Below are 55467 nucleotides of genomic sequence, written 5' to 3' on the forward strand. Positions count from 1 at the left end.
CTACATCCCCTTCCCGAAATCCGGCGGCGCACTGCTGTTCCACCTGATCAGCAAGCTCTACGAAAAAACCAGCGTCATCATCACCACCAACCTGGAGTTCGGGGAATGGGTCGCTGTCTTCGGCGATGCCAAAATGACAACCGCGCTGTTGGATCGCGTCACGCACCACTGCGCCATCATCGAGACCGGTAATAGATCCTACCGCTTCGCACAGAGCAAAAGTTTCGCACAGAGCAAAAGTCGCACAGAAAAATAACCATGCCGCAAGCAAAGCCCCCAGACGGACTCGCTATATGAGGGCGGCCCGCCTGGGGGCTTTGCCTTCCGATAGGCGGGTCAAAATCAAATGCTGAAACCGGGTCAGTTTTGAACGCTCATTGACACTTGAATTGCAGGCCCCTTTCGTCCACGAACTTCGCCTATCTGATTCTCAACTTCCTTGAACTGACCTGAGCCTTGGTATTCGCGGCCGAGGCGAGGATTGTCCTGCCGTGCGCCGAACAGACAAATTGTCGCGAACGACAATGCGAGCCAAGTCTACTCGCGATGCGGCGGAATGACTTTGCGCCCTGGGTCAAACGTCCATGCTGGTTAGCCAGAACCGGGCACCTGCTGCGACGAAGGCTATGGACTGTTCCGGTCCAAACCAGTTATTTGTGTAAGACGCCGCAGATGGCTGGGCCCAACTCCCAACCAACATTGATCTCAAGGAGTTACCGGACAGCAGCCCCACCGCTGAAGCGGTGGCGTAGGAAGGAAAAGGCAGCACGGTCGAACACTTCCCAGATGCGTATTGCAGGGTTAAGGTGCGCAGCCCGCATCCCTGACACCAGTAGCGTTGAATGCCGGTGCGCGTTCGTCCCTACTTCTGTCGGTGTTCGATACCGCAGGACGGGCACGGTTTCTCGTGGCTTGCGCGCGCTTCGATCTCGGAGATCGCCTACGATTTTTTCGAAGATCCATGATCACTACCTGGGCATGCTCGATCTGAGCATGGGTTCAGATCGCCGAGTTCATCCAAGAGGCGTCGAAAGTCGTGGTGTAGCAGAGGGTGTCCCCATGTTGTTCACGGAAGAATGTTGGTCGTTTTTTATAAAGCGATACGCGCCAACTCCTTTTGCGAACACCCCCAAATACTTCAGTCGCTGTCGGTAGTTTCATCCACGACCAATTGTTGCATAAATTGCCCGAGAGTGGAGAGGATCGCGTTCGGCTCACGAGCAACATGAAGATTATCTCTTTGCGCCAGCATCGGGCGAGGCTCTCCAAAGAACCAGTCCACGACAGCGCCATTTCTCTTCCTTTTTCCTTTCCTGAATATTTCGGCATACCGTTTTGGAGAGATCCCTTCAAAATGTTGGAACTTAACTCGTCCCTTTTCGGCCCCGTCTATTGATATCGAATCAAAGTGAGAGCTCGACGCCTTGCTTTTGGGATAGGGCTCAATAAAAACCACTCTCTTTATACCAGACGCTACAATGTGTTTGGCACAATTGTGGCATGGAAAAGTAGTTACATAGATTGTTGCACCTTGAAGGGATCGTCCCAGCCTGGCCGCATCGCAGATGGCTGTCATCTCAGCATGGGTCATTCTCCCATACTCAGTTATGTCCGAAATCAATGCGTTCTCAGCAGCGCTCGATAGCTTATCAAGAACTTCAGTGGCTGTCAGATCGAGCGAGCTTTCGACCACTCCTTCACGCTGCAACTGGGTGAGGAAATCTACAATTATACGCTTCTTTTCAATACTGTTCTGTTCGTTGCCCCGCTCAATGTCACGGGCTTTGTCTGGATCGGTAAACCAGTAGTTTCCGCCGCCAGCCTTCGGAACCTCGTTACATCCTACAGATATAATGTCCCCTTGGGGGGTGGTGATAGCCGCCCCTACCTGTCGAGACAAATCAACTGATCTCAAAGATGCGGACGACGCCATAAACGCTCCGAACTCGTCGCAATCCGGAGATTTCGCATTGTCTCCGAAGAGCGCCCGGACGAAGTGTATTGTCTTGGATGCAAGCTGCGCCTTATCGCCGCCGTCGACGAAGTAGTCGCCAAGATGAAAGATATCCCCCACCTGCTGTCCGAAGTCTTGCCCTTCTTCGAACTCGTCAATGTCTATGAGCTCGATAGCTTCTTTCTGACATTGATGATGTTTCAAGTCCGGCCGAGTAGCTGCAATTCTGGTTTCCAGGTTTCGAATTCTGGATTCCTTTTCTAAAAAAACGGATACCTGAATAAATTTATCCCCATACAGCGTCCGCAGCAACTCCACTTCGTCGCGCCTCTTTAGTTGCCTTATGATGTAGGCTCGCTTAGGGATGGCCGGAACCACGCTGTCCTCATCATCCCCTGAGGCAACCATTTGCTTGCTACGGCGATATTCTGAAATTTCTTTTATTGCCAATCCGGCTAATGCAGCTCCATTATTTGCCGTCTTGCAGAAGGCGTTAGCCTCAGAAATCTTTTCCTTGAGGTCACTGTTTGGCTTCCCGTTCTCGCTTTCCTTCCTATACCGATCAATCAGTTTTGTTATATGAACCAAATATGAATCGTAATTTACGTGTTTCAAAGCGTTGAAAAGCGCCTCTTGCACGTTGTCCATATCCACGCCGATCGGACCGACCAACCCGATAACCAGTTCGGGGTGCTTAACGTCGTCGTAAACAGTGCTGGAGCTCATCGAATATCTCACTAAGAACCGTTTGGAATTTTCAACGAAGATGCGTGCAGTTGAATAAAGGGTCAACCTTAGTTTGTCGAACTGCGACGCGTTGGGAAAGGAAGGAACCAAATGTGGGGCACATGAGTAGCTATCAGGAGAATTCTGTGAGCGCGGCTCTGCCGAACAGGACAGAGTTGGCCCATTGTCGTTAGATAGCCGTTGACCTCGTCGGTGTGCCGGTCGATTAGAACTTGATCCGATTCAGTGAGTGATTCATTGTGAACGAAACCAGGGAGAACGATATGCAGGCAGCAACTTCAGAGGTCCAAGTTCCACAAGATCGGTCGAAGCCGTTCGAGCCAAACGATAGTTTTATCAAATCACTTCAGAGGCTTGCGGAGGAAGTTGCTTCTCAAAACGAATACGTTCGGCACCAGCTGGAAGCAGTGTTTCAGCCTCGCTGATACTGTTCCCATCTTTGGGCGCCAATCCATTAGAGCATAACGGTGCGGCGCCCGCATGGCGCAGCTGCAAGTCCACCTTTGGCCTTCTTGCTCCAATCGTATTCTGACCTTCGCGTTTGGTCTGGTGTCCGAACCGTGACGGATCTCCCTCTTGTGCTACCCATAGTTGTGTGATGGCTCGGATAAATTCTTCGCTTTCCGAGCTGAACTGGCCACTGCGAACGAGTTTGATGGGCAATGGGTCTTCCAGAGGGCACAACAGGGCGCACTTCTGAGAAGATGCAGGTGGTCGGCCACCGAACGGGCCAACCATACTATAGTATCCGTTTCGAACACAGCTCTGTTTAAGCGGTTGAATTTATGAAGAAGTCTTATTGCGTCGTCGTATCGCCGCGCGAAAAAATATGCGCGCCGCGAAAAAATACGCGCTCACCTACAAAGGCTCAGAAATCAAGGTTTTCAACGCTCAATGCGTTCTGCTGGATGAACTCGCGGCGGGGCTCGACGACGTCGCCCATCAGTTTTGTGAACAGGTCGTCGGCCTCGGCCATGTCATCGACCTTGACCTGAAGCAGCGTTCTCGCGTCGGGATCAAGCGTGGTTTCCCAAAGTTGGCTTGGGTTCATTTCGCCAAGCCCCTTGTAGCGCTGCAAGGAGAGACCTTTTTCGCCCTCGTCCAAAATCGCTTTCAACAGATCAAGCGGGCCATGGATCAGTTGACGCCGATCTTTGCGTTCCAGTGTGGCAGGCAGATTATAAACAGCTTGCAGACTTTGCGTGAGGCTACCGGTCTTGCGCGCCTCACCGGATCGCAGCATGGGACCGTCGAGTGTACGGACCTCTTCGACACCGCGCAGGATGCGCGCCAGACGGATGCCCCGATCCTGCGTGATGCGTCCTTGCCAGCCTTGTTCGTATTCCACGGCGATCAGGTCCAGCCGCTTTGCCACTGTATCCGCCACGCCTTGAAGATCAGCTTCGACGGCACCCGGCACGAAGGCGCCCGCGATGGCCGCCTGTTCAAGGATGTGGCGCGGGTAATGTGTCGGGAAAGCATCAAGCACGCGCTTCAATTGGCGCGCCTCGTCGATCACCCGAATGAGGTCCTGACCGGCAATTTCTTCGCCATTGCCTTGCCGCAACAGCGCACCATCGACGCCTTGCTGGATCAGGTATTCCTCCATCGCGGCCTGGTCCTTAAGGTAGACCTCGGATTTGCCACGCGCCACTTTGTATAGCGGCGGCTGGGCGATGTAGAGGTACCCCCCCTCGATCAGTTCCGGCATCTGCCGATAGAAGAACGTCAGAAGAAGCGTCCGGATATGCGCCCCGTCAACGTCAGCGTCGGTCATGATGACAATCTTGTGGTAACGCAGCTTCGAGATGTCGAATTCATCCCGCCCGATCCCGGTGCCAAGCGCCATGACGAGGTTGCCGATTTCCTGACTGCCCAGCATCCGATCAAATCGCGCGCGTTCGACGTTCAGGATCTTGCCTTTGAGGGGCAGGATCGCCTGTGTGCGCCGGTCACGCCCGGTTTGGGCGGACCCGCCGGCCGAGTCCCCCTCGACCAGGAAAACTTCGGTCTTGGAGGGGTCTTTTTCGGAACAATCCTTGAGCTTGCCGGCAAGGAAATTCACATCCATCGCCGTCTTGCGCCGTGTCAGTTCCCGCGCCTTTCGGGCGGCTTCGCGGGCCATTGCGGCCTCGACGATCTTGCCAACGATCTGCTTGGCCTGGTTCGGGTTTTCCTCGAACCACTCGGCAAGCTTTTCGTTGACCAGACCCTCAACGGCTGGACGCACCTCGGACGACACAAGCTTGTCCTTGGTCTGGCTGGAAAATTTGGGGTCGGGCACCTTGACCGACAGCACACAGGTCAGCCCCTCGCGGGCATCGTCGCCAGTAAAGCTGATCTTTTCGCGTTTGGCGATGCCAGAGGATTGCGCATAGTTGTTGATTGTCCGCGTCAGCGCCCCGCGAAAGCCCGCCATATGGGTGCCGCCGTCGCGCTGCGGAATGTTGTTGGTAAAGGGCAGAACGGTTTCGTGGTAGCTGTCATTCCACCACATCGCCACCTCAACGCCGATGCCATCCCGTTCTCCGGTCATGTAGATCGGATCCGGCATGACGGGCGACTTGGACCGGTCGATATATTTGACGAACTCGCGCACGCCGCCTTCGAAAAAAAGCTCGCTGCGCAGAGGTTCGGCGGGGCGTTCATCCTCCAACACGATCCGCACACCAGAGTTCAGAAAGGCCAACTCGCGCAGGCGTTTTTCCAACGTGTCGAACTGGAAATCATGGTTTGAGAATGTGGCGAGCGACGCGAAAAAGCGGACCTCGGTCCCCTTTTCGCCATTCGCATCCCCGACAACGCGCAGATGTTCGACCGTATCGCCACGTTCGAACCTTGCGTAATGTTCTTTGCCGTTGCGCCAGATGCGCAGTTCCAGCCAATCGCTAAGAGCGTTCACGACCGAGACACCAACCCCGTGCAGGCCGCCCGACACCTTGTAGGAGTTCTGGTCGAATTTACCGCCCGCATGAAGCTGGGTCATAATGACCTCGGCCGCGGACACGCCTTCTTCGTCGTGAATATCAACCGGGATGCCGCGCCCGTTGTCGCGCACCGAAACCGAGCTATCGGCGTGAATTTTTACCGAAACCTTGGTCGCGTGACCGGCGAGCGCCTCGTCAATCCCATTGTCCACCACTTCGTAGACCATGTGATGCAGGCCAGAGCCGTCATCGGTGTCGCCGATATACATGCCAGGACGTTTGCGCACCGCCTCCAAGCCCCTGAGAACCTTGATAGAATCTGCGCCATAGACTGTTTTCTCTTGCTCGGTATCGGACATGCCAGCCTTCCTTGGTATTTTGCGCATTTTATACCCATCATTGGGGGCATTGTCACGCGATTGACACATGATTTGGTGGTTTGACGGCGTCAAATGACACGTCACAACCGGTGCGTGTGCGGCACCCTCAATCGCCGTGGCGCAAGACCTGTGAAACGCCATCAGTTTCGCTGACCTCCAGGCGCTGCGCACGAGATCCCAATTCGGCAAAAAGCTCTGCCCCGGTGCCGGTCATCCAGGCCTGTGCCCCAAGCGCACAGACCTCGTCATACAGCGCCGAACGGCGGTTCGCATCCAGATGTGCCGCAACTTCATCAAGCAGCAAAAGCGGCGGCGCACCGAAACTGCGGGCAAGCGCGCGGGAATTGGCAAGGATCAGCGAAATCAGCAACGCCTTCTGTTCACCTGTCGAACAATCGCGGGCCGGAACGCCCTTGGCCGCGAAGGTTGCTGCCATATCGGCGCGATGTGGCCCGATCAGTGTCCGCCCTGCTGCCATGTCGCGCTGCCGTCCTGTAGCCAGCGCATCACGCAAGTCAGCAGCCGTTTCCGGCATGCCCCCCTCCGGCTGGATCAGGTCCAGATCCGCAGTTGGGAAGGCGGTTTGTGCTTGGTCCTGCGCCGTCTGCAATTCCGCCAGCGCGGCCATACGGTTCGCGTGGATCGCAGCACCGGCATCGGCCATCTGGACCTCCAGCGCGGCATACCAGGATGCGTCCCGCACCATGTCCTTGAGCAGGCGATTGCGTTCCCGCATGGCCTTTTCATAGTCCAGCGAAGCTTCGGCGTGGCCTGGGAAAAATGACAGCGTCATCCGGTCTAGAAACCGCCTGCGTCCTTCGGCGCCTTCAATCCAAAGCCGGTCCATCGACGGCACCAGCCAAAGCACCCGTCCAATGCGCCCCAATGCCGGTTGCGTCGCGGCCTTTTCGTCAACGCGGACCTGTCGGGGGTTTCCGCCTTGCGACTGAAACGCGACCTCATGGACATTGCCCAAACTGTGCAGCAGGCCTGTGACCTTCCAGCCAAGCGCTTCCGGCCGTCGCGTCATCTCTTCGGCAGAGGCGCGTCGCAATCCACGTCCGGGCGAGAACAGAGAGATCGCTTCGAGGATATTGGTCTTGCCCGCCCCATTCGCCCCAAATAACGCCACAGGACGCGCATCGACCTCCAGCACCGCGCGCTTGTGCGAGCGGAAATGCGAGAGTGAAAGCTTTTCTAGATAGAGACCCGTCATGGATGGCGCGCTGCACCATTGGCAGTCCCGGCTTCAGGCAAAAATCGTGCGCGCCCTGCCGTCAAACGCGCATGGGCATGACCACATAAACGGCGCTGGTGTCGTTGCCTTCCCGCATCAATGTGGGATCCCCGGAGGAATTGAACAAGAAAACGGCATTCTCGCGATCCACCTGGCTGGCGATCTCCAGAAGATATTTGGCGTTGAACCCGATCTCCAGCCGTTCGTCCGCGTAGGCCACGACCAATTCTTCCTCGGCGGCACCGCTGTCGGGGGCATTCACCGACAGGATCAGCCGGTCCTCGTCCAGCGCCAGTTTCACAGCCCGCGACCGTTCCGAAGAGACGGTCGCAACACGATCCACAGCACGGGCGAAATCAGAGGCGTCAACCTCCATCCGGCGGGTATTTCCTTGCGGAATCACGCGAGTGTAATCGGGGAATGTCCCGTCGATCACCTTGGAGGTCAGCGTGATTTCCGGCGTGGCAAACCGCACCTTGGTTTCGGAAACCGACACGGCGATCTGCATCTCGTCGTCTTCCAGAAGTTTTCGCATCTCGCCCACGGTCTTGCGCGGGACGATCACGCCCGGCATATCCTCGGCACCCTTGGGAAGCGGCGCGTCGATCCGGGCCAGGCGGTGGCCATCGGTCGCGACGCAGCGCAGAACCTTGCCCTCCTCGCCATCGGCGACATGCATATAGACACCGTTGAGGTAATACCGCGTTTCTTCGGTGGAGATCGCGAATTTCGACTTGTCGAACAGACGCCGCAACACCTGCGCCTCTGCCGAGAAGTTAGCCGTATATTCCGACGTCGCCATTACCGGGAAATCTTCCTTGGGCAGTGTGGCAAGACTGAAATTCGACCGTCCCGCCTCGACCGTGAGCCGCCCGCTGGCACCCTCTTCGGTCAGTGAAACCAGTGCGCCGTCCGGCAGCTTGCGGACAATCTCATGCAGGGTGACGGCAGACACGGTTGTTGCGCCTGCGCGTTCGACCTGGGCAGAAGCCTTGTCGACGACCTCGATGTCCAGATCGGTGGCGCGGAACGACACTGTGTCGCCCTCGGCCTCTATCAACACATTCGCCAGGATCGGAATGGTGTTTCGGCGTTCGACCACCGATTGTGCCTGCGCCACTGCCTTTAGCAATGTGGCGCGTTCCATGCTGAACTTCATTCCTCGACCCTCCGCGTTACCGGGACGCACACGGTAGCCGCAGCCACAGGTGGTTCCAAGCGCTTTGTTGGTTTGTCCATTGGATTTTCCGGGCCGTCAAGGGTGCCTTCCGGTACGCGGCACCCTTTGATGCAGATGTGCTGCGATTTCAGGCCTCAAGAGCGCGGCGCAGCAGTTCCAGATCCTCCGCGATCTGACCATCCTGAACCTTCAGCTCCTCGATACGCTTGACCCCGTGCATGACGGTGGTGTGGTCGCGCCCGCCAAACCGACGCCCGATTTCGGGCAACGATCTGCTGGTCATCTGCTTGCACAGATACATCGCCACCTGCCGCGGACGCGCAAAGCTGCGCACACGCTTTGGGCCGATCATGTCGCTGAGCCGGATGTTGTAATGTTCGGACACTTTGCGCTGAATCTCTTCGATGGTGATTTTACGCTCCGAAGCGCGCAACACGTCGGACAGACAATCCTGGGTCAGGTCCATCGTGATCGGCCGCCCCACCAGCGATGCAAAGGCAAACAACCGCGTCAGCGCCCCTTCGAGCACGCGCACATTGGTCGAGATCCGCAGCGCGAGAAATTCCAGCACGCCGGATTCAAGCTCCAAATCCGGATATTGGAGACGATGGCCGTCGACCTTGGTTTGCAGAATCCCAAGACGCAGCTCGTAGTCAGTGGGGTGCAGATCAACCACGAGGCCGCTTTGCAGACGCGACTTGATGCGGTTTTCCAGATCCTTGATCTCGCCCGGTGCCCGATCTGCGGAAATGATGATCTGCTTGTTCTGATCCACCAGCGCGTTGAATGTGTGAAAGAACTCTTCCTGCGTGGAATCCTTGCCGGCGATGAACTGAACGTCATCGACCATCAATACATCGACTGACCTGAACATCTCTTTGAAGTCCATCATCTTGCGGTCGCGCAGAGCCTGAACAAAGCGATACATGAATTGTTCGGCAGAAAGATAAAGTACGTTCATCTCGGGACTGCGAAGGCGAAGTTCCCAACTGATGGCATGCATCAAGTGCGTCTTACCAAGCCCGACCCCGCCATAAAGGAACAGCGGATTGAAGGTCACCGGACCGCCTTCTGCAACCCGGCGCGCGGCGGCATGGGCCAATTCGTTGGGCTTGCCCACAACGAATGTATCGAACGTAAACCGTGCATCAAGCGGCGCGCCCGGCAATGTGTCGCCTCCGCCAGCCGCCACGGCGTCATTGGGCTGCGCGGCCAGTTCCGGCCGTGCCGTAGCGGTCTGGCGCGGCGCGTTTTGTGCTCCCTGCGGCGCCACCTCGAATTGCAAGCGCCGGATACCGCTCGACTCGGTCGAAAGTTTGGCCAGAATAAGTTCACCAAAGTTCTGTGAAACGTAGCTGCCCAGAAAGTTGGTGGGTACATGGAACTTTGCCACGCCATCCTGCACCCCGGAGAATTTCAGCGGCTTTAGCCAGTTCGTATAGTTATTTTTTCCCACAGTCTGGCAAAGACTGTCCTGCAACGCGCCCCATTGTTCCAGTGTCATTTATACCGGCCCCATTTCATGCCATCTCCCAACGTCGACCAACCGCGGCAGCGGCGGACGGCCATATCATCCGGGAAAACAGTTCCTGTCCCCATTGCCGCAACAGCAACGGAACACGAACTGTTTTCACACGCATGAAACAGCCATGACAAGCATCGCCAGAGTCCCAAATCCGGCAAGGCAGTACATTCATGACCGCGACACGCGCGCAATTACTGGACTGGCTTGAGGGGTAATACCCCCTAGCTCTACGCCACCTTTTTGGCAGCTGACGTAGGAACGCAGAATACAAGAGCCTTAAACTCGACCCTTGGCATGTTCTGCCTTCGCCTGTCCCCCCAGCGATGTGACTCGCAAGAACAAACTACCAATTGCGCACCGTCAGCGGCAACCGCTCTTCGATCTTGACTCTCATTAAACACGAAAAGAATCTCTGACCCCTATGCAGGCGGGCCACAACACGAAAAAAGGCACCGCGCAGCGGTGCCTTCATCATCAAAAACTAGATCCGTTTACGCTAGCGATTTGATCCGCGCGCTCAGGCGCGACATTTTGCGCGACGCGGTATTCTTGTGGAACACGCCCTTGGTGACGCCACGCATCAATTCCGGCTGTGCTGCACGCAATGCAGTTGCTGCTGCGTCCTTGTCACCAGAGGCGATCGCCTCTTCGACTTTGCGCAGATAGGTCCGGATGCGCGACCGGCGGGCTTTGTTGACCGCAAAGCGCTTTTCGTTCTGCTTTGCGCGTTTCTTCGACTGAGGCGAATTGGCCATTTGAGTATTCCCAGCTTGCAGGTTCCAAAAAATCTTCGCGTCATGAAACCCACATCACGGCACAGCCGACCGGATCGATTCTTGCCAGAGCGGGCATCACGCGCATGTAGCGGTGCCCTATAGACCGTTTGAACGGCGTTGAAAACCCCATTCCATCCATAGCGGCAACATGGCCACAATCTGCCTGTTTGGGTATGATTGCCCGACAGGTCAAAATGGCGACCGGCCCACGTTCCGTACCAGGCCCATGGCAGCAAGGCCGCAAAACGTTTTCGTCAAAGTGAAGAAACCGACAATCGTGAAGAGGCTGAAACCTGGCAGAGCAATCCGACGGGCAATCTCGCAATTGCGCGGCCCCGGCCAAGCTTGACTCGCCGCCAACGGGATGGCGGGCGGGGCGTCTTTCGGCGTAGCCGAAACAGCGTCCGACGCCCTCCCGCACTTACAAACGCGACCGACCAATCGGTTTTTCAGAGCAACCGATCACCTGTCCCGGAATTGCGCTGCACGCTTTTCTAAGAACGCCGCCATACCTTCTGTCTGATCTTCTGTGGCAAACATGGACTGGAACAGACGACGTTCGTACAAAATACCCTCTGCAAGCGACGTCTCATAGCTGCGGTTGACCGATTCTTTCACCGCCATTGAGGTCAGAACCGATTTTTCAGCGATCTTGGCGGCACTCGCCTGAGCTTCTTCCATAAGTTTCTTGGCTGGAACCACCCGGCTTACCAACCCAGAGCGTTCGGCCTCGTCAGCATCCATGAAGCGGCCGGTCAGATGCATGTCCATTGACTTTGACTTGCCCACGAACCGCGTCAGACGCTGCGTGCCGCCAAGGCCCGCCACCACGCCAAGGTTGATCTCGGGCTGGCCGAATTTCGCGTTATCTGCCGCGATGATGAAATCACACATCATCGCCAATTCGCACCCGCCGCCCAACGCATAACCGGCGACCGCCGCGATGATCGGCTTGCGGATTCGCATCATCTGCTCATGTTCATTTCCGAAGTAATCGGTCAGGAACATGTCGACATAGGATTTCTCCGACATTTCCTTGATATCCGCGCCCGCCGCAAATGCCTTGGCAGAGCCGGTCAGGATGATGCACCGCACCTTTTCATTGCCGTCAGCCTCTTTCAGGGCCTTCACCAATTCCTTCAGCAAATGCGAGTTCAAAGCGTTCAGCGCATCCGGTCGGTTCAGCTTGATAGTGGCAATGTGGTCTTCTACCTCGACGATGATCGTCTCATAGGCCATGAAAACTGCTTTCGGTTGTTCCGTTCAGACCCGATTTCTTACCACTTGCCGCCGGTCAATCAAGTTATCTTTGGCATTGCCCGCAGAAGAAAGAGGATCGCCCCGACTGAACGATTCGCTTGACGGACCCTTCACAGCCTTCGGTTCGGCACATCAAACCTTCGCGTCCGTAGACATCGAAACGGTGTTGAAAATACCCCAGCTCACCATCCGCCTGTCGGAAATCGCGCAAGGATGAGCCGCCCGCCTCGATCGCTTCTGACAACACATCGCGGATGATCGGAACCAGACGTGCGGCACGCTTTTCCGCGATCCTGCCCGCCTTGCGCATTGGCGAGATTCCCGCCCGAAACAGCGCTTCGCAAACGTAAATATTGCCAAGCCCCGCAACGATCTTCTGATCGAGTAGCGCGGATTTCACTGGCATGTTCCGCCCCCGAAACGCCCCGATCAGGTGATTTTCAGAGAATTGGTTTCCCAACGGCTCCGGTCCGATTTTGGCCAACAAGGGATGCAGATTCGCCGTGGCGGTTGGCATCAGGTCCATCGCACCAAAGCGCCGTGGATCGTTGAAGGTGATGCGCGCACCATTTTCCATGTCGAACACGACATGGTCATGTTTTTCCGCCGCCGGATGCTCATGCGCGAATGTTCCCAACGGGTCGCCCGAGATCAACATCCGGCCCGACATGCCCAAGTGGATCAACAGCGACTCGCCGGTATCCAGATCCGCAAGAATGTATTTCGAACGCCGCCACAACCGCTCGACCCGGGCGCCGGTCAACCGGGCGGACATATCCGGCGGAAACGGCCAGCGAAGATCCGGCCGGTTGACCCGCGCCCTTGTGATCCGCGTACCTTCCATAGCTGGGGACAGGCCGCGACGGACTGTCTCGACTTCGGGCAATTCGGGCATCGGGGTGTCTCCTGTCGGCTGGGTCGCATTGTAACGGCGGAGCGGCGCTCTATAAGAAGGGTCACACACGAGGATCACAAGGCCCGATGACCCAGGACACTCAGAAAACCACGCATTTCGGATTTGAAACCGTTCCCGAAGGCGAAAAGGCCGGACGCGTTCAGGGCGTCTTCAATTCGGTTGCGTCGAAATATGACGTGATGAACGACGCCATGTCGATGGGCATCCACCGGGTCTGGAAAGACGCGATGATGGATTGGCTGGCACCAAGGCCCGGTCAACAGTTGCTGGACGTTGCCGGCGGCACCGGGGATATTGCCTTTCGGTTTCTCAAACGCGCTGGCCATGGGCAGGCGACCGTTCTGGACCTGACCGAGCCCATGCTTATCGAAGGCCGCAAACGCGCCGAGGCCGAAGCGATGGCTGATAGCCTCGATTGGATTGTGGGCGACGCGATGTCCCTGCCCTTCCCCGACAATAGTTTTGACGTCTACACAATCTCTTTCGGCATCCGGAACGTGACCCGCCCGCAAGACGCCCTGGCCGAAGCGTTCCGCGTCCTGCGTCCCGGCGGACGCCTGATGGTGCTGGAATTCAGCCAAATACCCAATGACATGATGCAAAAGGTGTACGATCTCTACTCGTTCAACATCATACCGCGTCTGGGCCAGATGATCGCCGGAGATCGCGACAGCTATCAGTATCTGGTGGAATCGATTCGGCGCTTTCCCGATCAAGAGAGTTTTCTGAGCATGGTGAAGGATGCGGGTTTCGAACAGGCAAAATACCGCAATCTGACAATGGGCGTGGCCTGCCTGCATTCCGGCTGGAAAATCTAGACCATGCGCGGACCCCATAACATCTGGCGCCTGATCCGAACCGGCGCCACCCTGGAACGCACGGGCGCAATGGGCGTCGTGCTTGACGCGTTCGACGCACCGCGCCCGTTGCGAATTGCTGCGCGCGCCTTGGGTTGGCCATTCAAGTGGCTGGGCTACAAGGGCGATCCGTCCATGCCGCCCGCCACCCGCGCGCTGACCGCTCTTGGTCCTGCCTACATCAAGTTCGGGCAGGTTCTTTCCACGCGGCCGGATGTCGTTGGCGATGAGCTTGCTGTTCAACTGCGCGTCCTGCAAGACAAGCTGCCGCCCTTCTCGACCGCTTTGGCGAAGGCCGAGATTGAGCGGGAGCTGGAAATCCCCGCCGACACCATCTTTTCAGAATTTGGCGAGCCGGTGGCGGCGGCGTCAATTGCGCAGGTTCACAAGGCCCGCATCGCTGAAACCGGCGAAACCGTCGCCGTAAAGGTTCTGCGTCCGGGCATCGAGAAAGCCTTTCGCAAGGACATCGATGCCTTCTATTTTGCGGCGCGCATGGTCGAACTGCTGTCTCCGTCGTCGCGACGCCTGCGCCCGATGGAGGTCATCACCCATTTTGAAGGCGTGGTTCTGGGCGAGCTTGATCTGCGCCTGGAATCGGCGTCCGCTTCCGAATTTGCTGCCAATACGGTGGACGATGATGGCTTTGAATTGCCGCAGGTCAAGTGGTCTCTGTCAGCCCGTCGCGTGATGACACTGGGCTGGGCAGAAGGCGTCCCGATGGGCGACAATGCGGCCATTGACGCCGCCGGACATGACCGCCGCGCGATCAGCGAAAGAGCGCTGCAACTCTTCCTGAAACACGCATTGCGCGATGGTTTTTTTCATGCGGACATGCATCAAGGCAACCTGAAGGTGTCCTCCAACGGAAATATCATCGCATACGATTTCGGCATCATGGGTCATATCGACGAATATACCCGCCGGGTCTATGCAGAGATCCTGTTCGGTTTCATTCGTCGCGATTATAAACGTGTCGCCGAGGTGCATTTTGAGGCTGGCTATGTCCCCGCGGACCGCGATGTGGACGAGTTCGCCCGCGCCCTGCGCGCCGTTGGCGAGCCGATTTTCGGCATGGATGCAACGCGGATCTCGATGGGTCGGCTGCTGTCCTATCTGTTCGAGGTGACCGAGCGTTTCGGGATGGAAACCCGCACGGAATTGATTCTTCTGCAACGCACAATGGTCGTCGTCGAAGGCGTTGCGCGCTCACTCGATCCGCAGATGAACATTTGGGAGGTCGCAAAACCCGTTGTCGAGGATTACATCAAACAATCCATCGGGCCTCGTGCAGTGGCGCGCGATCTGGCCCGGACGGCGAAGGTCATGGCCCGCTTTGGGCCCCGGCTGCCAGGATTGGTTGAAGCAGCGCTTATCCGTCAGTCAGAGCCGACACCTGTCGAAAAACCTCAGACCGGGCGCATGCGGTCAATTTGGATGGTGCTGGGATTGACCATCGGTGTCGGAACCACCTTGGTCATCCAAGCCGTATTCTGATCGCGTTTCAGGATGTTTACCCTAAGTTACGGGCCCATGGTTGTCCGACAAAATGAAAGCGGCGACCCATGGGCCGCCGCTTTCACATTCAGATCCGGTCGAAGGGCTTAGGTGCCCGATGAGGATGCTGCAATCACCACGATCGCGGCGACACCGGCAACGATGCCGAGAGCCGGAACGGCCGACAAACCTTGGGTGGCGACGAAGGGATCGCTGTCGACGGCTGCGGGTTCAGCAGCCAGCGGAGCAGCGGTCGAAACGGCAACAGCAGCGGCTGCGGCGATCATCGAAAACTTTTTCATAATTCTCTCCAGACTGTACTTTTAGGGGCGCAAAACACCTCATGCTTTCATCTTATACATGATGTGATCGTCGTTCAAACCTGTTTCTATAGTCGATCAGACATGTTTTCTCTGGATTGCAGCATCGCGACATTCAGGCAACACCACAAGGTTACGTTGAATGGTAAAAGATTTATACACCCAAGACGGAAGCCAACCCGTTTGCTCGCGTGGCCAGTCACTTGTGTTTTTCGGCATGGGCAATGGCGGGTGAAGCAAAGGCTCTGCAAGGTTGCCGGAGCAATCGGCCAGAAAAGTCATGCAGAACTTCGATGCCAAATTCACAGATGGATCGCGCTTACAAGGAGCGGCGGTAATCTACCGAGCTTCAGGCTGACCGTAACGCAATGACTTCATCAGATGCTATTTCTGTACCGCCCTCCAACCCAAGAACGATGCCACCAGAAACTGTCCGCGCTTCGACGATTCGCGCATAGACTGAAACTGGAAGCGTGTCAGTTTCGCCGTCTGCTCCGGTTGCGATCGCCTCGAACTCGTAATTGCCTCTAGGCAAAACTTGTCCTGACTCAGTTTCACCCGTCCACTCAATAATCCCTTCTTCGCCGGTAATGTCTTGCCGCGCAACGACTGCGCCGGCGTCATCCTTGACGATCAGCTCTACCTTGCTGGCGTCCTCCGGCATCTCTGGCCGCACGGAAACGGGTGTGCCCGTAAAATAGGCAGGTGCCTCCGACAATGCGTCCATTCCGACCCAGCCCGACAGTTGAGACAGCCCCCCTACATTAAGGGCAGACGATATGTTGCGCAGAAGATCATTAGACAGCACCTGCTGTTCAACTGACGAAAAAGTCGCCAATTGTGTGGCGTAATCTGTCGAATCGACCGGGTTCAGCGGATCCTGATTTTGCATTTGTGCGGTCAGCATGCGCAGGAATGTCTCAAAATCTGAACTGAGGGTTGGCTTACTCGCTGTTGCTTGTGCAGTGTCAGATGATGCTGAATATGCGGGCGGAAGCGTTGTAACTGTGTCCATCGGGGTTCCTTTAAATCCTTATATCTATCCCAGTGAGGGCGATTGTCGTCGCTTCCTGGGATTCTTGATTCTGCATGGTGTTTGTTTGACTTTCGGCAGGGCTTGCGTGATTCGGCCTGCTATGCTGCTCGCGGCTTGCGCCCTCATCGTTGAATGTGAATTCCATTTCTGAATATCCCATTCCCTCGAACTCTTGCGCGAGCAAATCGATATGGCGCCGCAACAGTTCTGTCGTCTCTGGGCGTTCAGAGATTACAGACATTACGATGCCCGCTTCCGTCGTCGTCATCTGGATCTGCACACGCCCCAACTCATCCGGGTTCAAGCGGATCTCAACCCGGTTGTCGGCGGCTCGATGGATCGCCTCAACGATTTGCCGTGTAATATTTTCCGGACGATACATGGCTTGGGTCGCTGCCTTCCGACCCAATTCCTGAATTGACGTGGTGTAAGGGCCCTCACCTGATTGCTGTTTAATCTCCGCATCAAACTCGACTTCCAGCATTGATTCAGTGACCTTCAAAGCAGAATCAGATCTTTCTTGCGCCATGGTCATGACAGACGAATAGCCTGCTGTACCATGTTGAGATACCACAGCGTCCGAGGCCGCATGACGGATCGAACTGTCAACGCGCGATGCCGCTGGATGGACCCTAACATCGTCTTCTTCGGCAATCTTAACCTGCTCTTTTGTGGCAATCAGGGTTTTCACATCAGATTCGGTACCGCTTGGCACCTTCGACCCATTGGTCGTCTGGCCGACCAGACCTGGCCTTCCAGGAAGCGGCTGCAATGATCCAGAGCTGACAGGCATCGCAGACAGCATCTCGGCGGCGATTGGCGCATCGATTCTGTTTGTTGGGTTTTGGCCGGACACTTTTGGCGACGAAATCAAACCGTCGGCAGAGGTGCCGCTGTTTAACGCCACCCAACTCTTACCATCTGTCCTCAAGGCCGCATTTGTATCTGATTTTCCGTCTTTTCCTGCATTTTGGCTCTGGGCCTCTTTTTCCCCGCCTAGCGGTTTCGAACTGCTGTCACGAGATGCCAAGGACGCCCCCAGCCGCTGGGCATTCTCCACGCCTTTAGCCGCTGAAAAACCAGCACCGACCGCATCATCTGTAGAAAGTTCTTCGGAAGCAGTGCTGTCCTCCGTCAGGCCACCTTGTACACCAGCACTATCTTCGTCGTTCGTTTCTTCGTCATTGGGCAGGTCTCCCTTCGTTTCAGAGCTTTTGACATCTGAAGATGAAGTCTCATCGGGTCTACGTTCCGCTTTGTTGACGGTTGTTTCCAGAAACGTGCTGAAATCAGACTTGGGCACCTCCTGCTTCTGTTTGACCAAATGATTGTCAGCTGTAGCGCCATTAAAGCGCGAAAACGGGTGTTCTAACATTCCTGAGCTCCCGGCGGGTTCTATCACCGCACCACTATTACGAAGTTTAGTTACCGCATCTTTACCGCTGTCAGATCAAATCGAAGTTAATCAGACCATACTTAGGAACTTTAGATGCTGATTCAGTCAATTCACCCACCCAGTACCCCACCCTCGTCCGGCGACAGCGCCTTGATGGCCGCATCCCGCGAGTTGGAAGCTCAGTTTCTGTCCGAGATGTTGAAAGCCGCCAGCTTGGGAGACGCCCCAGAAGGCTTTGGAGGAGGCGCTGGAGAAGAACAGTTTTCATCCTTTCTGAGGATGGAGCAGGCCAGAGCCATTACGCAATCGGGCGGCATCGGCCTGGCCGAAACGATTTTCCACGCATTGAAGGAGCGTCAAGATGGCTGAACAAAATATAGACGATGTGCGGGATGCGCTGGATGATCTGCTGAATGCAGAGCGAGAGGCCTTGTTGTCCGGAGATCTGGATCAGATTGGCAGAATGGTGTCGCAGAAAGAAACGTTGGTGGCAGATTTAAGTGGGGCTGACGTTTCAGACATCTCTAGACTACAACAGAAATTGGCAAGAAACCAAATCCTGCTCGACCGTGCTCTTTTGGGGATTCGTTCAGTTGCCAATCGGTTGGGCAGCCTCCGCAGGATTCGCCGATCGCTTGAAACCTACGATCAAACTGGTCGCAAGTCCGCTCTCGAAAGCACGAATCAAAACCGTGTCGAGAAACGCGCGTAATTTCAATAAAATCATACATAAGTGGCTTGACGTTATTAGCGCTCCATTAGGGATCATTCGCACAAGATAGCCGGGCATCCAATGAGATGGCGCAGTGACCGGAACAACCGGGCTGTAATAGTCAGAATGGCGCTTTCGACGCGGATAACCGCGACATGTTTGAACGGGTTAAATACCCATTTGAGAAAAAGGAAATGCTATGTCGAGCATTCTGACAAATAACAGCGCAATGGTCGCGCTGCAAACTCTGAAATCCATCAATTCCGGCCTGTCCCAGACACAAAGCCAGATTTCAACGGGCAAGAACGTTGCGAGCGCCAAGGACAATTCGGCAGTTTGGGCGATCTCGAAAGTCATGGAGTCGGATGTCAAGGGCTTCAAGGCCATCTCTGACAGTCTGTCACTTGGCGAATCTACTGTTGCAGTAGCACGGCAGGCATCTGAAACGATCACTGATCTGTTGACCCAGATGAAGGGCAAGATCGTCGCCGCACAAGAAGACAACGTTGATCGAGATAAGATCAACGACGACGTTACAGCACTTAAAAATCAGATTGCATCCGTCGTGGGTGCGGCGCAGTTCAATGGTTTGAACCTCGTTAATGGCGGCGGCGGTGCTTCGATCTTGTCTTCGCTTGATCGCGACAGCGCTGGCAATGTTACTGCCTCTTCAATCACAGTAGCTGCACAGGACCTGTCGCAGGGCGGCTATACCGCCAATGATATTTTCTCGGGTAGTTCGACTGGTTCATCCGGTAACGGTGATGCAGTTGCCTTCGCATTGGACGCGGGGGGCGGCAACGAACAGATTGAAATTGCTGAGAACGGTACGCCTTTTGCAGCTGGTGATAAGGTTGCACTGACTGTCGGCGGTGAAACAGTCTCCTACACGGTTACCGCTGACGACGCCGCATCGACAACGACTGCTGATGTGGTCGCTGTTGCGCTAAAGTCAAAGATCGACAATCTGAATATTGCTGGTTTGACTGTCGATTACGACAGCGGCACCCCGGGAACGCTTGACTTCACCAATGCCGGCGCTGTCGACCTGTCTGTCAGCGGCCAGTTTACCAACGCAGGTTCGGGCGGTCTTGGTGCGATGGCAGGTATCGACGTTTCAACCGCAGGGGGCGCGACCGCTGCCCTTGCAGCTGTCGAAACTCTCATTGACACGTCAATTGAAGCTGCTGCTGCCTTCGGCTCGGTAGAAGGGCGGATTTCTACCCAGGCTGATTTCATCTCGAATCTTACAGATTCTCTGACATCCGGCATCGGTGCGATGGTAGATGCGGATATGGAAGAGGCGTCCGCGCGACTGCAAGCCCTACAGGTACAGCAGCAACTTGGTGTTCAAGCGCTTTCGATTGCCAATCAAGCACCGCAGTCTTTGCTGTCGCTTTTCCGTTAAACTGATTTGCGGGGGCCGTTTCAACGGCCTCCGCACCCCAATGACCCCCTACATTGCAACTTTCGGAAGGATGTGACGTGAACGCTCACATGTTGGCCCAACGCGCCTACTCAAACTCGGAATCCTCGACACGTACCGCCCGTAGCACTGAATATGAGATTATCGCGAAAGTGACGCACCGAATTCGCGCAACAGCGCTTAAGGGCACTTCGGGCTTTGCGGAACTGGCATCGGCGCTGCACGACAATCGAAAACTATGGACGGCACTGGCGGTCGATGTGGCTGGAGACGGGAATCAGCTGCCTCGATCTCTGCGCGCCCAGATCGTGTATCTTGCTGAATTTACACAGCGCCACACCGGTGAGGTGCTTAAAGGTAGCGCTGGTGTTGCGCCACTGTTGCAAATCAACGCTGCGATCTTGAAGGGCCTTAGCAATGGAGGAGCACAGCGATGACCGGACTGGTGCTAAAACTTGGACCCAAGGAAAGGTTGCTTATTAATGGCGCTGTTGTCGAAAATGGCGACCGACGAAGCCGATTTACCATCCTGTCACCGAATGCCAATATCCTTAGGCTTCGCGATGCGATACATCCCGACGACGCAACAACGCCCGTGCGTCGAATTTGCTATTCCGCGCAATTGGTTTTGACTGGTGATGCGGCACCTGAAGTGGTCAAACACCAACTCTTACGAAGGATTGAAGAGCTCAGCCAAATATTGACTGACGGCGATAGTCGCAAAATTCTCAGTCAAGCAACTGACGCGCTGGTGCGTCAGCAGTTCTATCAGTGCCTTCGCGCCTTGAAAGCACTTATTCCGCGAGAGGACCGACTGCTTGCGGCACATCGACCATGACCTACCAACCCGTCATTCCTACCACAGGCCTATCCGGCTGGAAGTTTCTGGATAGAACTTTAGCGGTGCAGAAGAACACCCATGCCAACTCTGTCACGATCCGGCGGGACACAGACTACTTTAAAGAACACATCGGAAAGATTGATACGGCAGAGCAGCTGGTTTCCGATAGACGACTTCTAAGAATTGCCTTGGGGGCGTTTGGGCTTTCCAACGACATCGACAGCAAGTTTTTAATTCGAAAAGTCTTGGAAGAGGGCACCTTGGACCCATCATCCTTGGCGAACAAACTGTCGGACTCACGGTATTCAGCATTTGCAAAGGCATTTGGCTTCGGGAAGCTTGATGCGCCGCGAACGAAGTTGTCTGACTTTCCTCAAGAGATCGTACAGAAATACCAAAGCCAGACTTTTGAAGTTGCCGTTGGCGAACAAGATGATGACATGCGATTGGCTTTGAACTTTTCCCGTGGGTTGCCGGGAATAACCAATTCTACGTCGGGTAACGATACAAAATGGTTCCAAATAATGGGGACGACGGCCCTTCGAGTGGTGTTTGAGACCGCACTTGGTTTGCCAAGCGATTTTGGTTCTCTGGATATCGACAAGCAGCTTGAGACGTTTAAAGAAAAGACAGAACGTTCTTTCGGGACGTCAAACCTAAAGGATTTGTCTGACGCTGATAGCATCAACAAAATCGTCGAAACATTTCTTTTACGTGCACAAATTAAGAGCCAGCCCGTAAATCAAGCTGGAACGATAGCGCTTTCCTTGCTTCAATCTTTCCGTATTTACTAGTTACTCAGGCCTGACATCTGATTGATCGAATTGCCGGTGAGTCGAATTGGTTCTGAAGTCCGGTTTCAGCATATGTATTCGTAGGGCCTGTGACCGCTGAATATCTTGAGCTTTCCGGCGAAATAGTAGGCCGCTATGACGTCGGCGAGATGCACTCACAACTGATCGTGGTTGTCGTTACGGAGCCGCTGCACGGATGGTTCGGTTGCCGGGCTGCTCGGCGAACTGGATGCCGTTGTCCATGGCCCGGCACTTGATTACGGAGCAGCCAATGAGAGGAGGTCAGGATCGCGTGAATGCGGTAGCGGACGGCCTTGAGCAGATATTCGAGGGATCCCACGCGGCCTTGCGATCGGTCTTTTCCACGAGTTGCATGATCGTAAACTTTCTGGCTCGGTCAATGCCAACAAGGAGCTAGGGCTTGCCCTCCACAGTTTGAACCTCGGCTATGTCGATCTGAAAGAAACCTCTCTCGGCAGCTTGCTGCGCATGCGCCTGCCGGGTGACAGTATATCACGCCCCCGTGACGAACTTGGCCCGCATTGCTTCCTTCCGAGTCAGGGAAAAACGTACCGTCAAACTGTGGAATCTAACACCTAGGCTCACCTCATCCCGAAACTTGACCCGGGACATGCGGTGCCGCTGTGACCGCATTTGTTGCGACAGGAACAATCTGCACACCGGATTTACGCAGAATTAGATGCAGCCGCGAAAAGCTGTCTCGGGAACTGCCAGGCTCGGAAAGTGAAAGAAAGCCGTCCAGTTCCGGCCAAGCGCGAATAGCCTGGTCCAGTGCGGGATCTGTGCCGTCTTTATACAACCCCGCGCGAACCATCATTTCAGATTCCGAATATGTTCCCATTAACTTGCGTGCAGCAAGGAGCAATTGATTCTCGTCTTCGCTGGCGCATCCGGGCAGACTTCGTGAAACGGACCTCAGCAAATCTATTGCCGGATATCGTCCACGTTCGGCAATTTTACGGTCCATCACGACATGGCCATCAAGAACGCCGCGCAGAATATCTGCGACAGGTTCTTCCATGTCTGATCCCGCGACAAGAACTGAGAAGATGGCCGTAATGTCACCTGCCGCGGCAGATCCCGGCCCGGCACGTTCGCACAGCGACATAATCTGATGCGCTGTGGAGGGCGGATACCCGCGCAACGCTGGAAGCTCGCCAGCCGCGATTGCAACCTCCCGATGCGCTTCGGCAAATCGCGTGATTGAATCCACGAGTAATAAGACATGCGCGCCCTGATCCCGAAAATGTTCGGCAACTGCCATCGCAGCCAATGGACAACGCCGTCGGACAAGTGGTGATCGATCAGACGTTGCGGCGACGACAACTGACCGCTTCATGCCATCCTCACCAAGTGTGGTATCGACAAACTCCCGAAGCTCGCGGCCGCGTTCGCCAACAAGCGACACAACAACAACGTCGGCGTCGATCTGGCGTGCAAGGCTGGCCAGCAAGCTAGATTTGCCAACGCCCGACCCCGCAAAAAGCCCAAGCCGTTGACCGCGTGCAATCGGGAGGAACGTATTGAAAACAACGTGCCCGGTCTCCAGGCGCTTGCCCAAAGGCCTCCGGCTTGCTGGGTCCGGAGGATCACATCGCAATTCCCGCCTTCCGCTTCCTGCCGACAATGGCAAACCATCCAGCGCCTTTCCGAACGGATCAATCACGCGCCCGATCCATTCATCTGAAGGTGCCAGAGTATTCCGACCCAAGACTGCGACCCGGTCTTCCAGAGTCACGCCTTCTACGTTGCCCTCTGGCAACATCGCGACCATAGCGTTGCGAATCATCAAAGCTTCACCGCCAAGCGGCACGTTATCCCGACGGAACAGGCTTAATCTGTCGCCGATCCGTGCATCACCGGCGATGCCACGCACCCAGATCAGCGCGCCCTCGACCTCAGCCACACGACCCACCGCCCGAACAGGTTCCAGACTGGTGATTTTATTCCTCAGATCGGCAATCCCTCGATTTTGCATCGAACGCTCCTGAAATGTTCCACAAACCTTTTCTAAAGGAATCAGGGTTAAGCCTTGGTTGAAGCCAATCGAGGGAGAAACCCCGGTGTATCAGAACCTAGAGATTTTCCGGACCGCCATTTCGCTGGCACAACACGCAGGAACGCGGCAAGCCGTCATTTCGCAGAACATCGCGAATGCCGATACGCCGGACTATCTTGCGCGACAGGTCGGTGATTTCGCCAACTTCGCCAGTCAATCCGGCGGGACGGCAGCCGTCCAAAAAGCAACCCGCGCCGGACATTTGAACGGGAACGTTTCCTCGGCCACGCCTGAAATCAGCATCGCAGAGAGCGCGTCGGATAGTCCGAACGGCAATGGTGTTTCGGTCGAGATGGAAATGGTCAAGGCCGTAGAAGCAAAACGCAATCACGATCAGGCCCTCGCCGTTTACAAATCCAGCCTCAATATCCTGCGTGCCAGCCTTGGCCGCGGTTGATCTAGGAAGGACGCTGAATGAGTGCATTTTCCGAATCCTTATTTGTTTCTGCCAGCGGCTTGCAGGCCCAGGCCAAACGGTTACGGCTGGTGTCAGAAAACATCGCCAATGCAGATACGCCCGGCTATCGCCGTAAGCTTGTGCCGTTCGAGACGGAAATGAACCGTGCGACTGGCGTTGGCAGCGTGGCGACCGGTCGGGTGACGCTCGACAGGACGGAACTCGACAAAATCCACGACCCTTCGCATCCGATGGCAGACCAAACCGGTCATTACGAAGCCTCCAATGTGGATTTGATAATCGAGATGGCAGACGCCCGTGAAGCCCAGCGCAGCTACGAGGCCAACCTGAAAATGTTCGATCAGGCCCGGCAAATGTCGAGCGGGTTGCTTGAACTTCTAAGACGCTAATTACAAACGGAGACCAGAATGGATATCCAATCGCTTTTCGCGGCCCAAAGCTACACCAGCAGCAAACCGGCACTTCAGCCCGCGCCAGAAACAGCCGAAAACACCAAAGACACCTTCGTCAATATGGCAGAAGATTTCGCCCAGACCGTTCAGGCCGGCGAGGAAACTGCGAAGGCCGCGATGGTAGGACAGGCAGATCCCCACGCCTTGGTTCAAGCGCTAGCGCAATCGGAGCTTGCAGTCGAAACCGCTGTGACCGTCCGCAACAAGGTGGTTGAGGCGTATCAGGAAATCCTTCGGATGCCGGTCTGAGGCGACATCATGCTCAGCGAAGCGGTTTTCTATGACACGTTGCGACAGGGTTTGTGGGTGGCGGTCATCACCTCGGTCCCGATCCTGACCGCCGCCTTGATTGCCGGCGTCGGCATCGGCTTGTTTCAGGCGCTGACCTCAGTGCAAGAGATGACCCTGACTTTCGTGCCGAAAATGATCGCGATCGTGGTCGTTTTCTGGCTCTCGATGAGCTTCATGACACAAACCCTGGTGGCCTTCTTTCATGACCACCTCATGCCTTTGATAATCGGAGGATAGAATGGAAAACGCAGGGTACACGACGCTCACCCGACAATCCGGCCTGAAACGCGAGATGCAGGTGGTTGCCAACAATATCGCCAACGCGGCGACCACCGGCTTCAAGCAGGAAGGATTGCTTTTTTCAGAATATATCATGCGTTCAAAAGGCGGAGACAGCCTGTCCATGGCGTCGGCCCGCGTTGCCGAAACCTCGCTTTCACAAGGCGAGTTGACCAAGACCGGCAATGCATTTGACCTGGCAATCGAAGGCGATGGTTTCTTCATGGTGCAAACGCCGGACGGAAACCGGCTGACTCGCGCGGGCATGTTCACACCTGACGCGCAGGGAAATCTGGTCACTGCGGACGGGCATCCGGTGTTGGATCTCGGCGAGGCGCCTGTGTTTGTGCCCGCCGGGGACGGACCTGTCAGCATCGCACCGGATGGCACAATCAGTGCCAATGGTCAGCCCATGGGACAGGTCGGGATCTTCGCGCCTGTGAACCCGCGCGAGATGATCCGTGAAGGCAGCGTGCTTTTCCGCAGCGAGGCCGGGGCAGAACCGGTTGAAGATGCGCGTGTCATCCAGGGGTTTCTTGAAGCGTCGAATGTCGATCCGATCAGCCAGCTTGCCCGCATGATCGAGGTTCAGCGCGCCTACGAGATGGGCCAAAGCTTTATGGATGCCGAAGACGAACGCATCCGCACGGCTATGAAAACACTAATCAAATAGATCAATACAGGAGAGCAGAATGCGTGCCCTGAAGATTGCCGCCACCGGGATGAGCGCTCAGCAGATGCGGGTCGAGGTTATCTCGAACAACCTGTCGAACATGAGCACAACCGGATATAATGCACGCCGCGCGGAGTTTGCCGACCTGCACTACCAGCAAGTCAGCCGCGCCGGGTCAATCAATGCGTCTGATGGCACCGTTTTGCCGACGGGCGTTCAACTTGGTCTGGGTGTCCGACCCGCTGCCGTGTCAGTGCAACTACAACAAGGGGCACTGTCGGCAACCGGTGGCGATCTGGATATCGCGATTGATGGCCAAGGCTATCTGGAGGTCACGCTGCCGTCTGGCCGCGCCGCCTATACCCGGGATGGCGGGCTGAAACGCAGCGCAGACGGATTGATCGTCACGTCAGAGGGGTTTCCCGTCGCGCCGGACATCGTGATCCCATCTGATGCCCGCTCGATCTCGATCAATGGTGATGGAGAGGTCTACGCCTATTTCAACGACACCACCGAAGCGCAGGTTCTGGGCCAGTTCAATCTAGCCGGGTTCACCAACCCCAAGGGACTAGAGGCAATGGGCAGCAACCTGTTTGTGGAAACCGAAGCCTCCGGTCCTGCGCTGACGGCATCACCCGGCGAAGACGGGCTTGGCACCTTGCGACAGGGTTATCTTGAGGACAGTTCTGTCGATGCGGTTCGTGAAGTCACCGAACTGATCGAGGCACAACGAGGGTATGAGCTGAACGCCAAGGTCATTTCCGCCGCGGACCAGATGCTGGGCGCAACGACGCAGGTCAGGTGATGAAAACAATCCTCGCCTCCCTTTTCTGCCTGCTCGCGGTGCCCGCTGTTGCCGAAACATTGATCGCCGCGCGGACGATCCGTGCGCAGTCACTCCTGTCTGCACAGGATCTGGTGGTTTCCGACACCATAATCCCCGGCGCTTTGACTGTCCTCGACGACGCAATCGGACAGGAAGCCCGGGTGACGATCTATGCAGGCAGGCCGGTTCGGGCAGGCGACGTCGGACCGCCGGCGATTGTCGACAGAAACGACATCGTCACGCTGATTTTCGAACAGGGCGGCCTGCGGATAACTTCGGACGGCAGATCACTGGGACGCGGCGGTGAAGGTGACCGTATCCGCGTCATGAACCTAAGTTCCCGAACCAGCGTGTTCGGGCAGATCGATCCTCAAGGGCAGGTGGTTGTATCACAATGAAAAAGACGACGCTTATCATCGCCGGCCTATGCGCCGGCCTCGCGGGATGCGGCCGGATGGATCACATTGGAAAGGCTCCGGATTTCACGCCGGCCAACCGGGGCCCGGAACATCAAGCCATGGTATTTGCCGGTTTGCCGGAAACCACGACGCGACTTGCGCCGCATGACGAGGCATCTTTGTGGAGCGGAAGTCGGCGTTCCTTGCTGGGCGACCGGCGCGCCGAGAAGCGCGGCGATATAATGACCGTTGTAATCGAAATAGATGAAAAGGCCGAAATCTCCAATGCCACATCCCGGTCGCGCAGCGGATCTGAAAGCCTTGGCCTTCCACAGCTTTTTGGCCTGCCACAAAGGGTAAACGAAAAAATGCCGGAAGGTAGCAGCCTTGACGACGCCGTTTCGATCAGCAGTGCCAGCGATTCAAAGGGAGATGGGTCCGTGCGGCGCAATGAAAAGCTGACTTTGCGTGTTGCGGCGACGGTGACGGATGTCCTGCCCAATGGCGTCCTTTCCATCGAGGGCCTGCAAGAAGTCCGCGTCAACTACGAGATCCGCGAGTTGGTTGTTTCCGGTTATGTTCGCCCGGAGGACATCTCGCGGATGAATGAAATTACTTATGACAAAATTGCGTCGGCGCGCATCTCTTACGGTGGCCGCGGGCAGATCTCCGACATGCAACAACCCAGAGTCGGTCAACAAGTCCTGGATGCAGTTCTTCCTTTCTGAGGTACCACATGATCAAGCTCATAATTCCCCTCACTCTGGCAGCGATCGGAACCGGATCTGGTATCGGTGCGGCAATTTTTCTGGCACCACCAACTGAAGAGGCGAATACAGCAAACGTCTCTCTCTGTGGTCCTGATGCCGTGCAACTCTCAGCAGAGAGAAAAGCGCATGAGCCAGACGTCGGTTCCGAATACGAATTCGTCAAGCTCAACAATCAGTTTGTGGTTCCGGTCGTTCATGATGAACGCGTAAAATCCTTGGTGGTGGTTTCGCTTACGCTCGAAATTGCGCCCGAAAGTAAGGACTTGGTGTTCGCCAAAGAACCGAAGCTACGAGGCGCCTTTCTTCAATCCATGTTCGACCATGCGAATCTTGGTGGTTTTGACGGCAATTTCACGGGATCAAATCAACTAAATATACTGCGACAAGATCTTTATCAGGACGGTCGTGCGGTGCTGGGCCCCGCGCTGAAAAGCGTACTTATTGTTGAAATTGCCAGACAGGACGCCTGAACAAACCAGTATCATGTCCCAGAAAACCCTGAACCATGCCAACCTTGAAAAGCCGGGCGCGTTGACGAGGCCTTCGCAATCGTCACCAGGGTCCGGGCTGCCGAAGACGACAGCTCCCTCCGGATGTTCTGCTATAATCTCGACGCTGTTTATGAAGAATGTCCTGAAATGCAGGGCAAGTCGGATGAATTGAAGGCACATCTGTAGAATACGTTCAAGCAGACCCTCAAGGCGGCCAGTCTTCGAAAGTATCTGGAACTGCTTCGGGATTTTGACGACATCGAGGCCGATGAGGCGGCCCTGGACTTCGCGGAAACCTATCCGCATCTGGGGACGGCGATCAGCTTCCATACCGGCTGACCATCCGGCTTGGTTTATGCTGCGTTGCAGCTTCACAAGACCTGCCGATCATTCCCCTTGTTACGACTTTCCGTCACTGGACGTCTGCATATCTGATTTCTCAGCCACTCCCAGTAACCGCTGCTTGGCAACATTTAGCGGGGTACCTATGGTGCAAACACTAGATCATCCAACGATTGCTCTTGGATTTCGTAACGGAATGTGAAATCTATTGCCGCGTCACGGTTCCGCATCCGCGGATGAAAAGGGAATGCAGGACGGGATTCTTCCCTATCTGCGACTGCCCTCGCAACTGTAGGCGGCGAGTTTGATGTCATGCCACTGGCAGTAACGCTGGGAAGGGATCATCACACATTTGAGCCGCGAGTCAGGAGACCTGCCTTGACGAACGCAAACGCCGACGAGGTGATCGGCAAGAGGTTGTGATGGCTGGATTGAAACTACTGGGGCATTGCGCCCGCAGGTTCATCAAAGCTGCGGACATCTTCGCTCACCTTTGGCACCTTTATTGATCGAGGTGATCTATGTTCTTCAAATCAATCCTGTCCACCGCATGTGTGTTGGTGGCGTGCTCTTCGGCTGTCGTCGCTGAAACCATCATAGACGATGTTGGCCGCTCGGTAGAGGTTGACCTGCCCATTGAACGGGCTGTGATTTTCAATCGCTATTCAGTCGAATTCGCACGCGCAATCGGTGCCATCGATCAGGTGGTCGGGACCGGTGCCAGCACCTATCGCGATCCGGATTATTGGCCGCAGTTCACCGAAGCCAACGTCGTGGGACAGGGCCAGAACGATCTGAACTACGAAGCGATCATTGCCAAAAGCCCTGATCTGGTGATCCTTCCCCGTAACGGCGTCTACGAGGAAGCCGCGCGGCAGCTGGAACCGTTTGGAATACCCGTAATGGTGATTACCGCGTGGGACACGCTGAAACACGTCGAAAATGTAGAGCTGATGGGCCGCTTGTTCGGGCATGAAGAACAGGCCGAAAATCTGGTCGATTACTACATCGGGTATAAAAAGCTGTTGGCAGATCGGCTTGAGGGTGTGTCGACTGTACCCGTATATTTTGAAGAGACGCGCCCGCTTGTGACTGTCACGCCGGGGTCCGGCTGGCATGACATGATTGCTGCGGGCGGCGGCGAAAATGTTTTTGGCGATATCGTGATCGCGGACGAAGCAGCCGCGCGCGGCAATCCCAACGCCTTTACGATCGACCCCGAAGAGATCGTGCTGCGGGCACCTGCCGTCGTCGTTAAACTTGAACCCGGTTCTTACACCGCAATCCCTGAGGATCAGTTTTCCCGCACTTGGGTAGACCTTATCGGACGGGAAGAGGTCAGGTCGACACCGGCAGTTCAATCGAACAACGTCCATGTCATCAATTACTATCTGGCGGGAGGGTCCTCAAAAATCACCGGGGCGCTTCAGATCGCTAAATGGGCGCATCCTGACCTGTTCGCGGACATCGATCCCGAAGAGGCGATGCGCCAGTGGATCGAGGATTTCCAAGGTCTGCCATATCAACCCGGCATGACGTACCAGGGCGGTTTTTGAGAAGAAACATGGTTTCCATCACTGGACACGGGGCTGCGGTGACAGCCCCCACCTCGCTATATGGAGCCTTGGGCACCAAGTATCTGGTCTCGGGGCGGCACCGCGCCATAATCGTGGCGTTATCATTTGCCTTGCTGATTGTGACTGCGGCCGCCGCCACTGTGCAGGGCATCAACGAAACAAGCATTGGCACGCTCGCGCTGTTGCTGATCGAGAAAGCCAGCTTTGGGCAGCTTGATCTGGTTACGGATGACCAATCAGCGCGCGTTCTTGTGTACTTGCGGTTGCCGCGTGTGGTTATGGCCATGATCGCGGGTGCCGCTTTGTCGGTTTCGGGCGTCTTGATGCAGGCGATCACTCGGAACCCGCTGGTCAGCCCTTATACTATCGGCGTGTCTTCGGCGGCGGGGTTCGGTGCCTCCATTGCCATCATGTTTGGCGTTGGTCTGCAGTCTGCGGGCATCTATTTTGTCCCGCTCTCGGCCTTTGCCTTCGCGCTTCTTTGCGCGGTCTGTGTGTTTTCGCTGGCGTGGTGGCGTGGCATGGGCGCTCAGGCGATGATCTTGACGGGTATTGCGCTTATGTATCTGTTCAGCGCCATGACCGCTGCCGTGCAGTTCGTCGCGACCGAAGAACAATTGGCCCGCGTTGTTCATTGGACTTTCGGCAGTCTGAACGGCGTGCAATGGGATGCGGTCGGGTTATGTGCTGTCGTTTTGATGATTGTGCTGCCGGTCATGCAGGCCAAGGCATGGCAGCTCAATGCCTTGACAGTGGCGGGCGATGATGTCGCGCAGTCATTGGGGATGAACGTCCGCCGGATCCGTGGCACGGCCATTTTATTGTCGGTCGTTGCGGCGGCGGCAGTCATCAGTTTTGTGGGGGTGATCGGCTTTGTCGGCCTGATCGGACCGCACCTTGCCCGCATGATTATTGGCGGCGATCATCGCTTTTTGTTGCCTTTCTCAGCCATCTGCGGCGCGGTGATGCTGCTTGCGGCGGACACGCTCGGGCGGCTCGCATTTAGTCCGACGGTTCTGCCTGTCGGGATCGTAGTGGCCTTTGTCGGTGTGCCGGTCTTCTTGCATCTGATCGTTTCACGCAAGCGGGAGACCTTCGCATGAGCTCATTACACGCCCTTAATCTGCGTCAGATGGTCGATGGGCGTGCCGTGCTCGATGATATTACTATGTCGGTCGCGCCAGGAGAGATCGTCGGTCTTGTCGGGCCAAACGGCGCGGGCAAATCAACGCTGGTCCGTGCAATGCTGGGCCAATCGCGCCCCACGCGCGGCGAGGTGCGGCTGGACGTGCGCAATATCCTTTCGATGTCTGTCCGCGAACGCGCGCGACACATTGCCTATGTGCCCCAACGCGCGCCAGAGGGGTTTCCTGTGAGCGTTTTCGACACCTGCCTGTTGGGGCGTGCGCCCTACATGCGGACAAGACCATCGGGCCACGACATCTCTATCGTGGAGCAGGTCTTGGACCAGTTGCAGCTTACCCATCTGGCCTTTCGCACCATGGATGCCCTAAGCGGAGGCGAACGCCAGCGTGTGATGCTGGCACGGGCGCTTGCGCAACAAACGCCGCTTATCGTGTTGGACGAACCCACGAGCGCGCTCGATATCGGTAACCAGCTTTTTACTCTGCGTCTCTTGGCCGAACAGGTGCGCGAGCGCGGTATCGGTGTGATGATCGCGATCCACGATCTGTCACTTGCCGCACGGTTCGCGACGCGGATTATCCTTCTTGATCGCGGCAAAATGCTCGCCGAAGGCGCGTGGCACGATACCCTAACAGCCGAAACGATCCAACGGTCCTATGGCGTGGAGGTCGAATTCGGACAATTGCGCAACGCGCCGATCATCGCGCCGTTCGAGATGGGTGAGCCGTGAGACTTGATATTGCTGGCTTTGGGCGCGGTGGGCGGGATTTGCCTCATGATAGGTTCATGGAGATATGCGATCTGGCCGATGATTTGGGTTTTGGTGGTATCTGGTTTAACGAGTTTCACTTTCATTCAGAACCGCAAGCCTACCCATCGACGCTGCTTCTGGCCTCTGCCGTGCTGGCACGCACCCGTCGTCTTCGCGTTGGCACATCTCTTGTGGTTCTGCCGCTCTATCATCCGTTGTTGCTTGCCGAGATGATTGCACAGTTGCACTGGCAAAGCGGCGGGCGTTTCGATCTTGGTATCGGGCGTGGAACACACCCTGATACCTTGGCCCGGTTGGGTATCAGCCCTTCCGAGACTCGGACGCGTTTCGAAGAGGCCTTCGCGATCCTGACGAATGCGCTTTACGGCACTGTCACAATCGGCTCCGGAAAGCCCTGGCCACCGTCCAGCGCCCCCGTTGGCCCGCTGCTCAAGGATCAGCGTATTCCGATCTATATTGGCGGGTCAACCGACGAAACCATTGGCTTTGCAGCCAGAAACACGCTGCCGCTGCTTCTCAGCCTGGAGCCCCCCGAAGCTGCACAATGCGCAACCTACCGCCGGATTATTACAACTGAAGGACTGACAGACCGCAGCGCCGAGTCTTCCTTGTCGCGTTTCGTGTTCGTCGCTCGAACGCGATCGGAGGCGCAACGCTTATTGGCAGACCGGTACGCCGCACTGCATCAGCGCCGAATAGACGCCGCCCGGCGCGCAGGTCGGGATCTCAGCCGCATCGGCCCGCCAGATCTGCATAGTTTCCGCGAAGCGCAGGCGATCGTTGGAACGCCGGTCGACTGCGTCAGCCAAATTGCATCCCTGAAAGCGCGTTCTGGGGTCGGGTCTCTAAGGCTTGTTTTCAACGGAAACGGGGCGTTCGACACAGAGGAGGCGGTAGACGAGATGCGCCTATTTGGCGAAGCAGCATTTACATAGTTCTGCCACGCCGGTCTTTGGCATTGAATCCTTAGGATTATGGAACCGGTTTATTTTGGCGATACATGCGGTGGGTGTAAAACTCTGTACGATGTGCCCGAATGCTGCTCGAATCCACAAATCGGTCAATCGAGCGCAGCAGATGGTCTGAGACTGTGCGGAATTTTGTGAACCCTGTAGGGCACTGCCGCCAGAAGTTGCTCTGGGAACTCCCCCGCCGTCTTCCTGCCAGCCTTGTCGACGAGGTGGGTGACAGCAAACTTGCTTGTGCGGTCAATGCCAAAGAGAAGATAGAGCTTTCCCTCGCCGGCCCGCACCTCAGCGCAGTCTTGGGATTGATGCCAGGTTCTTGGCTCAGGGCCGCGAGCGAAGCTTGCGATCGCTGTGTGCTGCTCTGACGGCGTGCGTGCCCTCTCGGCAGATTTGCCAGGCAAATCGCCTGCCGGGTGACAGTACATGGCGCTGCCATGACGAACGTCCCATAATGCTTCCTTCCATTCCAACGAAAGGATCACGCCATCAAAACGTGGGATCAAACACCTAGTAAACGCGAACTCTACAGGGAGCAGGTCACACTACAATCACCATGGCACGCATCAGGGCAGAATGTGTTGCGTCAGAACACCCATCAGAACTATGGTCGGCCGGAATGAAATCTGGAGAGAAAAGTTCGTGAACTTGACCTGACAGACGTCGCCGGGAAAAATGGCCAACTGTCAGGTCACATCTGAATCACTACACCTTACTTGACCATTACCACCCCGATTTCATGATCACCAACTCCAACAACCTGTCTGCTTCACGAGCGATCCGCTCTCTGCCATGTTGTTGCGTCGCGTTTGACACCAGCCCCTCGGCAGCCTGATTTCGCGCAAAAGCCCGACGGACGTCTTCCAACTGTGTCAGTTTCCGCGCTGTCAACAAAGCCAATTGTCCATTAAGCTGCGTTTGCCTTTGTGTGGCCCAGCTTCGCCAAGCAGAATCCGCGCCCGCGATGGCCCGCGCCTGTAGCTCCGATGCGCCACTAAATCGGGACTTCCCAAGCGTTGCCAATTCCGACAATTCATTCCGGATCTGTTTCTGTTGCAACTCAATTTTTTGGAGTTGAGACATCTGCTGTTTGAGTTGCATGTCCACAATCTCTGCAAGAGCCATCAGCTTGCCGGTCATCGTCTAAACCCTTTCGCGCGCTGCCGCATGTCTTCAGCAAACCTGATAGCTGCGGCGACTGGTTTGTAATGCTCCGGCGCGATCATCTGCCCGACTTCAGTGGATGCGAACAAAGCTCGTGTTGCCGGGGGATCAGAATGCATGGGCACACCATTTTCTTGTGCAACTTCGCGAATGCGCCGGGCGATTTCATCCACGCCTTTTGCCACGCAAACCGGTGCCTCGCCCGCCGCTCGACTCCACTTCAATGCCACCGCGTAATGCGTCGGGTTCACAAGAACGACATCAGCCTGAGCGACATCAGAAACCATCTGTTTTCCGACGATTTCCTGCGCTTTGGCACGGCGGGCCTGACGCATATACGGGTCGCCTTCAGACTCCTTGTGCTCGTCACGCATCTCTTTATGTGACATCCGGTTCTTGCGCATCAACTCTGCATGTTGCCAGAAAAAATCCAGCGCCCCAATGACGGCCGAGATTATCACGACGATTATCAGGAACTGCATTGACAGCTTGGCGAGCAGCATAATCGCAGTTGCGGGATCCGACCGGACCGACCCCATAATTTCGTCCATTCGAGCACGGATTAGAAGCGCCAGGCAGATTGAATATATGAGAAGTTTCGCAAAACTCTTGCCAAACTCAAAAAACCCGTTGCGGCCGAATTTGTTCTTGGCGTTTGCGATAAGGGAAATCCGGGAGAGTTTCGGTTGCAGTTTGGTCGGCGCAAAAACAAGGGAGCGTTGGGCAATCAGGCTTAGCACAACCAATACTGCCGGAAACACGAACAAGGGCATGATGCTTGTCAAAATTCCACTGCTTAAGCCGACAACTGGCTTGGTGGCACCGGGCCTGAGAAAAATCAGCGCCAAATCGTCAGGCCGGTCGAGAAATCCACCCAGCAACGACCCAAATTTTGACGCGGCTGTGGCTCCGACAGCATAGAATGCCAAAAGCAGCCCCAAATAGGACGCCCAAGTCGAGATGTCGGTGGATTTTGCAACCTCGCCCTTTTTGCGGGCCTGATCCAGCTTTCGCTGGGATGGTTCGTGACTTTTGTCACTGTCATCGTCACCCTGCGACATGCGTCAGGGTGCCAACGGCGCGGACAGAAACGTATCAAAGCCTTGAACCCAAACGGCGAGCAGCGTGGGTGCCAGAACGAACATCATCGCCAAAGACCCCAGCGTTATGACCGGTGCCCCGACGAACGCGACCATGAGCTGCGGCATGGCTCTATTAATGACGCCAAGCGTCAGATTGTATAATACTGACAGAATTATAAAAGGTGCCGCAAGCGTAAAGGCCGTGGAAAAAGCCTTAGCCGTACGGGCAATCCCCAAAGAAGCCAGAGAACTTGGGTCGGGAAACGCACCAAACGGTAAAATCAGGTACGAATTCGCCAAGAATAATACAATCTTGACCTGATATCCGGTGGTGAAAAGCAATGCGAGACCTGCGACAGTCAGCAGGTTTCCAATCGCCGGCATCGGCTCTGCTCCTGTATTGCCGGCGATCTGCGAAAGGGATGTCGACTGCGCCGCAATGGATCCCGCGATCTGAAGCCCCAGAATCAAAAGCCGCAAAAACAGCCCGATCGCCAGACCGTTCGTGCTCTCGCTTGCTGCAAGCGGCGCAAAACTCGCCAGCCCGCCTTTCATTTCCGGCAGGTTCGACCAGATGGACGGCGCAACGGCAAGACTGAGCGCAACGGCGATTGCCAGTTTGACGCGGACCGGAATGCTCCGCTCGCCAACGCCGGGCAGAACAAGAACCGCCGTGCCGACCCGCAAGAACACAACAAAAAGCGCCCAGAGCCAAATTGAGCTTTGTTGCAGAGCGTCTTCCATTGCGGTCATGCTGCAACCACTCCAACAAGTGCCGGCCGGGCTTCGATACCTATCTCTTCGAAAGACAGGACCGGGGTGTTAATCCCCTTCGCGGCCAAAACGGTTCGGATGAACCTGCGGCGGCGGCCGGATGTAACGACGGCGGGGCTGACACCGCGCTCTCCGGCCTTGGAGATCTGCTCTGCCACGCGCGACGTCAGCCGTTCAAAATCGTCCGGCGGCAGAGCGACATCCAGCCCGCCCTTGTCACTGTCAATCTGAAACCGGCTGAACGTGTCTTCCCATTCGGGGGCCAGCTGGATCAGCGGAATGGAACCGTCATCGCGCGAAACCGTCGAAACCAACTGGAACCCGAGCCTCTGCCGGACGTGCTCACAGATGCCATCCGGGTTCGCGTGAAGGCGACGCGCCTCTGCGATGGCTTCAAGGATCAGCGGCATGTTTCGGATCGACACCTGCTCTTCCAGCAGCAGCCGCAGTACCGAATGTAGAAGGTCGACGGGCACACGATCCGGAATAAGTTCATCCAGCAATTTGCGGTTTGCATCTGCACGCGTTTCGTTTGAAAGGGCGGTCATCTCATCAAGCAGACGCCTTAGGGCTTTCAGCGTCAGCAGGCGCGAGAAGTTTCGCTTGATGGTTTCCAGAAGATGCGTGGCAAGGATTTCCGCCGGGGTGACAATAGTCGCGCCGGTCAGTGCAGCCTTTTCCTGATCCGCAGGCTTGATCCACCGCGCCGGCGCGCCGTAAACAGGTTCGGTTACAGTCGCACCTGGCGGTAGATTGTCGGACGCGTCCGGGACCAGCGCAAGAACCATATCGGGATTGAGTTCGGCTTTCGCGGTCTCGACTCCCTGGATCCTGATGACATAGGTGCCACTCGACAGGCTCGCATCGTCGGTCAACCGGATTTCCGGCATGATAAGACCATAAGCGCTCGCAATATGGCTCCGCATATTGGTGATCCGCACATCAAGCCCGGATCCGGGGTCGAGCACCATATTCACCAGATCCGGCGCGAATTGCACATGAATGTCGTCGAGATCAAGAACATCGCCTATCAGAGGCGCTTTGGGCATGATCTCTGTCTCAGCGTCGTCATTCGTATTTTTTGCTTCCTCGGTCTGTTTCCGAAAGACCATAAAGGCGGCACAACCCAACCCAAGCGCGCCCATAATGAACGGAATGAAAGGCAATCCGGGAACAAGAGCGAACATCGCCATGAACACAGCAACCGTCCCCAAAGCCGTTGGGTGTTTCCCAATCTGGGTCATAAGGGCAACGTCTGTCGCGCCAATGGCACCGCCGCGTGCCAACAAAAGTGCTGCTGCGACCGAGATGATGACGGCAGGAATCTGCGTCACCAACCCATCGCCAACTGTGAGAATTGCGTAGGTCTCAAACGCACTGCCCAAAGGCATCCCCTGCACGGCAACGCCCATAATCAGGCCCATAACAAGGTTAAGCAGCGTTATCAGAAGACCTGCGACAGCATCACCCTTCACAAATTTTGACGCGCCATCCAGTGATCCGAAAAAAGTCGTTTCCTGCTGTTCTTTTTCTCGACGCGCACGCGCCTCTTCGTGCGTGATTGCGCCTGCGCTGAGATCGCTGTCAATTGCAAGCTGTTTGCCGGGCATTCCGTCCAGCGCAAATCGCGCACCGACTTCAGCCATACGCGCGGCACCTTTGGTGATCACCATGAAGTTCACGATAAGAAGCACGCCAAAAACCACAAGCCCAAGAAAAACGCTGCCGCTCATCACGAAACTGGCGAAACTCTCAATAACATTGCCGGCTGCATGCGTCCCTTCATGCCCTTGACCAATGATCAGTTTGGTCGACGACACGTTAAGGGACAATCGCAGCATCAACGAGGCCAAAAGCACAGTCGGGAAGGCTGCAAAATCCAACGGTTTTTCGATAAAAAGCGTAACTGTGAAGATTAACACGGCCAAGGCAAACGACGCCGCAAGGCCGACATCCAGCAGAAAGGCCGGTACCGGCAAGATCATCATCACAATCGTCGCCATCAGCGCGATCGTTAGAATGATCTTCGATTGCGAGAGCCCGCTGAACTGAAATGCCACGTCTCGACTCCAATAAGATAGCTACAGCGCGGTGGTCCTAGACAGTGCTGAAGCAACCCTTTTTGTGTTAAGGCCGATAGATTTCCGCAAAGTTAATCAAATTTGCGAGATCTGGGATTCACGCGCGATTTTACGATCGCGCCGTCAGCGTACGACAAATTCAGCATGAAGCGCGCCGGCGGCTTTTATGCTCTTGAGAATATCAATCATGTCGCGCGGATTGACGCCAAGGGCGTTCAGACCAGCGATGACTTCTGATAGGGATGTGCCGCCGGGCACCTCGGCAAGACTTGGGCCGGGTTCTTCGGTAATTTCGGCCTGACTGCGCGGTACGACAACCGTTTCACCATCGCTGAACGGACTGGGTTGAACGGCAACAGGCTGCTCCGCAATCCTGAGCGTTAAGTTTCCCTGAGAAACGGCAACACGAGAAATTCGGACATCGGACCCCATGACAATGGTGCCAGAGCGCTGATCGACAACGACGCGGGCACGACGTTCGGGTTCGATCACCAGATTTTCCACTCGAACGAGCGCGTGGGCCGGTGACGACGCGCCGGTCCGTTCAATATTCAGTTCAACGGTGCCGGAATCCAACATGCGCGCGACCGACCCCCGAAAATTATTGTTCAGCGCCGTTTCTATCCGCGCCGCAGTTGTGAAATCTGGCTCGCGCAACGCGAGTCGCAGCGTTGACAACGAAGAAAAATCGAAGTCGACTTCGCGCTCGACACGGGCCCCGGACGGAATAACACCCGAAGTGGGCACGCCTTGTATCACAGATGCGGCCTCGCCTTCTGCGGACGCGCCGCCGGCAATCACCGTACCTTGGGCCACAGCGTAGATTTCGCCATCAGCAGCATTGAGCGGCGTCATAACCAATGTACCACCAAGCAGGCTTTTTGCGTCACCGATGGCCGACACTGTTACATCAACCTGCCCCCCCGCACGGGCGAAGGGCGGCAAGACGGACGTCACAAAGACCGCAGCCACGTTTTTCGGCCTGAACTGTTCTCCCGAGACATTGACGCCAAGTCTTTCGAGGATATTGCTCATGATCTCTTCGGTGAAGGGCGCGTTTCGAAGGCCGTCGCCCGTTCCGTTCAAGCCAACAACCAAGCCGTAGCCAACCAGATCATTGCCGCGCACACCGTCGAATTCGACCAGGTCTTTGATCCGGATGGATTGCGCCTGCGCGGGTAGCGAGATCAACAAGAAAATTCCCAATGCGAACCATTTCATCACAGTTTTCACCGGAGATACTCCAACAAGGACAGGCGAGCGGAACGCGCCGTCAGGGCATAAACCGTTTCCAGCTGATACTGCACTTCTTCAAGTCGGCTGGCTGTTTCGTAGGGATCTACCTCCAACAATGAATTGCGAGCCTGTGAAAGACTGGAAACCTCGGCCGCATTGCGTATCGACGTCTCTTCAATCCGCGCCTCAAGGGTTCCGATCTTGGCGCGTAGATCGGTTATGTCGTCGTTGACCGTCAGCAAGGCTTCGCCGGCGTGGTTTTGCAAATCGACCTGAATACCCATTGGCAAACCAACGGATGCATCGGTCGCCAGCGCGGCAAGTGCAGTGTTCTTGAGGATGTTTCGGAAGGTTTCATCGTCAGCGCGAAGTGCAATATCGGCAGTTTCCGTTTCGCCCAATCGAAGAGATGCAAGATCCTGGGTTCCGCCCTGATACATTACAGCGTCAAACCCGGCCGGCGCGGTGAACCAATTGTCAAGCGCTGTAATCACCCCCAAGGTTGTGGTCTGCCCTGAAATCGCGCCCCGAAGGGCCGTCATCAGGGTCGAAACATCTGCCAGCGGAGTTTGGTCCGTTGAAGTACCGGAAAGATAACTGCGACCGGCAGTTTGGGTGTTGAGCGCGCCGATCATCGCACCCAAACGATCGAGCGCTTCTGTCGCCAGCGTTTCACGCATGACCGGCAGAGTATTCATTCCGACACCTGTCAAGGGGGCAGCCAACGCCTGAGCCTCATCCTGAACCTTGCCAAGAATAGTTTGTAACGTACCGGCAATCTGGCTCGCTTCAGCTGTTGCGATGCTGTAGCCTTCCAGCCTGGTCAGATTATGCTGAATACCCGCCAGCTGACGGAAATCACCGCCGACGCGCTCTGCCTTGTCGCGGGCTTGCCCTGTCGCGATTTCAGAGTTTAACTGGCCCATTTCGGATTTTATACGGCTTTGGTGGAACCGCAGGGTCATACCCTGCGCAAGATCGCCAAGTGTCTGCATGGTCGCTCCTAAATGTTGAGAATGGCCTGTAGCATTTCATCCACGGTCTGAATGACACGAGCGTTCGCGGCATAACTGTTCTCGAACTCCATGAGTTTCTGAAGCTCGTAATCGGTGTCAACGCCTTGGCCGCGTTCCAATTCTTTCAAGGTGTTCTGGGCGCTGGAGGCATAGGCAAGCGTATCATCAGCCCCCAATCGCAAGGATGACACCTGCGACAAGAGACCGGCCGCCAGGATATCCGGGGTGGACAAGACGCCTGGCAGCGCGGATGAAGACGGCAAAGCGTTGGTTGAAAGCGCCTGTTTCAGCCCGTTGAGCAGCCCTGAATCCCCGACAACGCCTGGGGTCGTGGCACCGATACCTGCCCGCCATTTCCATAAACTGCCGCCGTCCTGCGCAAGAGATGAGTTTAGCTCCATCCGGCTGGCGAAGCCGGTTTCAAAACTCGGGTCGAACGGAGACCCCCAATCGGTGAACATGCCCGCACTGCCAGCCGTGATCGTACTATCGGCATTACCGGGTCCAAACCGTTCCGCAAGGTCGCGCGCCAACCCGTCGAGAGTCGCCTGCATCGCGGGTGCCGTTTCATCGCGGATCTGTAACTGGGCCCCCAACCTTCCGCCGCGCAGCGCGCCGCTGTCGGCGGATGCATCAACCGCACGTCCGTTCAATGTAAGGCCAGATAAATGACCGCCAGCCAACGTCATTTGTGGTTCGATCTTACCAGTCGTGGCAAAGCCGACGTCAATTGCCGTACCTTCCAGCAGGATTGCCCCGCCCGTCGAATAAATTGCAATCGCTCCGCGCTCTCGTGCGACCGTGTGAACCGGGATCATTTCGCTGATTTCATCAACAGTTCTTTGGCGAGCGTCGAGAAAGCCTGACGTATCCTGCCCCTTATGGATTGCGCTGGAAATTTTCTTGTTCAGATCAACCACTCTGTTCAATGACGTGTTGAGTTGATCAACCATTTCGCCGATTTTTGCATCGGCGTCTTCGCGAGCGCTGCTGATACCGTCAGCTATTGTGTTGATCGTGTTGACCAGCACCTCTGCGCTGCGCGCGACGGCACCCAGCCGTTCCTCTGAATCCGGTCGAGAAGCTGCGGTGACAAGCGCACTGTCAAAATCCGCAATGACCTGTGACAGGGACCCTGCTTCGCCGGGCAGGCCGATACCCGTCTCCATCCGCGCGGCGAAGCTGGCCAGATCACTTGCGTTGCCAAGCTCTGCGTCGGCCAAACGACGGTCCGCCAGAATCACTGGATCGACATGACGCAGGGTGCCGGTGATCGCGACGCCGCCAAAACTGCCCGTTATCCGGCTTTCGACGGTTAATTCGCGGCGTCCATATCCATCGGTCAGGGCGTTCGCGATATTGGATGACACGTTGATCGTGGCCCGGGCAGAGGCGTTCAGCCCGCTCAGCGCATTGGAGAGTGCTCCATTCAGGGTCATCGTCTTCTCCTTGGATCAACCTGCATTTCAGCGTTTGATATTGGTGGTTTCCTGAAGCATTTCGTCAACGGTTTGGATAACCTTTGCGTTGGACGAATAGGCCCTTTGGGTTTGGATCATGTCCGTCAGTTCATTTGCCACGTCAGTCGTCGATTCCTCACGAGCAAATGTCGCGATTTCGCCCGTGGGCCCGTCGCCGGAGTTCCACAGAAAATACGAACCGCTTTCAGGCGAATGGCTGTAAGTTTGCTTGTCCATGGCCTTGAGTCCGTTCGGGTTCGGCACATCAACAAGCGGCACCTGATATATTGTGCGCGTGATGCCAGTATCGAAATAGGCGTGAACCATGCCCGTTTCATCGACCTCCACCGACGTCATGTTGCCGACCGGCGAACCGTCCTTGGAAACATCCAGCGGTGCGAACGTGTCGCCTAGCTGGGTCAGGCCGTCATTCTGGTTGAGCCTTCCGATATTGATTTCCATGGGGCCGCCATTCACATTGACAATCGCGGTGCCGGTTGTGCCATCATAAGTGCCGCCGGAGACCGTCGTCACGCTTGCGAGGCTGCCGCCAGAGCCGCGGCTGTCGTCGAATGTCAGTGTATATTCGCCAATCACAGTGCCGCCCGACGCACTGTCGCGCAGCACCATGGTCCATTCATTCGAAGTTCCCGAAGCCGGCACCGTAGGTGTAAAGCTTGCCTCTATATTCTCCGAACGGCCCATATTGTCGAAATACTCAACCGAAAGAGGCTGCGCGGTTCCAGCCGATCCCGCATCCGTCATGGTCGCCGGAAGATTGACACCCAGAGACATCCGCGTTGTCGGTTCAGCGGAAAACTGATTCAGATTGACCCGCACAGGTTCAAGCCCGTCGCTGGAATCGCGGGAAAAAGTCCCGATGCTACCGTCTGAATTCGCCGGCCAGCCGAGCAGCATCAAATCGTTCGTACTGCGCAGATACCCTTCTGAATCTGTCCGAAAAGACCCTGTCGTGGTCAGCAACATCTTTGGATTACCGTTTCCCGCCTCCACATCCGTGGCCCGTGCCACCGGCAGAAACCCGCGATTTCGGACAGCCAAATCGTTGGCATTGGAGGTCGAAATGAGCGGACCGTCCTGGCCAATCAACCGCTGCGTCGTCGCCCTGACTCCGCCGGCGGAATATGTCCCACCGCCTGACGCCAACACCATCGACTGGAAATCCGTTTCCACCCGCTTGTATCCGTAGGTGGAAGAATTTGAAATGTTGTCGGAAATTGTACCAAGCCGTGTGGCATTGCTTGCAAGCCCGGCAACACCTGCATTTAGCGAACTGGAAATGGTCATACGCGAGCCCTTCTGCTGCATCGAGTCGATCTCTGAACAACAGATACGCTCGCTCGCTTAACAGCCCGCTAATGACCTTGAATTTCCTTCATCAAGTTTCTCTTCATGTTCAGATATTGGTGCGCAGAAAGATAACCTCGACACGGTTATTGCGTACGGACATCGGATTGAAGTTTGCCAGATCCCTATCGGCATGTCCCGTCAATCTCGCAAAGCGTTCCGGCATAAGCCCCTCTGATTCAAGGAGCTTTCTGACAGCATCAGCGCGCGCGGATGACTGGTCCCACATTGGCCGGGATGTCATCACGACCGGGACTGACCGGACATGGCCCTCGATCGCTACCGGGTTGGTGACAATTTTAGACGCCTCGGCGAGAGCCGCAACAATCGACTCCAACATTGCGGTCGGCTCCATGTCATCCGTAAACAAAGGTGTTTCTTCGAGGTCGTGCATCTCGATCACAAGCCCTTCATCCGTCACTTTGGTCACGATGTGCCGAAGCATCTCATCCGCCAGCATACTTTCGCCACTTCGACCCAATAGCGCTTCTTCCACAGCGGCGAGCTGTTCATCCTGGGCATCGCCCTTATCCTCATCCGAGCCAGCATCCGACCATCCACGCGCTTGATTGGATTCTGTCGGTCGCAGGCTGGTTGACCCGGTTCCGGTCTGCGGCAACGCATCTTCCGTGAAGATGCTGTTTCCACCGAAATTTCCATCCCCGCCACCGGCAATCCTACTGATCGCGATGGTCGGACTGAAATAATCCGCGATGCCCTGACGTTGTTTTTCCGTTGTCGCGTTCAGAAGCCACATCAACATGAAGAAGGCCATCATTGCGGTCACGAAGTCCGCATATGCAACCTTCCAGGCACCACCATGGTGTCCGTCGGCCGCAACAACCTTTTTCCGTTTGATGATGACAACCGGCGACGCATTTGTTTGCGCAACCATATCTACCACCTTTTCTCACCCGACTTCAGACCTATCAAGGCAACCGTTACGTCCCCCTTAACAATTAAAAATGAGCAGTTAATTGCCGTCGCCGCCGCCAGAGACCGCCAGACGTGCCGATTATCCCACAAACATTTCGCTGTGATCGTTCAGGCAATAGACTTGCGTGCGCCATTGGCTTAGCAAAAGAAAGATGCGCCTACACGACGAACGGATCCAGACATGACGCAAACCGGCCTGACAAGATACACTGGCTCTTGGCGTGGCCGAGCATTGTGCGCCGCGGGCATTCTTGCACTGATCACAGCGCTGCCAAGTACACTGGCGCTTGCACAAGGCTTGCCCGGATACAACCTATATGGCAGCCCCGGACTGATCGACATGCCAACCGCAGGCCCCGCCCCGGATGCGACACTGGCAACCACCGTTTCGCGGTTTGGCGACACCACGCGCGCGACTTTGAGTTTCCAGATCACGCCCCGCCTGTCCGGCAGCTTCCGCTACTCGGCAATCGAGAACTTTCCGGCACCGGGCAACGTCGACGGACGCTATTTCGACCGCAGTTTCGACCTACGCTACGAACTTCTGACCGAAACCAATGCACTTCCGGCGATCACCGTAGGGCTTCAGGATTTCATCGGGACCGGGCTTTACGGCGGCGAATACCTTGTCGCCACAAAAGAGCTGATGCCGGGATTGCGCGTCACCGGCGGTTTGGGCTGGGGTCGGTTGGGCAGCTATGGTGCCATCGGCGACACGGGTGACCGCCCGGCAGAGCTTTTGGGTCAGGGTGGCGTGCCGACCTACGATCGCTGGTTCCGGGGTGATGTTGCGCCTTTCGGCGGGGTCAGCTATTCGCCGAACAAGAACCTGACATTCAAGCTGGAATACTCTTCGGACGACTACGTTCAGGAAAGCACCACCGGACAATTTGAACGGGAATCTCCCTGGAACTATGGGATTGATTATCGCTTCAACAATGGCAACCAGTTGTCCTTGTATCATGTATACGGGACCGAAGTCGGCGCACAGTTCACGCTCTTTACCAACCCCAAGCGTGCCCAGGTCCCCGGCGGCACCGAAACTGCACCGCTTCCGGTTGCAGTTCGAAGCCCGGCCGCGGCGCAGGATCTGGGATGGACAACGGACTCTGCCGCGACATCGGCCAATGCAAAATCTGCCTTGAGATCATCCCTGGAACGCGAGGGCCTCGTTTTAGAAGGGCTGAAGCTTGAACCACGCCGCGCAACCCTTCGTTTACGCAATCCACGTTACGGTGCCGCGCCGCAAGCAATTGGTCGCACGGCACGCGCCATGAGTCGCGTCCTGCCCGCTTCGGTGGAAGAATTCGTCATCGTCCCGGTTGTCAACGGAATGTCCATGTCTGCCGTATCAATCCAGCGAAGCGATCTTGAGGCGCTTGAAAATGATGCCGCGACAGAAATGCTGGCGAAGACGCGCATTCTGGATGGCTATAACATGGCCCCTGCCCCCGAAGCCGGACTTTATCCGCGCTTCACCTGGGCGTTCAATCCGTATATCGCGCTCAGCGCATTTGATCCGGACAACCCGGTGCGCGCCGACGCGGGCGTCCGTCTGAAAGCTGATTACCGGGTTTTGCCAAATCTCGTGCTGTCCGGTGCCGTGACTAAGAAAATCGGCGGCAATCTGGATGATGTAACGCGCAATGACCCATCAGGGCTGCCTCGCGTGCGAACCGACTATGCGAAATATTCCAAAGAGGGTGATCCGGCGATCGAACATCTGACGCTTGCCGCCTATGGACGTCCCGGCAAGAACCTCTACAGCCGCGTGACGTTGGGCTACCTTGAAGAAATGTACGCGGGCGCCTCGGGAGAGTTGCTTTGGAAGCAGGTCGGCAGTCCACTGGCCTTGGGGGTCGAGCTGAACTTCGTCAAGCAGCGCGATTATGATCAGATGCTGGGCCTTCGGGACTATGAGGTTCTGACTGGCCACGCCTCGGCCTATTACGATTTCGGTAACGGTTTTCATGGGCAGTTGGACGTCGGCCGCTATCTTGCCGGCGATTATGGTGCCACTGTCGCGCTGGACCGTGAATTTGCCAACGGCTGGCGTGTCGGGGCTTTTGCGACCTTTACTGATGTTTCTTATGACGATTTTGGCGAAGGCTCTTTCGACAAGGGCATACGGCTGTCGATCCCGCTGGGCTGGGTTCTGGGACAGCCCTCTCGGCAGGCCAACAACGCCGAGATCAAATCTCTGACCCGCGATGGCGGCGCACGGCTGAATGTTGATGGGCGGCTGTACGAACAGGTCCGTGATTACCACCGGCCGGAATTGGCCAAGACCTGGGGAAAGTTCTGGAGATGATCATGCCACGCATTTCAAGCGTCCTCCTCGCCCTTGCTGCACTGATCGGGCTGGCATCCTGTGGCAACGACACAGCCCAAGAGCAGCGCACGGAAGTGTTTAAACAGTTGGTGAACGGCACGGTGGCGCGATCGCGCAAGACCGAACCGCCGCAGGTCACGGTCGCACAGATCAATCAGGCTCTCGCGACAAAGGCCGGCCCGCTGGCGCTGGTAACGGTTGAATCCCGCAAGGCAAGCGCGCTGGTCATTCAGATTGGTCAAAACGGACACTACCGGACCTACGCAACCGAACAGCGGCAAACGCTGAATTTCCGCGGCGGCATGATTACGTCGACCCGCGGGCTTGGTGGCGATCTGATGTCATCCGAAGAAACTGCGTTGCTGTCTCTGGTCTCGCGCAAATCCGGCGGTTCAGCGCCGTACACGATGCGCTTTTTGACTGGCGAGGATGTCACGGCAACGTCACAATATACCTGCGCAGTCTCGCGTGACGGTACGGCACCGGTGAAACTGGGTGCGATCAACACTGTAACCCAGAAAATGACGGCGCAATGCACCGGGCCGGACGGGTCGTTCAGCAATACCTACCTCGTGGATGGTGCCGGCGACATCGTCAGCACAAGACAATGGCTTGGAACGTTCACAGGGTATGTTGCGGCGCAGCAGCTTCGGAAATAGCCGTGCCCGTGACCTTAATGAAGTGAGATCCGCCGGAAGACCGTCGCCAGCATCAGCTTCAGGTCGCCACACACCGTCCTGCGCTGCGCGTATATCAGATCCAAGCGCGCCTTTCTGGGTATACAGCGCTTGGTATAGACGGCCTCGGTTTCCTCTGCCGTCTGGCAAGGTGCCAACAACTGTTCTTCGGTACGATGATAAGCCAAAGTCGCCATCCCGGTGATGCCGGGGCGCGATTTCAGAACTTCGCGGTAAATATCCGGAAACTGCTCGACATAGCGCCGCAAAGGCGGGCGCGGTCCGACAAAACTTATATCGCCACGCAAAACGTTCCAAAGCTGCGGAATTTCATCGAGCCTGTGCCGACGCAGGAATTGCCCCGCTGGCGTGATCCGCGACGACTTGTCCCCGCCCGACACGCCGCTATCGGCGGGGTCAACGCTCATGGTCCGAAACTTCCAAAGCTGAAACCCTTCATCCACAGATTTCATCCGCTCCGAAATGTAGAAGATCGGACGGCCCTCCGTGATCAGCAAAACCGCAGCAATCAGTAGCCCAACAGGCAGCAGAACGACTGCCAGAAAGGCAGCGCAGATCAGATCGGTAACGCGTTTTGCCGAGGTCATTACGTCTCTACCCTACTGCGCCAAGTCTCTAACAGCCGGTCGGGGTCCGCTGAAGACATGGGCAAAGGGGCAACCTTCTGCAAGCGCGACGTGTCCAGTTCCACCAGGGCATTGGCATTATCAGACGCATCCTTCCACGCGACATCGCAACCGGCGGCTTCTGCTATCGCCTGCATCGACGTCGCTTTCGGCGCGGATATGTTGACCAGAAAAGGCGTGCTATTCAAAGGGCACCGAAGCAGCCCGACAAGGGCATGCAGCAGATCTTGCGGTGCGATGTAGCTTCTGCGCGGCCCCTGCCCGTCTGCAAATCTATCCAGAATGACATGTGGCCCGGCGCGCATCGTGGCAAACAGACTATCCGCACCAGCAACATTGCCGATCCGCATCAGGCAAGGCTTCGGCCCGTGTGGATGCGCCGCGTACCAGTCCGCAACCGCGTGCTCCATCTCCAGTTTGGCGCGGCCGTAATCATTCTGCGGAGCGGCTGGAATGTCCTCTGACATCGGATGTGGTGACGGCTTATAGATTGCGGCGGACGAGCAGTGCAGCACACGTTCTGCGTTTAGTTGATGAGCAAGGGTTTGAGCCTCGATCGCCAATATTCCATTGTCACTCAGATCGGCTCCCTGCCCCGGCGTTACGCCCCAAAGTGCAATCACCGCATGTACCGGACCGACTTGCAGCGGCCCGTCGCCCGGCTGCCACCGCACGCCACCTTCCGGAATGACAGGGTTGCGAAAAATTGAGACAAGCTCAAAGCCCGGCGGTGGCGCGTTTTTCCAGGCAGCCCGGAACATCGTCCCCAGCTTGCCACCTGCACCAAGAAGCAGCACCCGCTTTATTTGCGTCATTCCGGTCACACCTTCCAGAACCGACCCTCTCGATCTCGCCGACAAGCTGACAAGAAAGCATGCGCATCGCAGCTGCGCAGGTCTGACCATTTCAACCGAGCCGACCAAGACCGTTCGTCATGCGCACCGCTTCCCAATGCCCGCCAGGAAATATGTCCGATGTTGTACCGGACATATGATTGTTCAGCGCGTATAGCCCTCGCGACCAATGCTTTCATACGCCACAAAGCCTGCGCGTTCTGCGTCCGTCGGTGAGTAGACGTTGCGCAGATCCGCCAAACGAGCGGTCGTCATGCTCTCCGCGATCCGCTTCAGATCCAGCGCGCGAAATTCGTTCCATTCGGTCAGAACCACAACCAGATCGGCCTTGTCAGCGGCTTCATAGGGATCCTCGATCCAAGTGACACCCGGCAAAAGCGCCTCACCTTCGTGGCGTCCTTGCGGGTCACAAGCCTTAACCTTCGCCCCACCGCCAACAAGCGCGGGCACGATGGTCAGGGAAGGCGCGTCGCGCATATCATCGGTGTTGGGCTTGAATGTCACACCCAGTACAGCGACCGTCTTGCCATTGAACGAACCGCCGCAGAGATCAAGCAGCTTGTCGATCATCCGGCGCTTGATCTCTTCATTGACCTTGATGACCGTCTCGGTGATCTGCATCGGGACCGCATGTTCCTGGCCTATCCGTGCCAACGCCTTGGTGTCTTTAGGGAAACATGATCCACCATAGCCCGGACCTGCATGCAGGAACTTGTTGCCGATCCGGTTGTCCATGCCGACGCCCTTTGACACCTGCTTTACATCCGCGCCGACCTTTTCGCACAAAGCGGCGATCTCGTTGATAAAGGTGATCTTGGTGGCGAGAAAGGCGTTCGCGGCATATTTGATCATCTCGGCGGATTCCAGATCGGTGGTCACGATCGGGAAGTCGCGCAGATACAGGGGCCGATAAATATCGGCCATCACTTCTGCCGCACGATCGGTCTGAACACCGACAACCACGCGGTCCGGCTTCATGAAATCGTCAATCGCCGCGCCTTCGCGCAGAAATTCGGGGTTCGAAGCAACATCGAAATCCAGTGACGGGTTGGCCTTTTTGACGACCTCGCCGACCTGACGGTTTGTCCCGACAGGCACGGTCGATTTGGTGACGATCACCACATATTCCTTGGCAACGCGGGCAATCTCTTCCGCGGCGGCCATTACATAGGTCAGGTCCGCGTGACCATCACCGCGGCGCGTGGGTGTGCCAACCGCGATGAAAACCGCATCGGCACCGGTCACTGCCTTCTCCAGATCCATGGTAAAGGCCAGACGGCCGGCTTCGACGTTCTTGTTCATAAGCAGGTCAAGACCCGGCTCAAAAATCGGAACTTCGCCATTTTCCAGCCGCTCGATCTTGCGGGGATCCTTGTCCACACAAACTACTTCGTGGCCGAAATCAGAGAAACAGACCCCTGAAACCAGCCCAACATAACCCGTCCCGATCATTGCGATCTTCATGGGAGCTTCCTTTCACATTCAATTGGCGGAGTTTTTGCGGTCTTTGCGGCCTTTCGTCAACAACCACGGTCGGCAGAGGGTAAATCTTGCAGAAATTCGTGTATTTGTAACGCAAGATACGACGCGGCCCAAACTGAACGACCCTACTATACCAACGGTAACAGATAGTCGCACCTTCGGACCAAGGCTGAAGAAATGGGCCTCGCAGATGTTTGTCTTTATGCTGTTAACCTATAGAGACGACACAAGAAACGACACAGAGTCACACCATGAGAATTCCCCGTTTTGTTACACAAAATGCGCCTTGGTTGCTGGCTGGTGGTTTCTTGGCTTTCTTGTCGGGCTTTGGGCAAACATACTTCATTTCGATCTTTGCGGGCGAGATCCGGGCAGAATTCAATCTTTCACATGGTCAATGGGGCGGGATCTATACGCTCGGCACGTCGATCTCTGCCCTGGTCATGGTCTGGGCCGGCGGGCTGACCGATATTTTCCGGGCACGGTCACTGGGTTCGGTTGTTCTGATCATTCTGGCGCTGGCCTGCGTGAGCATGTCATTGGCTCAGGCCAGTTGGGTACTGGTTGGCGTCATTTTCTTTCTGCGTCTGCTTGGTCAGGGCATGCTAAGCCATATCGCCGTAGTGTCCGTGTCCCGTTGGTTTGTCGCGACGCGTGGCAAAGCCTTGATGTGCGTAGGCCTTGGGTTTTCAATCGGCGAAGCCACGCTACCAGTGAGTTTTGTCGCGGCCATGAAGGTGCTGGGATGGCGAGAGCTTTGGCTGGTGGCCGCGGGCATCTCGATTCTGGCAATTCCCTTGCTTTGGACATTGCTTAAAACCGAAAGAACACCGCAATCCATGGCCGATACGGGTGTGTCCTTAGGCATGGCCGGCCGCCATTGGAGCAGGCCACAAGCGTTCAAACATTGGTTGTTCTGGTTCATGGTGCCCGCTCTTTTGGGTCCAGCCGCCTTTTCAACCGCATTTTTCTTCAATCAGGTCTATTTCGCCAGTGTGAAGGGCATTGAACACATTCAATTGGTCGCGTTCTTTCCGCTGTTCACTGCGGTATCCGTGATTTCGATGATCATATCCGGCTGGCTGCTGGACAAATTTGGCACAGCACGGCTGATCCCATGGTTTCAACTGCCGATGGTGATCGCGTTTGGTTTGTTCGGAACCGGCCAATCGCCGCTCCTGATTGCCTTGGGGCTGGTATTTATGGGGATGACCGCCGGCGCCAACACCACGTTGCCCAACGCGTTCTGGGCAGAGTTTTATGGCACACGCTGCCTTGGGTCGATCAAGGCGATGGCTGCGGCTGTCATGGTGTTGGGATCGGCCTTGGGGCCGGGCCTGACAGGCGTCTTGATTGACCTCGATGTGGGAATTCAAACCCAATATCTTGGCGCCGCAGGATATTTTCTGTTTACCAGTGCGCTAATGGCGATTGGCGTCGGTCGCGCCCGTCCACTTCTTGCCATGAACAGTTAACGGTTCTTTCGGAGGTAGACATAGTAAGCGCCGGTGCCACCGTGACGAATATGTGCTTCAGAGATTTGCATCACCACCTGACCCAGCGGACCCATCCGCAACCACATGGGCACCTGTTGCTTCAGCACCCCACGCCTATGCGGCGCGGGATCGTGTGGATCATGCCGCGCGCCTTTGCCGGTGATGATCAGAACCAGCCTATGCCCCCTGGATTGCGCCCGCAAGATAAAGCCTGTCAGCGCACCATGCGCCTGATCCAGAGTCATGCCATGCAGGTCCAGACGCGCATCGGGCAGAAGTTTGCCGCGCTTGAGGCGGATAAAGGCTTTTTTGTCCATCTGGACCGGATCGGTGCTTAACCGATCCTTGATGCTTGGGGGCAGGGCGGCCTGACTGTCTCGTTTACGGCTGCGTTCGCCGACCTCAAAGCGGGTCAGTGGCTGCGGTGGGTTTGGTTCCGGCTGGACATCGGGCTTTTGTGCAGGTTTTGTCGGTTTCGGCTGAAAGACCTTACGCACATCAAGCCGTTCCGTATTTTTTGTTACTTGCCGCCAGAGATCAAGCTCGTCAGGGCGCACGCGCCGCTTGCTCATTGGACAGCCTCGGGCAAGGTGTCGGGGACGTGCTGCACCGGCATCAACACGACCATCCGGCCGGTATCTTTCAGCTTGCCGGCCGCCCGTCCTGCCTTGTCGCCCGTTCCAAAAAAGATATCGGCCCGTTGCGCCCCTTTAATGGCGGATCCGGTATCCTGCGCGACCATAAGTCGGCGGATCGGATCTTTGCCATCTTTTTCAACCCAAACAGGCGCGCCCAGCGGTGTAAAAACCGGGTCCACGGCGATGGATCGTCCGGCTGTGACAGACCGGTTCATTGCGCCCAGAGGACCAAAATGCGCCGGTATCTCACTGACCTCGCGGAAAAAAACGTAAGATGGGTTGTGATAAAGCAGATCTTCCCCTTCTCGCGGATTGCGCCGGATCCAGTTCTTGATGACCTGGGCGGACACTTGATGCGCGTCATACACGCCGCGGCGCACCAGCTCTTTGCCAATGCTGCGATACGGGTGGCCATTGCCGCCGCCATACCCAACACGCAGGAACCCTCCGTCCGGTAGGCGAACCCTGCCAGAGCCTTGGACTTGCAGGAAAAAAAGTTCTACGGGATCATCCACCCACGCGATTTCCAATCCGCGATCCTGCAAATAGCCGCCACTTAGAATGTCGCGTCGCGTCAACCAAGGCGACACCTCGCGCGCCTCAGGCGGCAACGTGTGAATGGGAAAGCGATAGGTTTCGGTCTGAACCCGAGAGCCATGCAACTCCGGCTCGAAATAGCCAGTGAACAGCGCGTCAGTGCCATCCTCGATCAACACAGGCCGAAAAAACAACTCGAAAAACGCTTTGGCGTCAGTCTGCTCCGCAGCGAGCGTACCAAGCGCGCGCCAAACGGGGTCTTTCATATCGCTGCATGTGGTCAAAAACACATCAAGCGCAGCCTGATGATCATCAGTTCCCCATCCGTCAAGATGTTGAAAATCCAGCAACTTCTGGACCGGCTTTCTCTGCGCTGCGGTTTCGTTTCCGGACATAACCACCCCCGCAAACACTGCTGACCGCAGCGTTTCGATCATTCGCCGGTTGCGACCAGTTGCCAGTTCGGGTCGTCTGCACCCATCGCGCGGGCAAAGGTCCACACATCTTTCTGGCGTTTAATCTGGGTCGCACTGCCTTCGATAATTTCGCCGGCCCGATCGCGTACCACTGAGGTAAGTTCGCCCACGAACCTCACCGTGATTTCAGCCATCCGGGTCTCGTCATGGAACTCGGCATCGCTAAGTGACAGTTCGCGTACGCCGACAAACTCCGCTTCGATGGTCAAGCCCTGAGCTTCGCGGGATTCAACAACTTCGGCGAAGGACTGATAGACGTCATCGGCGAGGAATGGTTTGATCTCGGCCAAATCGCCACGCTCGAACCCCATAAGGATCATCTCATAGGCACCACGCGCACCTTGCAAGAAATCAGCGACACCAAATTCCGGTTCCGCAGCTTTCATTTTTGTCAATGCCTTGGCTGCCGACGAACCATCGGGCACATGATCAATGATGTCACGATCCGGTCCGCCTTCTATCACCGAAAGATCGGGCTTGCGCCGAGCCGAACTGGCCTTCGGAGTTTTTTGCGTCGGCTCAAAGCCATCACGGGTTCCAAGAACGCTCCTCAAGCGCAGGATCAGAAAAATCACGATGCCTGCAAGCACCAGAAGTTGTAAAATAGGAGAGCTCATTCGGTCCTCTTTTCTGGCACGCATGGAAACAGCCGATTAGGTTTCTTATGTAGGGGCTGAGGTGGAGCAAGTCCACCATGCCCGCCCTGAAAGGAGCATTGCAGATGTGGCTGTTTTTAGCATTCCTGTCGATCCCGCTGATCGAAATCGCATTATTCATCCAAGTCGGTGGATTGATCGGGCTTTGGCCGACACTCGCGATTGTGATCTTGACGGCGATCCTGGGCACATGGCTCGTACGCTCGCAAGGGGCATTGGCAATTGCCAACCTACGGGAATCATTCTCGGATTTGAGGGATCCGACTGAACATCTGGCGCATGGAGCCATGATATTGTTCTCTGGTGCGCTGCTGTTGACACCCGGCTTTTTCACGGATGCTGCCGGGTTTGCCCTTCTGGCACCGCCGGTGCGAAGTGCGGTCTACCGTTGGGCGCGCAAACGTGTAAAGGTTCAAAAGTTCGAAATGGGAGCGCAACCGGGGCACCGCGCTCCTCCCAATTCCGGACGGGCAGGTCGAAATGACGTGATAGACGGCGAATATACAGAGGTTGATCCGACCAAACGCCCGACGCATGAGCCGCCGTCAGGTTGGACAAAGCACTGATCTGAGGATTGAGACCGCTGCCTGTACCTGTTAATCCGGTGGAGACAGCATTTATGCCATTGGGAGAGACGACGTATGGCCGAAGAGAATGGGGCCCAGGCCCCCGAAGCTACCGCAGCAGCGCAAAACATGAAAATGAACATTCTTGCGCAGTTTGTGCGCGATATGTCGTTTGAAAACATCCTGTCGCAGAAAGGCGCGACTGGCGAAGTACAACCTGACGTCACCGTACAGGTTAACCTTGATGCGAAGAAGCGCAGCGCGGACAACCAGTACGAGGTCGTCCTGAAACTCAAGGTCGACAGCAAGGCCAAGGAAAGCGGCGAGCATCTGTTCCTGTTGGAGCTGGATTATGCCGGCGTTTTCCAGATCGAAGGTGTTCCGGAAGAGCAGCTGCATCCGTTTCTGCTGATCGAATGCCCGCGGATGCTGTTTCCCTTCGTGCGCCGCATCGTATCAGATGTGACCCGCGACGGTGGATTCCCACCGCTAAACCTCGAGAACATTGATTTCCTTCAGCTTTACCGTGCGGAAATTCAACGTCGTCAGGCCGAAAAGCCAAAGGCTGACGCCTGACGTTCTGATACGAGCCAAGCGCGCTAGGCCTTGAGCCAAAGCGCGCCATCCCCCAGTTTTTCGACAAAGGCGGCATGTGCCGCCTTTTCCTGTTCTGTGAGATGCGAGGGCAGGGGCGTCGGCCTACGCGATGGACGCCAATCGTCATTTTC

57 protein-coding genes, 1 pseudogene and 1 riboswitch (1 of these 59 only partly in view) are annotated in these 55467 nt (G+C 56.2%); of the genes and pseudogenes, 28 read left to right on the top strand and 30 right to left on the bottom strand.

The genetic code is table 11. The annotated features are described in order from the left end of the window. A partial coding sequence (locus DMZ65_RS03940; RefSeq protein ID WP_198662620.1) for an ATP-binding protein occupies positions 1-256 on the top strand: 256 nt, incomplete at its 5' end. A gap of 882 nt (positions 257-1138) precedes the next feature. Here the strand turns inward: DMZ65_RS03940 and DMZ65_RS03945 are convergent. The 9 genes from DMZ65_RS03945 to mutM form a co-directional block, all read right to left on the bottom strand. Beyond that, positions 1139-2680: an anti-phage dCTP deaminase gene (locus tag DMZ65_RS03945; protein WP_116597622.1), complete on the bottom strand. Its 1542-nt coding sequence runs from the start codon at positions 2678-2680 to the stop codon at positions 1139-1141. A 357-nt stretch (positions 2681-3037) separates the two neighbouring features. Further along, entirely contained in the window at positions 3038-3364 is a 327-nt protein-coding gene (locus DMZ65_RS19415) for a hypothetical protein (RefSeq protein ID WP_157960554.1), read from the bottom strand. Between the two features lie 205 nt (positions 3365-3569). Continuing rightward, the gene (gene gyrB, locus DMZ65_RS03950; RefSeq protein ID WP_116597623.1) at positions 3570-5987 is read right to left on the bottom strand and encodes a DNA topoisomerase (ATP-hydrolyzing) subunit B; all 2418 of its coding nucleotides are present in this window, start codon (positions 5985-5987) and stop codon (positions 3570-3572) included. 127 nt (positions 5988-6114) lie between these two features. Next, positions 6115-7224: a DNA replication/repair protein RecF gene (gene recF, locus DMZ65_RS03955; protein ID WP_116597624.1), complete on the bottom strand. Its 1110-nt coding sequence runs from the start codon at positions 7222-7224 to the stop codon at positions 6115-6117. 61 nt (positions 7225-7285) lie between these two features. Further along, positions 7286-8404 (bottom strand): DNA polymerase III subunit beta, encoded by a 1119-nt coding sequence (gene dnaN, locus DMZ65_RS03960; RefSeq protein WP_116597625.1) that lies wholly within the window; start codon positions 8402-8404, stop codon positions 7286-7288. Positions 8405-8552: 148 nt separating this feature from the next. Then, on the bottom strand, positions 8553-9929 hold the full coding sequence (gene dnaA / locus DMZ65_RS03965) for a chromosomal replication initiator protein DnaA (RefSeq protein WP_116597626.1): 1377 nt from the start codon (positions 9927-9929) through the stop codon (positions 8553-8555). Between the two features lie 512 nt (positions 9930-10441). Next, entirely contained in the window at positions 10442-10705 is a 264-nt protein-coding gene (gene rpsT, locus DMZ65_RS03970) for a 30S ribosomal protein S20 (RefSeq protein WP_116597627.1), read from the bottom strand. 483 nt (positions 10706-11188) lie between these two features. Next, the gene (locus DMZ65_RS03975; protein WP_116597628.1) at positions 11189-11965 is read right to left on the bottom strand and encodes an enoyl-CoA hydratase; all 777 of its coding nucleotides are present in this window, start codon (positions 11963-11965) and stop codon (positions 11189-11191) included. 64 nt (positions 11966-12029) lie between these two features. Next, positions 12030-12881: a bifunctional DNA-formamidopyrimidine glycosylase/DNA-(apurinic or apyrimidinic site) lyase gene (gene mutM, locus DMZ65_RS03980; protein WP_116597629.1), complete on the bottom strand. Its 852-nt coding sequence runs from the start codon at positions 12879-12881 to the stop codon at positions 12030-12032. An 86-nt stretch (positions 12882-12967) separates the two neighbouring features. On the opposite strand from mutM, the gene ubiE reads away from it, so the two are divergent. Further along, positions 12968-13720 (top strand): bifunctional demethylmenaquinone methyltransferase/2-methoxy-6-polyprenyl-1,4-benzoquinol methylase UbiE, encoded by a 753-nt coding sequence (gene ubiE / locus DMZ65_RS03985; protein ID WP_116597630.1) that lies wholly within the window; start codon positions 12968-12970, stop codon positions 13718-13720. 3 nt (positions 13721-13723) lie between these two features. After that, the gene (gene ubiB / locus DMZ65_RS03990) at positions 13724-15256 is read left to right on the top strand and encodes a 2-polyprenylphenol 6-hydroxylase (RefSeq protein WP_116597631.1); all 1533 of its coding nucleotides are present in this window, start codon (positions 13724-13726) and stop codon (positions 15254-15256) included. Positions 15257-15363: 107 nt separating this feature from the next. Here ubiB and DMZ65_RS03995 read toward each other — a convergent pair whose 3' ends face one another. The 3 genes from DMZ65_RS03995 to DMZ65_RS04005 all read right to left on the bottom strand — a co-directional run bounded on the left by DMZ65_RS03995 (position 15364) and on the right by DMZ65_RS04005 (position 17987). Further along, complete coding sequence (locus DMZ65_RS03995) at positions 15364-15558, bottom strand: hypothetical protein (RefSeq protein ID WP_116597632.1); 195 nt, start codon at positions 15556-15558, stop codon at positions 15364-15366. Positions 15559-15925: 367 nt separating this feature from the next. Next, positions 15926-16591: a flagellar hook capping FlgD N-terminal domain-containing protein gene (locus tag DMZ65_RS04000; RefSeq protein WP_116597633.1), complete on the bottom strand. Its 666-nt coding sequence runs from the start codon at positions 16589-16591 to the stop codon at positions 15926-15928. 10 nt (positions 16592-16601) lie between these two features. After that, positions 16602-17987, bottom strand: coding sequence for a flagellar hook-length control protein FliK (locus DMZ65_RS04005; RefSeq protein ID WP_116597634.1), 1386 nt, complete (start codon positions 17985-17987; stop codon positions 16602-16604). A 114-nt stretch (positions 17988-18101) separates the two neighbouring features. Here DMZ65_RS04005 and DMZ65_RS04010 point away from each other — a divergent pair, with 114 nt between their 5' ends. The 6 genes from DMZ65_RS04010 to DMZ65_RS04035 all read left to right on the top strand — a co-directional run bounded on the left by DMZ65_RS04010 (position 18102) and on the right by DMZ65_RS04035 (position 21781). Continuing rightward, positions 18102-18377, top strand: coding sequence for a rod-binding protein (locus tag DMZ65_RS04010; RefSeq protein ID WP_116597635.1), 276 nt, complete (start codon positions 18102-18104; stop codon positions 18375-18377). After that, positions 18370-18720, top strand: coding sequence for a flagellar biosynthesis protein FlgN (locus DMZ65_RS04015; protein ID WP_116597636.1), 351 nt, complete (start codon positions 18370-18372; stop codon positions 18718-18720). Before DMZ65_RS04010 ends, DMZ65_RS04015 begins: the two co-directional genes overlap by 8 nt. A 199-nt stretch (positions 18721-18919) precedes the next feature. Then, the gene (locus tag DMZ65_RS04020; protein WP_116597637.1) at positions 18920-20128 is read left to right on the top strand and encodes a flagellin N-terminal helical domain-containing protein; all 1209 of its coding nucleotides are present in this window, start codon (positions 18920-18922) and stop codon (positions 20126-20128) included. Positions 20129-20217: 89 nt separating this feature from the next. After that, the gene (flaF, locus tag DMZ65_RS04025) at positions 20218-20583 is read left to right on the top strand and encodes a flagellar biosynthesis regulator FlaF (RefSeq protein WP_116597638.1); all 366 of its coding nucleotides are present in this window, start codon (positions 20218-20220) and stop codon (positions 20581-20583) included. Continuing rightward, complete coding sequence (gene flbT, locus DMZ65_RS04030; protein ID WP_116597639.1) at positions 20580-20984, top strand: flagellar biosynthesis repressor FlbT; 405 nt, start codon at positions 20580-20582, stop codon at positions 20982-20984. The genes flaF and flbT overlap by 4 nt, the downstream gene beginning before the upstream one ends. Continuing rightward, positions 20981-21781 carry a DUF1217 domain-containing protein gene (locus tag DMZ65_RS04035; RefSeq protein WP_116597640.1) on the top strand — a complete coding sequence of 267 codons (801 nt, stop codon included), beginning with the start codon at positions 20981-20983 and terminating at the stop codon, positions 21779-21781. The genes flbT and DMZ65_RS04035 overlap by 4 nt, the downstream gene beginning before the upstream one ends. A 607-nt stretch (positions 21782-22388) precedes the next feature. Here DMZ65_RS04035 and DMZ65_RS04045 read toward each other — a convergent pair. After that, the gene (locus DMZ65_RS04045; protein ID WP_116597642.1) at positions 22389-23780 is read right to left on the bottom strand and encodes a FliI/YscN family ATPase; all 1392 of its coding nucleotides are present in this window, start codon (positions 23778-23780) and stop codon (positions 22389-22391) included. Between the two features lie 85 nt (positions 23781-23865). Between DMZ65_RS04045 and DMZ65_RS04050 the strand changes: the two genes are divergently transcribed. From DMZ65_RS04050 to DMZ65_RS04110, 14 genes and pseudogenes are all read left to right on the top strand, one after another. Beyond that, positions 23866-24258, top strand: a complete 393-nt coding sequence (locus tag DMZ65_RS04050) for a FlgB family protein (protein ID WP_198662622.1) — start codon at positions 23866-23868, stop codon at positions 24256-24258. A 17-nt stretch (positions 24259-24275) separates the two neighbouring features. Continuing rightward, entirely contained in the window at positions 24276-24668 is a 393-nt protein-coding gene (gene flgC / locus DMZ65_RS04055) for a flagellar basal body rod protein FlgC (protein ID WP_116597644.1), read from the top strand. Positions 24669-24686: 18 nt separating this feature from the next. Beyond that, positions 24687-24980: a flagellar hook-basal body complex protein FliE gene (gene fliE / locus DMZ65_RS04060; RefSeq protein ID WP_116597645.1), complete on the top strand. Its 294-nt coding sequence runs from the start codon at positions 24687-24689 to the stop codon at positions 24978-24980. A gap of 9 nt (positions 24981-24989) precedes the next feature. Next, complete coding sequence (locus tag DMZ65_RS04065) at positions 24990-25259, top strand: flagellar biosynthetic protein FliQ (protein WP_116597646.1); 270 nt, start codon at positions 24990-24992, stop codon at positions 25257-25259. 1 nt (position 25260) lies between these two features. Next, positions 25261-25974: a flagellar hook-basal body complex protein gene (locus DMZ65_RS04070; RefSeq protein WP_116597647.1), complete on the top strand. Its 714-nt coding sequence runs from the start codon at positions 25261-25263 to the stop codon at positions 25972-25974. 19 nt (positions 25975-25993) lie between these two features. After that, positions 25994-26779 (top strand): flagellar basal-body rod protein FlgG, encoded by a 786-nt coding sequence (gene flgG, locus DMZ65_RS04075; protein WP_116597648.1) that lies wholly within the window; start codon positions 25994-25996, stop codon positions 26777-26779. Further along, the gene (gene flgA / locus DMZ65_RS04080; RefSeq protein ID WP_116597649.1) at positions 26779-27198 is read left to right on the top strand and encodes a flagellar basal body P-ring formation chaperone FlgA; all 420 of its coding nucleotides are present in this window, start codon (positions 26779-26781) and stop codon (positions 27196-27198) included. The genes flgG and flgA overlap by 1 nt, the downstream gene beginning before the upstream one ends. Further along, the gene (gene flgH / locus DMZ65_RS04085) at positions 27195-27926 is read left to right on the top strand and encodes a flagellar basal body L-ring protein FlgH (protein ID WP_116597650.1); all 732 of its coding nucleotides are present in this window, start codon (positions 27195-27197) and stop codon (positions 27924-27926) included. The genes flgA and flgH overlap by 4 nt, the downstream gene beginning before the upstream one ends. Positions 27927-27934: 8 nt before the next feature. Beyond that, a complete protein-coding gene (locus tag DMZ65_RS04090) occupies positions 27935-28438 on the top strand; it encodes a flagellar basal body-associated protein FliL (RefSeq protein WP_232824886.1) in 504 nt (167 codons plus the stop codon). A 222-nt stretch (positions 28439-28660) separates the two neighbouring features. Then, positions 28661-28798, top strand: a pseudogene (locus DMZ65_RS20120) (DUF6880 family protein); the annotation flags it as partial. 205 nt (positions 28799-29003) lie between these two features. Beyond that, a riboswitch (cobalamin riboswitch) is annotated at positions 29004-29196 on the top strand. Positions 29197-29322: 126 nt separating this feature from the next. Then, on the top strand, positions 29323-30357 hold the full coding sequence (locus tag DMZ65_RS04095; RefSeq protein ID WP_116597651.1) for an ABC transporter substrate-binding protein: 1035 nt from the start codon (positions 29323-29325) through the stop codon (positions 30355-30357). Between the two features lie 8 nt (positions 30358-30365). Beyond that, positions 30366-31481: a FecCD family ABC transporter permease gene (locus DMZ65_RS04100; protein ID WP_116597652.1), complete on the top strand. Its 1116-nt coding sequence runs from the start codon at positions 30366-30368 to the stop codon at positions 31479-31481. Then, positions 31478-32254, top strand: a complete 777-nt coding sequence (locus DMZ65_RS04105) for an ABC transporter ATP-binding protein (protein ID WP_116597653.1) — start codon at positions 31478-31480, stop codon at positions 32252-32254. Before DMZ65_RS04100 ends, DMZ65_RS04105 begins: the two co-directional genes overlap by 4 nt. A gap of 56 nt (positions 32255-32310) precedes the next feature. Continuing rightward, positions 32311-33231 carry an LLM class flavin-dependent oxidoreductase gene (locus DMZ65_RS04110; protein ID WP_198662623.1) on the top strand — a complete coding sequence of 307 codons (921 nt, stop codon included), beginning with the start codon at positions 32311-32313 and terminating at the stop codon, positions 33229-33231. Positions 33232-33356: 125 nt separating this feature from the next. Here DMZ65_RS04110 and DMZ65_RS19640 read toward each other — a convergent pair whose 3' ends face one another. The 10 genes from DMZ65_RS19640 to DMZ65_RS04160 form a co-directional block, all read right to left on the bottom strand. Next, entirely contained in the window at positions 33357-33767 is a 411-nt protein-coding gene (locus tag DMZ65_RS19640) for a hypothetical protein (RefSeq protein WP_198662624.1), read from the bottom strand. Between the two features lie 217 nt (positions 33768-33984). Then, positions 33985-34401 carry a hypothetical protein gene (locus tag DMZ65_RS04120; RefSeq protein ID WP_116597655.1) on the bottom strand — a complete coding sequence of 139 codons (417 nt, stop codon included), beginning with the start codon at positions 34399-34401 and terminating at the stop codon, positions 33985-33987. Further along, positions 34398-35486: an EscU/YscU/HrcU family type III secretion system export apparatus switch protein gene (locus tag DMZ65_RS04125; protein ID WP_116597656.1), complete on the bottom strand. Its 1089-nt coding sequence runs from the start codon at positions 35484-35486 to the stop codon at positions 34398-34400. The genes DMZ65_RS04120 and DMZ65_RS04125 overlap by 4 nt, the downstream gene beginning before the upstream one ends. A gap of 3 nt (positions 35487-35489) precedes the next feature. Next, complete coding sequence (locus DMZ65_RS04130) at positions 35490-36260, bottom strand: flagellar biosynthetic protein FliR (RefSeq protein WP_116597657.1); 771 nt, start codon at positions 36258-36260, stop codon at positions 35490-35492. After that, the gene (gene flhA, locus DMZ65_RS04135; RefSeq protein WP_232824906.1) at positions 36257-38284 is read right to left on the bottom strand and encodes a flagellar biosynthesis protein FlhA; all 2028 of its coding nucleotides are present in this window, start codon (positions 38282-38284) and stop codon (positions 36257-36259) included. The genes DMZ65_RS04130 and flhA overlap by 4 nt, the downstream gene beginning before the upstream one ends. Positions 38285-38485: 201 nt before the next feature. After that, complete coding sequence (locus tag DMZ65_RS04140; protein WP_116597659.1) at positions 38486-39583, bottom strand: flagellar basal body P-ring protein FlgI; 1098 nt, start codon at positions 39581-39583, stop codon at positions 38486-38488. Positions 39584-39591: 8 nt separating this feature from the next. Continuing rightward, on the bottom strand, positions 39592-40593 hold the full coding sequence (locus DMZ65_RS04145) for a flagellin (RefSeq protein ID WP_116597660.1): 1002 nt from the start codon (positions 40591-40593) through the stop codon (positions 39592-39594). Positions 40594-40601: 8 nt separating this feature from the next. Next, complete coding sequence (gene flgK / locus DMZ65_RS04150) at positions 40602-42053, bottom strand: flagellar hook-associated protein FlgK (RefSeq protein WP_116597661.1); 1452 nt, start codon at positions 42051-42053, stop codon at positions 40602-40604. A gap of 27 nt (positions 42054-42080) precedes the next feature. Further along, a complete protein-coding gene (locus DMZ65_RS04155; RefSeq protein WP_198662625.1) occupies positions 42081-43382 on the bottom strand; it encodes a flagellar hook protein FlgE in 1302 nt (433 codons plus the stop codon). A 109-nt stretch (positions 43383-43491) separates the two neighbouring features. Then, positions 43492-44337: a flagellar motor protein MotB gene (locus tag DMZ65_RS04160; protein ID WP_116597663.1), complete on the bottom strand. Its 846-nt coding sequence runs from the start codon at positions 44335-44337 to the stop codon at positions 43492-43494. A gap of 222 nt (positions 44338-44559) precedes the next feature. Here DMZ65_RS04160 and DMZ65_RS04165 point away from each other — a divergent pair, with 222 nt between their 5' ends. Together DMZ65_RS04165 and DMZ65_RS04170 are read left to right on the top strand one after the other, a co-directional pair. Then, positions 44560-46689, top strand: coding sequence for a YjbH domain-containing protein (locus tag DMZ65_RS04165; RefSeq protein WP_116597664.1), 2130 nt, complete (start codon positions 44560-44562; stop codon positions 46687-46689). A 2-nt stretch (positions 46690-46691) separates the two neighbouring features. Further along, complete coding sequence (locus tag DMZ65_RS04170; RefSeq protein ID WP_157960555.1) at positions 46692-47369, top strand: YjbF family lipoprotein; 678 nt, start codon at positions 46692-46694, stop codon at positions 47367-47369. Positions 47370-47383: 14 nt separating this feature from the next. Here the strand turns inward: DMZ65_RS04170 and DMZ65_RS04175 are convergent, their stop codons facing one another. The 3 genes from DMZ65_RS04175 to DMZ65_RS04185 form a co-directional block, all read right to left on the bottom strand. Continuing rightward, the gene (locus DMZ65_RS04175) at positions 47384-47995 is read right to left on the bottom strand and encodes a sugar transferase (protein ID WP_116597666.1); all 612 of its coding nucleotides are present in this window, start codon (positions 47993-47995) and stop codon (positions 47384-47386) included. Next, the gene (locus tag DMZ65_RS04180) at positions 47995-48849 is read right to left on the bottom strand and encodes an NAD-dependent epimerase/dehydratase family protein (RefSeq protein ID WP_157960556.1); all 855 of its coding nucleotides are present in this window, start codon (positions 48847-48849) and stop codon (positions 47995-47997) included. The genes DMZ65_RS04175 and DMZ65_RS04180 overlap by 1 nt, the downstream gene beginning before the upstream one ends. Positions 48850-49032: 183 nt before the next feature. After that, positions 49033-50352 carry a UDP-glucose dehydrogenase family protein gene (locus DMZ65_RS04185; protein ID WP_116597668.1) on the bottom strand — a complete coding sequence of 440 codons (1320 nt, stop codon included), beginning with the start codon at positions 50350-50352 and terminating at the stop codon, positions 49033-49035. A gap of 269 nt (positions 50353-50621) precedes the next feature. On the opposite strand from DMZ65_RS04185, the gene DMZ65_RS04190 reads away from it, so the two are divergent. Next, a complete protein-coding gene (locus DMZ65_RS04190; RefSeq protein ID WP_116597669.1) occupies positions 50622-51845 on the top strand; it encodes an MFS transporter in 1224 nt (407 codons plus the stop codon). Here the strand turns inward: DMZ65_RS04190 and DMZ65_RS04195 are convergent. Genes DMZ65_RS04195 through DMZ65_RS04205 form a run of 3 tightly spaced genes read right to left on the bottom strand, consistent with a single transcriptional unit; the run spans position 51842 to position 54134 of the window. Next, positions 51842-52438 carry a Smr/MutS family protein gene (locus tag DMZ65_RS04195; protein WP_116597670.1) on the bottom strand — a complete coding sequence of 199 codons (597 nt, stop codon included), beginning with the start codon at positions 52436-52438 and terminating at the stop codon, positions 51842-51844. The genes DMZ65_RS04190 and DMZ65_RS04195 overlap by 4 nt on opposite strands. Next, the gene (gene mltA, locus DMZ65_RS04200) at positions 52435-53478 is read right to left on the bottom strand and encodes a murein transglycosylase A (RefSeq protein ID WP_116597671.1); all 1044 of its coding nucleotides are present in this window, start codon (positions 53476-53478) and stop codon (positions 52435-52437) included. The genes DMZ65_RS04195 and mltA overlap by 4 nt, the downstream gene beginning before the upstream one ends. Next, positions 53475-54134 (bottom strand): Tim44/TimA family putative adaptor protein, encoded by a 660-nt coding sequence (locus DMZ65_RS04205; RefSeq protein WP_116597672.1) that lies wholly within the window; start codon positions 54132-54134, stop codon positions 53475-53477. The genes mltA and DMZ65_RS04205 overlap by 4 nt, the downstream gene beginning before the upstream one ends. Positions 54135-54238: 104 nt before the next feature. Here DMZ65_RS04205 and DMZ65_RS04210 point away from each other — a divergent pair, with 104 nt between their 5' ends. Both DMZ65_RS04210 and secB read left to right on the top strand, forming a co-directional pair. Beyond that, positions 54239-54739, top strand: coding sequence for an FxsA family protein (locus DMZ65_RS04210; protein ID WP_116598114.1), 501 nt, complete (start codon positions 54239-54241; stop codon positions 54737-54739). Positions 54740-54814: 75 nt separating this feature from the next. Then, positions 54815-55315, top strand: coding sequence for a protein-export chaperone SecB (gene secB, locus DMZ65_RS04215; RefSeq protein ID WP_116597673.1), 501 nt, complete (start codon positions 54815-54817; stop codon positions 55313-55315). 23 nt (positions 55316-55338) lie between these two features. Here secB and dnaQ read toward each other — a convergent pair whose 3' ends face one another. Further along, positions 55339-55467, bottom strand: the 3' end of a protein-coding gene (dnaQ, locus tag DMZ65_RS04220; protein WP_116597674.1) for a DNA polymerase III subunit epsilon. Its footprint extends 558 nt past the window's final position; 129 of the gene's 687 nt are visible here — the last part of the coding sequence; the start codon falls outside the window, past its right edge; its stop codon occupies positions 55339-55341.

Origin of the sequence: Primorskyibacter marinus (genome assembly GCF_003313245.1) — a bacterium.
In the GTDB taxonomy this organism is placed as follows: domain Bacteria; phylum Pseudomonadota; class Alphaproteobacteria; order Rhodobacterales; family Rhodobacteraceae; genus Primorskyibacter; species Primorskyibacter marinus.

What these genes read in the sequence shown, in the direction of transcription:
- DMZ65_RS03945 (WP_116597622.1), bottom strand. Translation starts at nt 2,680, where the DNA reads ATGAGCTCCAGCACTGTTTACGACGACGTTAAGCACCCCGAACTGGTT.
- DMZ65_RS04005 (WP_116597634.1), bottom strand. Translation starts at nt 17,987, where the DNA reads ATGTTAGAACACCCGTTTTCGCGCTTTAATGGCGCTACAGCTGACAAT.
- flgG (WP_116597648.1), top strand. Translation starts at nt 25,994, where the DNA reads ATGCGTGCCCTGAAGATTGCCGCCACCGGGATGAGCGCTCAGCAGATG.
- flgK (WP_116597661.1), bottom strand. Translation starts at nt 42,053, where the DNA reads ATGACCCTGAATGGAGCACTCTCCAATGCGCTGAGCGGGCTGAACGCC.
- DMZ65_RS04175 (WP_116597666.1), bottom strand. Translation starts at nt 47,995, where the DNA reads ATGACCTCGGCAAAACGCGTTACCGATCTGATCTGCGCTGCCTTTCTG.
- DMZ65_RS04010 (WP_116597635.1), top strand. Translation starts at nt 18,102, where the DNA reads ATGCTGATTCAGTCAATTCACCCACCCAGTACCCCACCCTCGTCCGGC.
- recF (WP_116597624.1), bottom strand. Translation starts at nt 7,224, where the DNA reads ATGACGGGTCTCTATCTAGAAAAGCTTTCACTCTCGCATTTCCGCTCG.
- DMZ65_RS04210 (WP_116598114.1), top strand. Translation starts at nt 54,239, where the DNA reads ATGTGGCTGTTTTTAGCATTCCTGTCGATCCCGCTGATCGAAATCGCA.
- flgA (WP_116597649.1), top strand. Translation starts at nt 26,779, where the DNA reads ATGAAAACAATCCTCGCCTCCCTTTTCTGCCTGCTCGCGGTGCCCGCT.
- DMZ65_RS04120 (WP_116597655.1), bottom strand. Translation starts at nt 34,401, where the DNA reads ATGACCGGCAAGCTGATGGCTCTTGCAGAGATTGTGGACATGCAACTC.
- DMZ65_RS04015 (WP_116597636.1), top strand. Translation starts at nt 18,370, where the DNA reads ATGGCTGAACAAAATATAGACGATGTGCGGGATGCGCTGGATGATCTG.
- DMZ65_RS04155 (WP_198662625.1), bottom strand. Translation starts at nt 43,382, where the DNA reads ATGACCATTTCCAGTTCGCTAAATGCAGGTGTTGCCGGGCTTGCAAGC.
- ubiB (WP_116597631.1), top strand. Translation starts at nt 13,724, where the DNA reads ATGCGCGGACCCCATAACATCTGGCGCCTGATCCGAACCGGCGCCACC.
- DMZ65_RS04045 (WP_116597642.1), bottom strand. Translation starts at nt 23,780, where the DNA reads ATGCAAAATCGAGGGATTGCCGATCTGAGGAATAAAATCACCAGTCTG.
- DMZ65_RS04020 (WP_116597637.1), top strand. Translation starts at nt 18,920, where the DNA reads ATGTCGAGCATTCTGACAAATAACAGCGCAATGGTCGCGCTGCAAACT.
- DMZ65_RS04105 (WP_116597653.1), top strand. Translation starts at nt 31,478, where the DNA reads ATGAGCTCATTACACGCCCTTAATCTGCGTCAGATGGTCGATGGGCGT.
- DMZ65_RS04180 (WP_157960556.1), bottom strand. Translation starts at nt 48,849, where the DNA reads ATGACGCAAATAAAGCGGGTGCTGCTTCTTGGTGCAGGTGGCAAGCTG.
- DMZ65_RS04130 (WP_116597657.1), bottom strand. Translation starts at nt 36,260, where the DNA reads ATGACCGCAATGGAAGACGCTCTGCAACAAAGCTCAATTTGGCTCTGG.
- DMZ65_RS04110 (WP_198662623.1), top strand. Translation starts at nt 32,311, where the DNA reads ATGGAGATATGCGATCTGGCCGATGATTTGGGTTTTGGTGGTATCTGG.
- DMZ65_RS04000 (WP_116597633.1), bottom strand. Translation starts at nt 16,591, where the DNA reads ATGGACACAGTTACAACGCTTCCGCCCGCATATTCAGCATCATCTGAC.
- dnaN (WP_116597625.1), bottom strand. Translation starts at nt 8,404, where the DNA reads ATGAAGTTCAGCATGGAACGCGCCACATTGCTAAAGGCAGTGGCGCAG.
- DMZ65_RS04205 (WP_116597672.1), bottom strand. Translation starts at nt 54,134, where the DNA reads ATGAGCTCTCCTATTTTACAACTTCTGGTGCTTGCAGGCATCGTGATT.
- DMZ65_RS03995 (WP_116597632.1), bottom strand. Translation starts at nt 15,558, where the DNA reads ATGAAAAAGTTTTCGATGATCGCCGCAGCCGCTGCTGTTGCCGTTTCG.
- rpsT (WP_116597627.1), bottom strand. Translation starts at nt 10,705, where the DNA reads ATGGCCAATTCGCCTCAGTCGAAGAAACGCGCAAAGCAGAACGAAAAG.
- mltA (WP_116597671.1), bottom strand. Translation starts at nt 53,478, where the DNA reads ATGATCGAAACGCTGCGGTCAGCAGTGTTTGCGGGGGTGGTTATGTCC.
- DMZ65_RS04165 (WP_116597664.1), top strand. Translation starts at nt 44,560, where the DNA reads ATGACGCAAACCGGCCTGACAAGATACACTGGCTCTTGGCGTGGCCGA.
- ubiE (WP_116597630.1), top strand. Translation starts at nt 12,968, where the DNA reads ATGACCCAGGACACTCAGAAAACCACGCATTTCGGATTTGAAACCGTT.
- flgC (WP_116597644.1), top strand. Translation starts at nt 24,276, where the DNA reads ATGAGTGCATTTTCCGAATCCTTATTTGTTTCTGCCAGCGGCTTGCAG.
- DMZ65_RS04140 (WP_116597659.1), bottom strand. Translation starts at nt 39,583, where the DNA reads ATGAAATGGTTCGCATTGGGAATTTTCTTGTTGATCTCGCTACCCGCG.
- DMZ65_RS04170 (WP_157960555.1), top strand. Translation starts at nt 46,692, where the DNA reads ATGCCACGCATTTCAAGCGTCCTCCTCGCCCTTGCTGCACTGATCGGG.
- secB (WP_116597673.1), top strand. Translation starts at nt 54,815, where the DNA reads ATGGCCGAAGAGAATGGGGCCCAGGCCCCCGAAGCTACCGCAGCAGCG.
- gyrB (WP_116597623.1), bottom strand. Translation starts at nt 5,987, where the DNA reads ATGTCCGATACCGAGCAAGAGAAAACAGTCTATGGCGCAGATTCTATC.
- DMZ65_RS04035 (WP_116597640.1), top strand. Translation starts at nt 20,981, where the DNA reads ATGACCTACCAACCCGTCATTCCTACCACAGGCCTATCCGGCTGGAAG.
- DMZ65_RS04100 (WP_116597652.1), top strand. Translation starts at nt 30,366, where the DNA reads ATGGTTTCCATCACTGGACACGGGGCTGCGGTGACAGCCCCCACCTCG.
- DMZ65_RS04125 (WP_116597656.1), bottom strand. Translation starts at nt 35,486, where the DNA reads ATGTCGCAGGGTGACGATGACAGTGACAAAAGTCACGAACCATCCCAG.
- DMZ65_RS04190 (WP_116597669.1), top strand. Translation starts at nt 50,622, where the DNA reads ATGAGAATTCCCCGTTTTGTTACACAAAATGCGCCTTGGTTGCTGGCT.
- DMZ65_RS04065 (WP_116597646.1), top strand. Translation starts at nt 24,990, where the DNA reads ATGCTCAGCGAAGCGGTTTTCTATGACACGTTGCGACAGGGTTTGTGG.
- fliE (WP_116597645.1), top strand. Translation starts at nt 24,687, where the DNA reads ATGGATATCCAATCGCTTTTCGCGGCCCAAAGCTACACCAGCAGCAAA.
- DMZ65_RS04145 (WP_116597660.1), bottom strand. Translation starts at nt 40,593, where the DNA reads ATGCAGACACTTGGCGATCTTGCGCAGGGTATGACCCTGCGGTTCCAC.
- dnaA (WP_116597626.1), bottom strand. Translation starts at nt 9,929, where the DNA reads ATGACACTGGAACAATGGGGCGCGTTGCAGGACAGTCTTTGCCAGACT.
- DMZ65_RS04160 (WP_116597663.1), bottom strand. Translation starts at nt 44,337, where the DNA reads ATGGTTGCGCAAACAAATGCGTCGCCGGTTGTCATCATCAAACGGAAA.
- flaF (WP_116597638.1), top strand. Translation starts at nt 20,218, where the DNA reads ATGTTGGCCCAACGCGCCTACTCAAACTCGGAATCCTCGACACGTACC.
- mutM (WP_116597629.1), bottom strand. Translation starts at nt 12,881, where the DNA reads ATGCCCGAATTGCCCGAAGTCGAGACAGTCCGTCGCGGCCTGTCCCCA.
- DMZ65_RS04195 (WP_116597670.1), bottom strand. Translation starts at nt 52,438, where the DNA reads ATGAGCAAGCGGCGCGTGCGCCCTGACGAGCTTGATCTCTGGCGGCAA.
- DMZ65_RS03975 (WP_116597628.1), bottom strand. Translation starts at nt 11,965, where the DNA reads ATGGCCTATGAGACGATCATCGTCGAGGTAGAAGACCACATTGCCACT.
- DMZ65_RS04095 (WP_116597651.1), top strand. Translation starts at nt 29,323, where the DNA reads ATGTTCTTCAAATCAATCCTGTCCACCGCATGTGTGTTGGTGGCGTGC.
- DMZ65_RS04070 (WP_116597647.1), top strand. Translation starts at nt 25,261, where the DNA reads ATGGAAAACGCAGGGTACACGACGCTCACCCGACAATCCGGCCTGAAA.
- flhA (WP_232824906.1), bottom strand. Translation starts at nt 38,284, where the DNA reads ATGGCGACGATTGTGATGATGATCTTGCCGGTACCGGCCTTTCTGCTG.
- DMZ65_RS04090 (WP_232824886.1), top strand. Translation starts at nt 27,935, where the DNA reads ATGATCAAGCTCATAATTCCCCTCACTCTGGCAGCGATCGGAACCGGA.
- flgH (WP_116597650.1), top strand. Translation starts at nt 27,195, where the DNA reads ATGAAAAAGACGACGCTTATCATCGCCGGCCTATGCGCCGGCCTCGCG.
- flbT (WP_116597639.1), top strand. Translation starts at nt 20,580, where the DNA reads ATGACCGGACTGGTGCTAAAACTTGGACCCAAGGAAAGGTTGCTTATT.
- DMZ65_RS04185 (WP_116597668.1), bottom strand. Translation starts at nt 50,352, where the DNA reads ATGAAGATCGCAATGATCGGGACGGGTTATGTTGGGCTGGTTTCAGGG.